The 43,401-nt window shown below is 48.6% G+C and carries 36 protein-coding genes; 26 read left to right on the top strand and 10 right to left on the bottom strand.

The features are described from left to right. Nucleotides 1-185 precede the first annotated feature (185 nt). Nucleotides 186-596, top strand: coding sequence for a DUF7716 domain-containing protein (locus EYR25_RS18205; RefSeq protein WP_243729913.1), 411 nt, complete (start codon nucleotides 186-188; stop codon nucleotides 594-596). Between the two features lie 153 nt (nucleotides 597-749). Here the strand turns inward: EYR25_RS18205 and EYR25_RS18210 are convergent, their stop codons facing one another. The 4 genes from EYR25_RS18210 to hslR form a co-directional block, all read right to left on the bottom strand. Beyond that, nucleotides 750-2,309 carry an AbgT family transporter gene (locus tag EYR25_RS18210; RefSeq protein WP_133182018.1) on the bottom strand — a complete coding sequence of 520 codons (1,560 nt, stop codon included), beginning with the start codon at nucleotides 2,307-2,309 and terminating at the stop codon, nucleotides 750-752. A 247-nt stretch (nucleotides 2,310-2,556) separates the two neighbouring features. Then, nucleotides 2,557-4,098: a phosphoenolpyruvate carboxykinase gene (locus tag EYR25_RS18215; RefSeq protein ID WP_133182020.1), complete on the bottom strand. Its 1,542-nt coding sequence runs from the start codon at nucleotides 4,096-4,098 to the stop codon at nucleotides 2,557-2,559. A gap of 200 nt (nucleotides 4,099-4,298) precedes the next feature. Beyond that, on the bottom strand, nucleotides 4,299-5,159 hold the full coding sequence (gene hslO, locus EYR25_RS18220; protein WP_133182022.1) for an Hsp33 family molecular chaperone HslO: 861 nt from the start codon (nucleotides 5,157-5,159) through the stop codon (nucleotides 4,299-4,301). 36 nt (nucleotides 5,160-5,195) lie between these two features. Continuing rightward, nucleotides 5,196-5,594 carry a ribosome-associated heat shock protein Hsp15 gene (gene hslR / locus EYR25_RS18225; RefSeq protein WP_023266233.1) on the bottom strand — a complete coding sequence of 133 codons (399 nt, stop codon included), beginning with the start codon at nucleotides 5,592-5,594 and terminating at the stop codon, nucleotides 5,196-5,198. Nucleotides 5,595-5,845: 251 nt separating this feature from the next. On the opposite strand from hslR, the gene gspC reads away from it, so the two are divergent. From gspC to EYR25_RS18285, 12 genes are all read left to right on the top strand, one after another. Next, entirely contained in the window at nucleotides 5,846-6,772 is a 927-nt protein-coding gene (gene gspC / locus EYR25_RS18230) for a type II secretion system protein GspC (protein WP_133182024.1), read from the top strand. A 24-nt stretch (nucleotides 6,773-6,796) separates the two neighbouring features. After that, nucleotides 6,797-8,911 carry a type II secretion system secretin GspD gene (gene gspD / locus EYR25_RS18235; protein WP_133182026.1) on the top strand — a complete coding sequence of 705 codons (2,115 nt, stop codon included), beginning with the start codon at nucleotides 6,797-6,799 and terminating at the stop codon, nucleotides 8,909-8,911. After that, entirely contained in the window at nucleotides 8,908-10,473 is a 1,566-nt protein-coding gene (gene gspE / locus EYR25_RS18240; RefSeq protein WP_133182028.1) for a type II secretion system ATPase GspE, read from the top strand. The genes gspD and gspE overlap by 4 nt, the downstream gene beginning before the upstream one ends. Nucleotides 10,474-10,476: 3 nt before the next feature. Beyond that, complete coding sequence (gspF, locus tag EYR25_RS18245; RefSeq protein WP_126512253.1) at nucleotides 10,477-11,700, top strand: type II secretion system inner membrane protein GspF; 1,224 nt, start codon at nucleotides 10,477-10,479, stop codon at nucleotides 11,698-11,700. A gap of 74 nt (nucleotides 11,701-11,774) precedes the next feature. Continuing rightward, a complete protein-coding gene (gspG, locus tag EYR25_RS18250) occupies nucleotides 11,775-12,209 on the top strand; it encodes a type II secretion system major pseudopilin GspG (RefSeq protein ID WP_011715426.1) in 435 nt (144 codons plus the stop codon). A 1-nt stretch (nucleotide 12,210) separates the two neighbouring features. Next, nucleotides 12,211-12,783, top strand: coding sequence for a type II secretion system minor pseudopilin GspH (gene gspH, locus EYR25_RS18255; protein WP_133182030.1), 573 nt, complete (start codon nucleotides 12,211-12,213; stop codon nucleotides 12,781-12,783). Continuing rightward, nucleotides 12,770-13,138 carry a type II secretion system minor pseudopilin GspI gene (gene gspI, locus EYR25_RS18260; RefSeq protein ID WP_011715428.1) on the top strand — a complete coding sequence of 123 codons (369 nt, stop codon included), beginning with the start codon at nucleotides 12,770-12,772 and terminating at the stop codon, nucleotides 13,136-13,138. Before gspH ends, gspI begins: the two co-directional genes overlap by 14 nt. Continuing rightward, the gene (gspJ, locus tag EYR25_RS18265; RefSeq protein ID WP_011715429.1) at nucleotides 13,119-13,886 is read left to right on the top strand and encodes a type II secretion system minor pseudopilin GspJ; all 768 of its coding nucleotides are present in this window, start codon (nucleotides 13,119-13,121) and stop codon (nucleotides 13,884-13,886) included. Before gspI ends, gspJ begins: the two co-directional genes overlap by 20 nt. After that, nucleotides 13,883-14,881, top strand: a complete 999-nt coding sequence (gspK, locus tag EYR25_RS18270) for a type II secretion system minor pseudopilin GspK (protein WP_133182032.1) — start codon at nucleotides 13,883-13,885, stop codon at nucleotides 14,879-14,881. The genes gspJ and gspK overlap by 4 nt, the downstream gene beginning before the upstream one ends. Before the next feature lie 48 nt (nucleotides 14,882-14,929). Beyond that, the gene (gene gspL / locus EYR25_RS18275; RefSeq protein WP_011620997.1) at nucleotides 14,930-16,117 is read left to right on the top strand and encodes a type II secretion system protein GspL; all 1,188 of its coding nucleotides are present in this window, start codon (nucleotides 14,930-14,932) and stop codon (nucleotides 16,115-16,117) included. 1 nt (nucleotide 16,118) lies between these two features. Beyond that, nucleotides 16,119-16,595 carry a type II secretion system protein M gene (locus tag EYR25_RS18280; RefSeq protein WP_011620998.1) on the top strand — a complete coding sequence of 159 codons (477 nt, stop codon included), beginning with the start codon at nucleotides 16,119-16,121 and terminating at the stop codon, nucleotides 16,593-16,595. Nucleotides 16,596-16,609: 14 nt separating this feature from the next. Beyond that, a complete protein-coding gene (locus tag EYR25_RS18285) occupies nucleotides 16,610-17,371 on the top strand; it encodes a type II secretion system protein N (protein WP_133182034.1) in 762 nt (253 codons plus the stop codon). Between the two features lie 63 nt (nucleotides 17,372-17,434). On the opposite strand, the gene yrfG is transcribed toward EYR25_RS18285, so the two are convergent. Further along, the gene (yrfG, locus tag EYR25_RS18290; protein WP_133182036.1) at nucleotides 17,435-18,097 is read right to left on the bottom strand and encodes a GMP/IMP nucleotidase; all 663 of its coding nucleotides are present in this window, start codon (nucleotides 18,095-18,097) and stop codon (nucleotides 17,435-17,437) included. A gap of 120 nt (nucleotides 18,098-18,217) precedes the next feature. Between yrfG and EYR25_RS18295 the strand changes: the two genes are divergently transcribed. The 11 genes from EYR25_RS18295 (at nucleotide 18,218) to EYR25_RS18345 (ending at nucleotide 36,007) form a co-directional block, all read left to right on the top strand. Then, nucleotides 18,218-18,817, top strand: a complete 600-nt coding sequence (locus tag EYR25_RS18295) for an aspartyl/asparaginyl beta-hydroxylase domain-containing protein (protein ID WP_165953525.1) — start codon at nucleotides 18,218-18,220, stop codon at nucleotides 18,815-18,817. Beyond that, nucleotides 18,795-20,804 carry a phytanoyl-CoA dioxygenase family protein gene (locus tag EYR25_RS18300; RefSeq protein WP_133182040.1) on the top strand — a complete coding sequence of 670 codons (2,010 nt, stop codon included), beginning with the start codon at nucleotides 18,795-18,797 and terminating at the stop codon, nucleotides 20,802-20,804. Before EYR25_RS18295 ends, EYR25_RS18300 begins: the two co-directional genes overlap by 23 nt. Continuing rightward, nucleotides 20,804-21,994 (top strand): hypothetical protein, encoded by a 1,191-nt coding sequence (locus EYR25_RS18305; protein WP_133182042.1) that lies wholly within the window; start codon nucleotides 20,804-20,806, stop codon nucleotides 21,992-21,994. The genes EYR25_RS18300 and EYR25_RS18305 overlap by 1 nt, the downstream gene beginning before the upstream one ends. Beyond that, nucleotides 21,981-22,469, top strand: a complete 489-nt coding sequence (locus EYR25_RS18310; RefSeq protein WP_133182044.1) for a GNAT family N-acetyltransferase — start codon at nucleotides 21,981-21,983, stop codon at nucleotides 22,467-22,469. The genes EYR25_RS18305 and EYR25_RS18310 overlap by 14 nt, the downstream gene beginning before the upstream one ends. Before the next feature lie 234 nt (nucleotides 22,470-22,703). After that, complete coding sequence (locus EYR25_RS18315; RefSeq protein WP_023266218.1) at nucleotides 22,704-23,303, top strand: phage tail protein; 600 nt, start codon at nucleotides 22,704-22,706, stop codon at nucleotides 23,301-23,303. A 96-nt stretch (nucleotides 23,304-23,399) separates the two neighbouring features. Beyond that, nucleotides 23,400-31,190, top strand: a complete 7,791-nt coding sequence (locus tag EYR25_RS18320) for an Ig-like domain-containing protein (RefSeq protein WP_133182046.1) — start codon at nucleotides 23,400-23,402, stop codon at nucleotides 31,188-31,190. Nucleotides 31,191-31,427: 237 nt separating this feature from the next. Further along, a complete protein-coding gene (gene nudE, locus EYR25_RS18325; RefSeq protein ID WP_011621002.1) occupies nucleotides 31,428-31,979 on the top strand; it encodes an ADP compounds hydrolase NudE in 552 nt (183 codons plus the stop codon). Nucleotides 31,980-32,049: 70 nt separating this feature from the next. Beyond that, a complete protein-coding gene (gene cysQ, locus EYR25_RS18330) occupies nucleotides 32,050-32,862 on the top strand; it encodes a 3'(2'),5'-bisphosphate nucleotidase CysQ (RefSeq protein ID WP_011621003.1) in 813 nt (270 codons plus the stop codon). 6 nt (nucleotides 32,863-32,868) lie between these two features. Further along, a complete protein-coding gene (locus tag EYR25_RS18335) occupies nucleotides 32,869-33,312 on the top strand; it encodes a GNAT family N-acetyltransferase (protein ID WP_133182049.1) in 444 nt (147 codons plus the stop codon). Nucleotides 33,313-33,542: 230 nt separating this feature from the next. Beyond that, a complete protein-coding gene (locus EYR25_RS18340; RefSeq protein WP_133182051.1) occupies nucleotides 33,543-34,154 on the top strand; it encodes a TetR/AcrR family transcriptional regulator in 612 nt (203 codons plus the stop codon). Further along, a complete protein-coding gene (locus EYR25_RS18345; protein WP_133182053.1) occupies nucleotides 34,145-36,007 on the top strand; it encodes an MFS transporter in 1,863 nt (620 codons plus the stop codon). The genes EYR25_RS18340 and EYR25_RS18345 overlap by 10 nt, the downstream gene beginning before the upstream one ends. Nucleotides 36,008-36,061: 54 nt before the next feature. Here EYR25_RS18345 and mnmH read toward each other — a convergent pair whose 3' ends face one another. The 3 genes from mnmH to EYR25_RS18360 all read right to left on the bottom strand — a co-directional run bounded on the left by mnmH (nucleotide 36,062) and on the right by EYR25_RS18360 (nucleotide 39,477). Next, on the bottom strand, nucleotides 36,062-37,216 hold the full coding sequence (gene mnmH, locus EYR25_RS18350; RefSeq protein ID WP_133182056.1) for a tRNA 2-selenouridine(34) synthase MnmH: 1,155 nt from the start codon (nucleotides 37,214-37,216) through the stop codon (nucleotides 36,062-36,064). Next, complete coding sequence (selD, locus tag EYR25_RS18355; protein WP_133182058.1) at nucleotides 37,216-38,274, bottom strand: selenide, water dikinase SelD; 1,059 nt, start codon at nucleotides 38,272-38,274, stop codon at nucleotides 37,216-37,218. The genes mnmH and selD overlap by 1 nt, the downstream gene beginning before the upstream one ends. Nucleotides 38,275-38,370: 96 nt before the next feature. Further along, entirely contained in the window at nucleotides 38,371-39,477 is a 1,107-nt protein-coding gene (locus tag EYR25_RS18360; protein ID WP_133182060.1) for an acyl-CoA desaturase, read from the bottom strand. A 143-nt stretch (nucleotides 39,478-39,620) separates the two neighbouring features. On the opposite strand from EYR25_RS18360, the gene fabR reads away from it, so the two are divergent. Further along, nucleotides 39,621-40,235, top strand: coding sequence for an HTH-type transcriptional repressor FabR (gene fabR / locus EYR25_RS18365; protein WP_011070594.1), 615 nt, complete (start codon nucleotides 39,621-39,623; stop codon nucleotides 40,233-40,235). 69 nt (nucleotides 40,236-40,304) lie between these two features. Here the strand turns inward: fabR and trmA are convergent, their stop codons facing one another. Further along, nucleotides 40,305-41,402, bottom strand: coding sequence for a tRNA (uridine(54)-C5)-methyltransferase TrmA (gene trmA / locus EYR25_RS18370; protein WP_086902844.1), 1,098 nt, complete (start codon nucleotides 41,400-41,402; stop codon nucleotides 40,305-40,307). A gap of 141 nt (nucleotides 41,403-41,543) precedes the next feature. On the opposite strand from trmA, the gene murI reads away from it, so the two are divergent. Beyond that, entirely contained in the window at nucleotides 41,544-42,362 is an 819-nt protein-coding gene (gene murI, locus EYR25_RS18375) for a glutamate racemase (RefSeq protein ID WP_133182062.1), read from the top strand. An 11-nt stretch (nucleotides 42,363-42,373) separates the two neighbouring features. On the opposite strand, the gene EYR25_RS18380 is transcribed toward murI, so the two are convergent. Next, nucleotides 42,374-42,838, bottom strand: a complete 465-nt coding sequence (locus EYR25_RS18380; RefSeq protein ID WP_011715450.1) for an RNA-binding protein — start codon at nucleotides 42,836-42,838, stop codon at nucleotides 42,374-42,376. Between the last annotated feature and the right edge of the window lie 563 nt (nucleotides 42,839-43,401).

Raw genomic sequence — 43,401 nt, forward strand, 5'->3', positions numbered from 1 at the left:
AAATGCATGCCGTAAAATGATGTTTATTCAATTGCGGCTTGGGTTTTGTCCATCGAATTGATGAATTGTGATTTTGGCTTTGATGGACGCAGATATCCTCTCGTATTCTTGGGGCGGGTTGAGTTGCGAGAACTCCCATCTCTTACTTGTATGCATCTTGGGAGTGGTGAATAGGCTCTATGACCATGCAGCTTAGTGACTCACTCGGTTTTACTATGACAACGCCATTCGAGGACATTATGAATATCACCTCATTTTTCGGTCAGCCCGAGTCGTTACAGCGCTGGATAAGAAAGTGCATCGAACAACCCGGATTAAGCTATTGGCTGGTTTATCAAGATCTTGAACAAGGTGAATCCCTACAGCTGACCACATTATTATTCCCGATAGTGGCTGATATGAGAGACCTATCGGATGCCGAAATCGATGCCTTTGAGGATGGCTTAGGCCACAGTGACTATGGTTATCTGCTAAACACGGATCAAATCGAGGATGTTATCGATAATCTTAAGCAGCAAAAAACTCAACCCAGTGAAGAGGAACTGCTTGAAGCGATCATCTTTTACTATGAGCGAGATGCGTTTATCGATATTTAACTATTTGTATTTATATATTTTTAATCAGATAAAATGCCGACGGTTGATGTCGGCATCGACGTTTAAGGCGAGGTGATAAGCTTTGCAGTTGAGGTATCGAGTGCTTGTTTTTATGCGTTCAATTTCGCAAGCACTCTGCATACCTCTTACACATTAAGGCATTGCTGGGAAAGTGAATGAGCTACCGATACCCAATGGCAGGCCTATTGCCCAATATGCCAATAAGAAAGCGCTCCAAAGCAGGAGAAAACTGATTGAAAACGGCAACATCAATGCCACTAGAGTGCCAATGCCTGATTCCTTAACGTATTTTTGGCAAAACACCACAATCAAGGGAAAGTAAGGCATCAGTGGGGTAATGATATTGGTCGACGAGTCGCCCACGCGGTAAGCGGCTTGAGTCAAATCGGGTGATACGCCCAGCTCCATTAACATAGGCACCATAATGGCACCAATCAAAGCCCATTTGGCCGACGCCGAGCCGACTAATAGATTGACGAACGCCGTGAGAAACACAATTCCCACCAAAGTCACGCCCATAGGAAGTGCCAATTCTTTCAACGCCAACGCGCCTTTAATCGCCATTAATGCGCCTAAATTGGATTGACCAAACGCATAAATAAACTGAGCACAGAAAAAGGCCATAACGATGTAATAACCCATACCACTCATGGACTTACTCATGCCTTGAATAATGGCTCTGTGGTTATTCGCCGTGCCCGCAACATAGCCATAGACTATGCCTGGCACGAGGAAGAACACAAAAATAATCGCCACAATGGAGCGCATTAAGGGAGCCGAGGAACTGGTTAGCGCGCCATCGGTACCACGCCAGGCAGAGTTGTCACCATAGGCGGTAAACACCAGCCCTATGGCACATAACAACATGGCGCCCATGGCGAATTTAAGCCCACGGCGCTCATGGGGTGCTAGCTCATCAAGCGTTGGCAGCGTGCTAGGATCGCCATTCACCGCGGTGTTTTTTAGGCGTGGCTCAATCACTTTATCCGTTAAGAACCAACCAACTAAGATAATTAACACGGCTGAGGCCGACGTAAAGAAGATATTATTCAGTGGGTTAATCGTTAATGTGGCCGCCGCTGGGTCGGCCGATAATCTTGCCGCTGCCTGTGTTAAGCCCGCTAACATAGGGTCAAGGCTCGATGGCACACCCACGGTCGCAGAAAAACCGCCGGATACGCCCGCGAAAGCGGCGGCAATACCGGCTAGGGGATGGCGACCCGCGGCATAGAAGATCACCGCGCCGAGCGGGATAACCAGTACATAACCCGCATCAACCGCGACATGGCTCAGGATACCCACGGCGATCAATACTGGGGTGAGTAACATCTTGGGGGTAACAGATAAAATCGAGCGCAGCCCAGCATTGATAAAACCAGTATGTTCTGCCACTCCAAGCCCCAACATAGCAACCAGCACGACACCCAGCGGCGGAAAAGTCACAAAGGTGGAGACTATTGTCGAGGTAAAGGCTGTCAGTGCCCCGCCTTCGAGCATATTGACGACTTGAATGGGGTTGCCAGTACGAGGGTCGATTTCATCAAAACTGACACCCGATAATCCCCAGGAGATCAGCCAGACTAAGCCCAGAAACATCGCAAATAACACCGCCGGATCGGGCAGTTTATTACCGACGACTTCGACACCATTGAGAAATCGCTGGAATCCAGTGACAGGTTTATGGTTTTCCATTTGGGTGCAGCTTCCTAAAAAATGATGATTGTTATCGATGATTATAAAAACGCAGCATTAATTTAAGCTTGGTTTAACTAATCGATAAGAAATAAAACACATAAAAATCTACGCAGTGACCTTAGTGCGGCAGGCTCTTAGCCATCAAATCAACAGGCAAATAAAAAGCGCGGATTCATTACTGAATCCGCGCTTTTTTACTCAACAATGTGTTTGGTTACATTATCTGAATGAATCCGCTATGCACTTATGCCTTTGGGCCAGCGTTACGGATGGCATCAGACACTTGGTACTTAGCGAAGTTCTTAGTGAAGGCTTCAGCCAGTTTTTGAGCGTATTCGGCATACAGAGCCTTATCACTCCAAGTGTTCACTGGGTTGAGTAGGTTAGTGTCTACACCCGGTACCGCCACTGGAACGTCTAGGTTTAGCGTGTCTAAGTGTACGGTTTCTACGTTTTTCAGTTCACCGCTAACAATCGCATCGACAATCGCGCGAGTTGTTGGGATGTCGAAACGTTTACCAATACCGTGTGGGCCGCCAGTCCAGCCAGTGTTCACTAAGTACACTTGGCTACCGAATGACTCGATACGCTTCATCAACAGCTCTGCATACACGCCTGCAGGACGTGGGAAGAAAGGTGCGCCGAAGCAGGTAGAGAAGGTTGACTGAATCGCAGACGTTGAACCGATTTCAGTCGAACCGACTTTAGCGGTGTAACCAGAGAGGAAGTGGTAAGCCGCTTGTTCTTTGCTCAGGATAGAAACCGGTGGCAACACGCCAGACACGTCGCAGGTTAAGAACACAACAGCGTGCGGCTCGGCGCCACGGTTGTCTTCTTTACGCTGAGCGATATGCTCGAGTGGGTAAGCCGCACGGGTGTTTTCCGTCAGGCTGCTGTCTTTGTAGTTAGGCACGCGGTGCTCGTCCATTACCACGTTTTCCAGCACAGTACCGAAGCGAATCGCATCCCAAATCACTGGCTCGTTCTTTTGGCTTAGGTCGATACATTTGGCGTAGCAGCCGCCTTCGATGTTGAACACGCCGCCCGGTGCCCAACCGTGCTCATCGTCACCGATCAGGAAGCGTTTGGGATCCGCAGACAGGGTGGTTTTACCCGTGCCTGACAGACCGAAAAATAGCGTCGTGTCGCCGTCTTTACCTACGTTAGCCGAGCAGTGCATTGGCAATACGCCTTGGGCTGGCAGCAGGAAGTTTTGTACAGAGAACATCGACTTCTTCATTTCGCCAGCGTATTTCAAGCCCGCTAGCAACACTTTGCGCTCGGCAAAGTTTAAGATCACCGCCGCATCTGAATTGGTGCCATCACGCTCAGGTACACAGACGAAGTCTGGCGCGTTGATGATTTGCCATACAGGCTTGTCTTGACGGTTAAATTCTTCTGGGATGATAAAAAGGTTGCGGGCGAACAGTTGGTGCCAAGCGTATTGAGTCGTCACGCGCACTGGCTGGTAATGTTCAGGGTCTGCACCGACTTCGAGGTCAGATACAAACAACTCTTTATCGGCGAGGAATGCTTCTACACGCGCCCATAATCCTTCAAAAGCACCGGGTTCAAATGCTTGGTTGACGGGGCCCCATTCGATGTCAGCCGCTGAACTGGGTTCTTTAACAATAAAACGATCGCCAGGAGAGCGACCTGTACGGGTACCGGTTTTGGCAACCAGTGCACCATTGGCGGTTAATTCACCTTCGCCGCGTAGCAGGGCAAATTCGACCAGTTGTGCTGTTGAGGGGTTGTAATGAACGCGGTTTAATCCATCCGCCATAGTGAGGTCTCCATTGACTTGTATTTGTAAGGTTATTTTTTTATCGATCGTCTGCCGATTTTGCTTTTATTTATCGCCCGAGGCGTGCTAGGGGACAAAGTGTGCCGATTGTATCCTATCCGTGGGTAAAGTGTGAGCTGGATCATTGAGGCGGTACAAAAAAGGGCACCAGAGGTGCCCTTCTAACAGTCAATTTTGACTTACTGCTGGGTATTTGAAGCTGTGCCATTGGCATAAATTGATGCGATATCAATACCATCGAATACGTACTTGGCATTGCAGTATTCACAACCCATTTCGACCTTACCGTCTTCGGCCAGAATGGCTTCGACTTCGGCTTGATCAATGGTTTTGATCGCGGCTGCGCTGCGCTCACGTGAGCAAGTGCATTTAAAGCTGACTCCGATAGGATCGAACAAACGCACTTCTTCTTGGTGATATAAGCGGTGCAATACGTCCTGTGCATCTAAGGTGAATAACTCTTCCGCCTTGATGGTCGCGGTCAGCTGACATAAATGCTCAAAGTCGGCATTGTGATCTTCTTGGCTAGGTAAAATTTGCAAGAACATGCCTGCAGCTTGTTTACCGTCGGCAAATAACCAGAGTGCGGTAGGTAATTGCTCTGACTGGTTAAAGTAGTCTTCAACACAGGCGGCTAAGGTAGGCTTGTCGAGGGCGACCACGCCTTGGTAACGCTCGCCTTCATCGGGTGTTAGGGTAATAACCATATAACCTTGGCCAAAGAGATCGGCAAGGCTGGCATCGTCAGCTAAGTCGCCTTCCCAGCGGGCAATACCGCGTAATTGCTGTTGGTTATTACCATTGATTACCGCCAGCGATACTGGGCCGTTACCTTGTAGTTGCACGCTGATATCGCCACTGAATTTTAAGGTGGCAGTTAATAAAGAGGTTGCCGCCAGTAATTCACCGAGCAGAATTTGCAGCACGGGTGGGTAGGCGTGTGAGCCAATCACCTGTTGATAGCTGTCTTGTAATTGTACGAGTTCACCACGCACATCGGCATTGTCGAACAAGTAACGGTTTAAAATATCTTGGGTCATCTTGTGTCTCACTGTTAGGTAACTTTTACGTAATTCTTAGTATTCTTTAAAACGGATAAGCGCTCGTCGTTGCTTTTTATCCGGTTTATGCTCGGGCGCAGGATTATTGAGAATATTCAATCGTCTTGCTTCGGCGTTTACCGCCCGTTTAGCCGCACTGGCTGCGGTTTCTTCGTATAATTCCTGGGCAATTGATGCACTTTGGCGCACTTCAGATAATTTTTTTATAACGATCTCTTTATCGTCATATCCCTGTCGTATCTTAAGGACGGCACCTATCTCGGCATTCTTACTAGATTTGGTGCGCGCACCGTTGTAATGTACTTTGCCGCCGTTGATCATTTCTTTGGCAATGGCTCGAGTTTTATAAAAACGTGCGGCCCATAACCACTTATCGAGTCGAACGCTGCCACTGTCGCTTGAACTTTGTGTCATAGTGTCTCCAAGATAAAAGATCGATGAGTTCACATGCTGAGTAATAAATTGCCTAAGTCGCATTGCGATGATGTTAAAGGGTGGTGCGCTTCACACCCTTTTTAGGCGGGCAAAGTTAGCATAAATGGCCAATTTTCGCCAATTGCAATACTGTTATGGGGTTGTTGCCAAATGCGGCCTAGGTTAGCATGTGGCGAACATAATAATTTTTATAATCAGAACAGAGACCTGTATTGAGGGTCCACATAAATATGGATTTATTAGATAAAGTTATCGCAAAAGCTGCAGGTATTCCGCATAAGCCATTGAGTCAGATTGTTTTCTGGTGTGGTTTTATTCTGAGTTTACTCTTAGCCGCGCAAATTACATGGAAACTGGTACCTAGTTCATCTTCTCCAACTGTTTGGTCTCCTACGGCTGTCACAACGACGGGTAAGGGGGCCGGACAAGTCGATCTTGCTGGATTACAGCAGCTTGCGCTTTTCGGTAAAGTCGATGCCAAAGCGGATAAACCTAAAGTGGAAGTGGTTGAGACTGTGACCGATGCGCCTAAGACATCATTATCTATTCAATTAACGGGTGTAGTGGCTTCGACCGCTGATCAAAAAGGCCTCGCGATTATCGAATCCAATGGCAGCCAAGAAACCTATAGCCTAGGCGATAAAATTAAGGGCACATCCGCTTCGTTAAAAGAAGTTTATGCCGACCGTATTATCATCACCAACGCGGGCCGTTACGAGACTCTGATGCTTGATGGTCTGGTTTACACCAGCCAAAGCCCTGCGAATCAACAATTACAAAAGGCTAAGAGTGAAAAAGCCGAGGTGGTTAGCCGCGTGGATCAGCGCAAAAATGCTGAAATATCCCAAGAGCTGGCCGAATCCCGCAGTGAACTCTTAGCCGACCCCAGCAAAATTACCGATTACATCGCGATTTCTCCTGTCAGACAGGGCGAAAGCGTCGTGGGCTATCGTCTAAACCCAGGTAAAGATGTGAACCTTTTTAAGCAAGCGGGCTTTAAACCCAATGACCTTGCTAAATCGATTAATGGTTACGACCTGACTGTGATGAGTCAGGCGTTAGAAATGATGAGTCAATTGCCTGAATTAACTGAAGTTTCTGTTATGGTTGAGCGGGAAGGACAATTGGTTGAAATCATGTTTAGTTTGCCGCAATAACACGCGTTAGAGGAAAGTAAAATAATGAATAACAAACGGATTCGACGCAAACTGATTGCTGGAGTTGTGGCTGGCGCCACTATGCTGACCTCGCAATTTGTTTGGTCTGAACAATATGCGGCCAACTTTAAAGGCACTGATATCCAAGAATTTATCAACATTGTTGGTAAAAATCTGAATAAAACCATCATTGTTGACCCGACCATTCGCGGCAAGATCAACGTGCGCAGTTACGATCTGCTCAACGATGAGCAGTATTACCAATTCTTCCTCAACGTGCTGCAAGTATACGGTTATGCCATCGTCGAGATGGAAAACAACGTCATCAAGGTTATCAAAGACAAAGACGCGAAAACCGCGGCTATTCGTGTTGCCAACGACAACGACCCAGGTTTAGGCGATGAAATGGTTACCCGCATCGTGGCGTTGTATAACACCGAAGCCAAGCAGCTAGCGCCGTTATTACGTCAGCTAAACGATAACGCTGGTGGCGGTAACGTAGTGAACTACGATCCTTCAAACGTGTTGATGCTATCTGGCCGCGCCGCTGTAGTTAACAAGTTAGTTGAAATTGTTCGCCGTGTAGATAAGCAGGGTGATACCTCGGTACAAGTGGTGCCACTCGAATACGCATCTGCGGGAGAAATGGTGCGAATTATCGATACCCTTTACCGCGCGACCGCTAACCAAGCACAGCTCCCTGGGCAAGCGCCCAAGGTGGTTGCCGACGAGCGTATTAACGCCGTGGTGGTCAGTGGTGATGAAAAGAGCCGCCAACGCGTGGTTGAGCTTATCCACCGCCTCGATGCGGAGCAAGCCAGCACGGGCAATACTAAGGTACGTTATTTACGCTACGCCAAGGCCGAAGACTTAGTTGAAGTGCTGACCGGATTTGCGCAAAAGCTTGAGGGCGAAAAAGATCCGAGTGCTCAAGCCGGAGGTGGTGGCAAACGCCGTAATGAAATCAACATCATGGCCCACACTGATACCAACGCCTTAGTGATCAGCGCTGAGCCAGACCAAATGCGCACTATCGAGAGTGTGATTAACCAACTCGATATTCGCCGCGCCCAAGTATTAGTAGAAGCCATTATCGTGGAAGTCGCCGAAGGCGATAACGTTGGCTTTGGCGTGCAATGGGCCGCTAAAGCGGGCGGTGGTACTCAGTTTAATAACTTAGGCCCAACGATTGGTGAAATTGGCGCTGGTATTTGGCAGGCACAAGATAAAGAAGGTACCTACATTACCAACCCGAGCACTGGTCAAGTGATTGGTCAAAACCCTTCAACTAAAGGCGATGTTACTTTACTTGCCCAAGCCTTAGGGAAAGTGAATGGTATGGCGTGGGGCGTGGCCATGGGCGACTTTGGCGCCCTAGTACAAGCTGTGTCGGCCGATACCAACTCAAACGTACTGGCAACACCTTCGATTACGACGTTGGATAACCAAGAAGCCTCGTTTATCGTCGGTGACGAAGTGCCGATTCTGACGGGTTCTACCGCCAGCTCAAACAACAGTAACCCGTTCCAAACCGTTGAACGTAAAGAGGTTGGGGTGAAGTTAAAAGTGGTGCCTCAAATCAACGAAGGCAACGCGGTTAAGCTTGCGATTGAGCAAGAAGTCTCGGGCGTAAACGGTAACACGGGTGTAGATATCTCCTTCGCGACTCGCCGTTTAACCACCACTGTAATGGCCGACTCAGGACAAATCGTGGTGCTCGGTGGTTTGATTAACGAAGAAGTCCAAGAAAGCGTGCAGAAAGTGCCATTCCTCGGTGATATTCCGGTACTTGGCCATCTATTCAAGTCGTCTTCTAGTAAGAAGACCAAAAAGAACCTGATGATCTTTATCAAGCCCACTATTATTCGTGATGGTGTGACTATGGAAGGTATTGCAGGCCGTAAATACAATTATTTCAGAGCATTACAACTTGAGCAGCAAGAGCGTGGTGTGAACTTGATGCCAAATACTCAAGTGCCAATCTTGGAAGAATGGAATCAGTCTGAGTACGTGCCACCGGAAGTAAACGATATTTTGGATCGTTACAAAGAAGGCAAAGGGTTAGAAACTCAGATGCGTAAAACGGACTCGACCCTCAAGTCGCTGGATGAAAACAAGAACAAAGACAAAACACAATGAGTGAAATACAAGTAACCCAAGTCGAGGATTTAAGCCTAGTTTCTAACGAACTAGGTCTTGAAGCCGAAGGTGATGAGGTATTTCGCTCTAGCAGCAAAGAGCGTTTACCCTTTGCCTTTGCCCACCGCCATGAGGTGATTTTAGCCTATGGCGATGATGGCGCCTTGAACCTGTTTTATACCGCCAAAACCCCATTAGCGGCCATGCTCGAAGCGCGCCGCTACTCAGGGGTGGATTTGCCTTTAGTGTTGCTCGAGCCAAGCAAGTTTGAGGCGAAATTAACTCAGGCTTATCAAGCCAACTCCTCTGAAGCGCAGCAGCTGATGGAAGATATTGGCAACGAGATGGATTTATTTACCCTCGCTGAAGAGTTGCCACAAACCGAAGATCTGCTCGAAGGCGATGATGATGCGCCTATTATCAAGCTGATTAACGCCTTGTTATCTGAAGCGATTAAAGAAGAAGCCTCGGATATCCATATCGAAACCTACGAGAAACAATTGGTCGTGCGTTTCCGTATCGACGGTGTGCTGAAGGAAGTGCTTAAACCGAATCGTAAGCTGTCATCTTTGTTGGTGTCGCGGATTAAGGTAATGGCGCGCCTCGATATCGCCGAGAAACGTGTACCGCAGGACGGCCGTATTTCGCTGCGGATTGCGGGTCGTGCGGTGGACGTGCGGGTATCGACCATGCCATCAAGCCATGGCGAGCGGGTGGTGCTGCGTCTGTTAGATAAAAATGCTGGCAATTTGGACTTAAAACAACTGGGGATGACCGACAGTATCCGTGCCCAGTTCGATGAGCTTATCCGTCGTCCACACGGCATTATTCTGGTGACAGGCCCTACAGGTTCGGGTAAGAGTACCACGCTGTACGCGGGTCTTACCGAAATTAACTCTAAAGATACCAATATCTTAACCGTTGAAGATCCTATCGAATACGAATTAGAAGGTATAGGTCAAACCCAAGTAAACACTAAGGCGGACATGACCTTCGCCCGTGGTCTGCGTGCGATTCTGCGTCAAGACCCGGATGTGGTAATGATTGGGGAAATCCGTGATCTAGAAACCGCCCAAATTGCGGTACAGGCATCTTTGACTGGTCACTTAGTGATTTCAACCCTGCATACCAACACGGCCTCGGGCGCGATTACCCGTTTGCAGGACATGGGCGTAGAGCCTTTCTTAGTCTCATCGAGTTTGCTCGGGGTATTAGCCCAGCGCTTAATCCGTACACTTTGTCCAAAATGTAAAACAGAGCATGTGCCCGATGAGCGTGAGCGCGAGCTGCTTGGTATTACTGCAGATGATCAGCGCCATATTTACCGCGCCAATGGCTGTAAGGCCTGCGGTAACAGCGGCTACCGTGGTCGTACGGGTATCCATGAGTTGTTGCTGGTCGATGATAATGTGCGCGAGCTTATTCATGGTGGACGTGGCGAACTGGCGATTGAGAAATATATCCGCCAGTCGGTGCCAAGCATCCGCCACGATGGCATGAGCAAGGTGCTCTCAGGTATCACCACTCTGGAAGAAGTCCTAAGGGTGACCCGCGAGGAGTAAGCTATGCCAGCATTTGAATATAAGGCGCTGGACGCCAAGGGAAAACAGCTTAAAGGGGTGATTGAGGCGGATACCGCCAGACATGCCCGTAGTCAGCTGCGTGACCAACGCTTGATGCCGCTGGACATTCTGCCGGTCACCGAAAAGGAGGCTAAGGCGAAAGGTGCGGGATTCTCGCCCTTTAAACGCGGGATTTCGGTGGCGGAATTAGCGCTGATCACCCGTCAAATCGCCACACTGGTCGCGGCGGGTTTACCGATTGAGGAATGTCTCAAGGCGGTGGGCCAGCAATGTGAGAAGGCGCGTCTCGCCAGCATGATCATGGCAGTGCGCTCCCGCGTGGTGGAAGGCTATAGTCTGGCCGACTCTCTTGCCGAATTTCCGCATATTTTCGATGACTTGTACCGCGCTATGGTGGCTTCGGGTGAAAAATCGGGTCACTTGGAAGTAGTACTAAACCGCTTAGCCGACTACACCGAACGTCGTCAGCAGCTGAAGTCCAAACTGCAACAGGCGATGATTTATCCCATTATGCTAACGATAGTGGCCATTGGGGTGGTATCAGTGTTATTGGCTGCCGTGGTGCCAAAAGTGGTTGGCCAATTTGAGCATATGGGCGCTGAGTTACCCGCGACGACCCGCTTCTTAATTGCCGCCTCAGACTTTGTCCAACACTATGGCCTGTTTGTTATCTTGGCGATCGGTATTCTGCTGGTAGTTTTCCAGCGTCTACTCAAGTCACCGATTTTCAAGATGAAATACCATACGTTTTTGCTGAAAATGCCGGTGATTGGTCGAGTGAGTAAAGGACTCAATACCGCACGTTTTGCCCGTACCTTAAGTATTTTATCTGCCAGTTCGGTGCCTTTGTTAGATGGGATGCGTATTGCCAGCGAAGTATTGCAAAATGTGCGGGTACGGGCTGCGGTAGATGATGCAACGGCGCGCGTACGGGAAGGAACTAGCCTAAGTACAGCGTTGACTAACACTAAGCTATTCCCGGCGATGATGTTATATATGATCGCCTCGGGGGAGAAGAGTGGTCAGCTCGAAGACATGCTCGAGCGTGCTGCGGATAACCAGGATAGGGAGTTCGAGAGTAATGTTACACTTGCCCTCGGGATTTTCGAACCCATGTTAGTGGTAAGTATGGCGGGGGTTGTTCTTTTTATCGTGATGGCTATTCTGCAGCCAATCTTGGCACTGAACAATTTGATTAGTGGCTAGTTTTTAAATTTATGGATTATTGCCTTGCAGTTATCAAACTGAGAATGGCACAGGTTTTTTAGGAGATGTAGTCGATGCAAATGAACAAAAAACATAAGGGTTTTACCTTACTCGAAGTGATGGTGGTAATCGTTATCCTCGGTATTTTGGCGTCTATGGTGGTGCCAAACCTGATGGGTAACAAAGATAAAGCCGACCAACAGAAAGCGGTATCTGACATAGTAGCGCTCGAAAACGCCTTAGATATGTACAAGTTAGATAACGGTGTTTATCCAACGACCGAACAAGGTTTAGAAGCCTTAGTGCAAAAACCAACGATTTCACCCGAGCCACGTAACTACCGTGAAGAAGGCTATGTGAAGCGTTTACCACAGGATCCATGGCGTAATAACTACTTACTGTTAAGCCCTGGCGAAAACAGCAAGTTAGATATCTTTAGTGCAGGCCCAGATGGTCAGCCAGGTACCGAAGACGATATCGGTAACTGGAACTTACAGAACTTCCAATAAGATGGTAACGCTGCGCCACGCCGGCTTCACCTTGATGGAGGTGATGCTGGTGATTTTGTTAATGGGACTCACCGCCGCGGCGGTGACTATGTCTATTGGCAATTCAGGCCCACAACAGGCACTGGAAAAAAGCGCGCAGCAATTTATCGCCGCCACAGAACTAGTGCTGGATGAAACCGTATTAAGCGGTCAATTTATCGGTATCGTGGTGGAAAAAACCAGCTATCAGTTTGTTTATTATAAAGATGGTAAATGGAATCCATTGGAGAAGGACAGGATTCTGTCTGAAAAACAAATGGAGCCCGGCGTCGTGTTGAACCTAGTGCTCGACGGTTTACCCTTAGTGCAGGAGGATGAGAAGGACGAGTCGTGGTTCGACGAACCCTTAATCGAGCCTTCTGCGGAAGATAAGAAAAAGCATCCAGAGCCGCAGATTTTGCTGTTGCCGAGTGGTGAAATGAGCGCTTTTGAGCTGAGCTTTATTACCAAGACCGACAATGGGCCACTCGATGTGTTAGTGGTGGGCGATGCCCTTGGCCGTTTAACCCTAGGGCGACCCGATGAAATACGCTAAGGGGATGACCCTACTCGAAGTCATTGTGGCCTTGGCGGTATTTGCCATCGCCGCCGTCTCTATCACCAAAAGCTTGGGTGAACAGATGGCGAACATGCCGATTCTGGAGTCGCGCACCCTTGCCCAATGGGTGGCGGATAATCAAATGGTGGATGCCAGACTCGATCCGCAATTTCCCGAATTAGGCAAAAAAGAAGGGCAGGTTGAACTCGCGGGTAAGGATTGGTACTGGCGTAAAGAAGTGGTGAAAACCACGGATGATAACTTTCGCATGATCCGCATTAGTGTCAGTGAAGATGAGCGTTATCAGCGTATTGCAGCACAAGTGAGCAGTTATGTCCTTAAAACAAACTAAGGCTCATAAGGGATTTACCCTGCTGGAAATGCTGATCGCGATTGCGATTTTTGCCATGTTAGGTTTAGCCGCCAATGCGGTGCTCAGCACTGTGCTGACTAATGATGAAGTGACCCGTAACTTCTCGGTGCGTTTAAAGGCATTGCAGCAGGGCTTTGGCGCTATTGAGCGCGACCTTGGGCAGATGGTGGCGCGTACCCCCAGATTACTCGAAGGCGGCCGTGGTACCACAGTGTTCCAAACGGGTAACGATATTTTAGATTCGGAATCAGAGGCCTTAGTGTTCTACCGCTTAGGCTGGCTTAATCCCGACGGCTTATTGCCCCGTGGCAGCATACAGTCGGTTGCCTATGTGGTACGAGAAGGAAAATTAGAGCGTTGGTACTTTCCCTATCCCGAGCCCGAATTTGGCGCCGAGCCAATGAAGACTGTGATTATCGATAAGGTGCTCTCGGTCGAGTATTCCTTCTTTATGGAGGACAAATGGGAACGCAAGGTCGAGGCGACCAAGTTACCCAAAGCCATCGCAATGGAAATTGAGATTGAAGGCTTAGGCAAAATTCAACGTAAGTTTATGTTGCCCTTGGGCGCGGCGGCGCCGGAGAAATCCAATGATGAGGACAACAAGAACGACAACGCCGATGACAATAAAGACGACAACGGCGACCAAGATAATAACGGCGATGGCTCGGGTAACGGCGAAGAAGATCCCGGCAAAGGTGACCCTGAAAATGAGGATGGCGCATGATAAGGCGAAATCCTGCTAAACAACGTGGCGTCGCGCTGATTGTGGTGTTGCTGATTGTGGCCATGGTGGTGATTATCGCCACCAATATTACCAGTCGAAATCAGTTGTCGATGCGCCGCACCTTAAACTTAGCCCAGTACGATCAGGCCTATTGGTACGCGATTTCTGCCGAAGAGCTGGCGAAGAAGATCCTCAAGCAGGACTTGGACGATTCGGAAGGTCGCGTACACAAACAACAATATTGGGCCATGAGTGACGTGGTGTTTCCGGCGGAATATGGTGAGATTGCAGGCAAGATCACCGATATGCGTTCGTGTTTTAACTTAAATGCTTTGTCCGTCACCACAAAAGATGTGGAAAATGGTCAACCTAAATTGCCGTTGGCGGCAAAGCAATACAAAGCGTTATTAGTGAGTTTAGGGATGGATGATTTTACCGCAGATCATTTAACTCAAACCCTAAAGGATTATATCGACGAGGACACAGTCGCTAGCCCATATGGCGCTGAAGACGCCGAGTACGAGGCGCGAAATGTGCCATATCGCGCCGCGAATACCCTGATGAATCACAGGAGTGAGCTGCGAGCGGTGATAGGTTACACCCAAGATATTTATCTGAAATTATTGCCTTATATTTGTGTCATTCCAGGGAATGACAGACAACTGTTAAACGTGAACACCATAGAGGTCGAGCAAGCGGCGCTGCTGGCGGCCATGCTGGATAATCAGATATCGGTTGGTGAGGCCGAAAGTATTATCAACCAACGCCCCGGTGATGGTTTTGCCAAGATTGATGATTTTTACGAATCCTCCTCAATGGGGTCGATTAAGTGGGAAGATGCGATGAAGTCCAGTTTTGTGGTGGACAGTCAGTACTTCCTCCTTGCCTCGTGCGCTAAGGTCGATAACGCCATTTTTAGGATGGAGAGCGTGCTCAAAAAGGGCAGCGGTAACAAAATGGATGTGCTCACCCGTCAGTTTGGTGGACAAAAATAATAGCAAACAAGCTCAATCTTTTAAGATGGAAGCTGGTGGAGAAAAACTGTGAGTGAACGGCTATTTATTCGCTTAGGCAGAACCGCAGAGCAGGCATGCTCTTGGCTGGTTTGGTCCGAACAAGAACAAGAAATTATCGCCTCTGGTGAACTTGCCAACGCCCAAGGTTTATCAACCTTAACCGAGCGCGCGGGAAATCGGCCTATCGATGTATTGGTGCCAGCCTCCGCCATGACGCTCACCAGCGTGAATCTGCCCGAAAAAGGTCAACGCCAAGCCTTAAAAGCCCTGCCTTTTATGCTGGAAGAAACCATCGCCGATGATGTGGATGCGATGCACTTTACCGTTGGCCCACGCAATGGCGATGCCCTCAGTGTGGTGGCCGTTGCCCATGAGCAAATGCAAACTTGGCTCAGCTGTTTGGCCGAAGCGGGTTTAAAAGTGAAGCGTATCGTACCCGATTGCCTCGCCTTGCCATTGCAGGAATGCCAATGGGCGGCCATGCGTTTCGGTAACGAGTTATTACTGCGTACAGGATTAGGGACTGGCCACAGTCTGCCTTTACCTTGGCTGCCAGTCGCGATGAAGCAACTGACGGCGCAGGCCGACGAAGTGTCGGTCGCCAGTTACACAGAGATGGAACTGGACGGCGTTGAACTTAAGCCACAGCCGCTCGATTTGCCTATGTTGGTACTGGCGCGTGGCATCTTACATGCGCCCATCAACTTACTCACGGGTGTGTATACGCCGAAGCGTGAATACAGTAAGCATCTGTTGCAATGGAAAAATGCCGCAATCGTGTTAGGTGTTGCCATTGTCTTGTCCTTAGTGAATAAGGGCTTAACCATTCACCAGGTGAATGGCCAGATTGCCGATTTGAAGGCGCAGAGTGAGGCTATTTATCAACAAGTGGTGCCGGGGAATTCACGCATCGTGAATTTACGTTCGCAGATGGAAAGCCAACTGCGCGCACTCCAAGGGCAAGGAAGTGGTGCTGAGTTTTTTGCTATGCTCGACGGTTTACAGGACGCCTTTAAACAAGTGCCCGAGCTGAAACCGAATACCCTAAGATTTGAGAGCGCCCGTAATGAAATCCGTATGCAAGTCACGGCCAAGAATTACGCGCAAATTGAGAAGTTTAAAGAGATCGTCGGCCGTCGTTTCCAAATGGACGGCGGTACGATGAACAGCGGTGAAGATCAGGTCACCAGTACCTTAACCTTGAGGAGCAAATAAGATGGATAATTTGCGGACTTGGTGGCAAGGGCTTGCATCGCGCGAGCAGCAAATCGTCGGATTCGGCGCCGTTTTCTTAGTGATAGGCGTGTTTTACTGGGGCATCTGGACACCCATTGCCAATGCCGAAGCCAATGCACTGCGCAACTTAACGGCGCAGCAGCAGACCCTGACCTATGTAAAGCAAACGGCGAATAAAATCGCTGGTTTAAAACAAAGCGGCGCTAAGCCGACAATGTCAGGCAGCTTAAGCTCGGTCGTTAACCAAACGGCGGGCACTTACGGATTAGTGATCACTCGCATGCAGCCCCAGGGCGATAAAATCCAAGTGTGGATGGATGATGTGCCATTCGATGCCTTACTCAATTATTTGAGTGACTTAGTGCAGAAAAAAGGCCTATCACTTGAGAGTGTTGATTTGGCAGAGGCCGACGCGGCTGGCTATGTCAAAGTAAGACGTATCCAACTAGCGCAATAGGTTAAGGTGTAGCTGTGAGTTTGATAAAAAAAATCATTATAGGTGTACTGGTTTATTTAGTGTTTTTACTGGCGTTATTTCCCGCCAGTGTTGCTGTGCGCCTCGCACCACTGCCTGCAAATGTGGGGATTTCTGGGGTGAGCGGCAGTATTTGGTCTGGCAGCATCGAAACCTTAAATCTGCAGCAACGCCAATTGGAACAAGTTCGCTGGGAGTTGAGCCCTTGGGCCTTGTTTTTAGGCAAAGTGAAGCTGGATTTTCAAGTAGGTAGCCGTGCAACCCCAGTGAGTGCCAAAGGGTTAATCACTTGGTCGATGGGTGGTGTCAGCGCCCAAGGATTACGCTTTGAAGCGCCCGATAGTTTCTTGATTGGCAATGCAAAACTGCCCTTTAGAACCGAAATTAATGGTGAAGTCAGCCTACTGGTGGAAACTCTAGAGCAAGGTAAACCTTGGTGCGAGCAGTTATCGGGCAAGTTGTTTTTAAATCAAACCAATGTGAAGAACCAATTCGGCAATTATCCACTGGGTAATATCGAGTTGGGGTTGAGTTGTGTTGAGGGTAAAGCGCAGCTCGCCACCGATGAGAGCAAAAACCAGTTGGGGATTATCGGCACGCTACAGCTAGATGAAGGCAATATGGTTAAGGTTGCCGCTAAGATTAAAGAAACCAACGAACAGCCAGAAGATATGCGTAAATCCCTCGGGATGCTCGGCAAGCGTGGCAGCGATGGTTACTTCCCTGTGGTTTATCAAGGCCGTATTCCTGGGCTTTAATCTTCAGTAAGTTTGTGCATGATTCGATAGAGGCACCTTAGGTGCCTTTTGTATTTTAAGGGATTAACCCGCCAGATCGGCAAACAGCAGGCGATAGTCGCTAATGGCCGGAAAATCATTGAAGGTTTTGGTCGGTTTCTGGCTATCGGGATTGCTGATCCCGAGCTGATGGCCCACGCCCGCTAAGCGCGCCGCATTCAAAATAGGCTCGCTATCATCGATAAACAGGCAACGCTCAGGCACTAGGGCGAATTTTTCAAACAGCGTTTGCCAAAATTGTGGGTGTTCCTTGGGATAACCCGTTTCATGACTCGAAATCATCGCATCTAAGCCGCTTGCCAGTTCAGTGTGCTCCAGCTTAAGCGCAAGACTCTTAGGATGGGCATTGGTGACTAAGATACGTTTTTTGCCCGCAGCGGCGAGGGCATCGAGAAACGGCATGCTGTCTTGGCGCAGCTGAATACGATCAACTAAGTTACGGTGAAGCCCCATAATGTCGAGCTGTAACTCGGATTGCCAATAATCGAGGCAATACCAGTCTAACGTGCCCGCGACTCTGCCGTAGGCTTGTTCCACCAGTTGTTGCGCCTGGCTTTGGCTTAATCCCCGCTGCTTGCTCAGCTCCTGTGGCACTAGACTCAACCAAAAATGGTTATCAAAGTGCAGGTCGAGCAGGGTGCCATCCATATCGAGCAGTACAGTATCAATCTTCTTCCAGTCAAACATGGGCTGTCCTGTGTGATTCACTCGGCTCAGAATGAGGTTTACATTAGCCTATCTTGTCAGCATGACACTTTGTGCTAGGCTTGATTAATTCGTTTTTGTCTAAAAATGAGACACTTGGATATGGATATCTGCTCATTCGCCTTACTTACCCAAGCTCCGAATATCACTAGTTTACAGCAAGAACTCACAACTTTGTTGCAGCATGAGTGGTTGCCACACATTAACCAGCGGGATTATCACGCGGGCTCGCAGGGCGGTTGGGATGTGCTGGCCTTGCGCTGCGCCGAGGAATACCGAGTCGCGCACCCTATTTTGCAAGCCTTTTCCATTAGTGCTGCAACAGATTGGGATAATTTGCCCTCACTGGAATCGAGCCCCGCGCTACAGCAGTTTATTCAATCCCTTGCTTGCCCGGTTAAATCGGTACGCTTAATGCGTTTACATGCTGGCGCCGAAATCAAACCCCATAGGGATCAAGGCTTATCCCTAGAGCAAGGCGAAGCAAGGTTGCATCTTCCCATTCAAACCCACGCCCAACTGCATTTTTATGTGGATGATAAGCGGGTGCCGATGAAGGCGGGGGAGCTGTGGTATATCAATGCCGACCAAACCCATTGGGTCGCGAACAAAGGTGTGGAGGCCAGAATCAATTTGGTGATCGATTGTGAAGTTAACTCGTGGTTAAAGGAGCTTATCCATGATGCCAAGATCAAAGCCTAATGCAGGGCAGCGCGAGGCGCTTTTGAGATTAAAGCAGTTTGCTCAGGCGCTGTTGCAATCCCATTCAGCGGGGGAGGCAAAGCGGCTTATCGATCCTATGCTGGCGCAGTTATGCCAATTGACAGGGTTGGAGCTGCACCCGGCGTTGTTTCTCGATACAGAGGCGAGTATTACGGCTTTTGGCAAAGCGGTATCACCAACAACTGCGGCGCAATGTGCAGAAGATCCCGAGCGTAGCAGAGTGTTTATTCAGGGAATTTATCAAGCGATACAGGACAAACTTAAAGCCAATTCGAACCATCCTGTGCACATACTCTATGCCGGAACAGGGCCTTTTGCTTGGTTAATTTTAGCCTTATTACCGCTATTTACGGCGAAGCAAGTGCGAGTAACCTTACTCGACATTCATCGAGCGTCATTGGAGAGTGTTGAAAAGCTGCTGGCATATTTCGGCGTAGCGGATCGTGTCGATGCGCTTATTTGTGCTGACGCTACGCTTTGGCGGCCAGCATCAACACAAACCTTTGATCTGATTATTTCTGAAACCATGAAACACCTGCTGCAACAGGAACCGCAGGTACAGATTTTTAGCCAGCTACAGCATTTTTTAGCAGAGGATGGATGTTTGATCCCCGAGTCGATTGAGTTGGATGCGTGGCTCGAGCTAAAAGAGCAGCCGCCAATATATTTGGGCCCTTTATTCTGTCTCGATTTAGCCCATGCCCGCTTGCTCGCTCAAGGCGACAGGAGTGGGTTGGCGGGGAGCTTATTGTTACCCGATTATGATCCTCAACCCATAAACCTAAAATTGACGACGCAAATCAGGGTTTATGGCGAACATCAATTACTTGAAAATCAATCACAATTAACCCTATCCCAATATAAAAAATCCCTGTGGCTTAAACCTCTGAGTAGAGTGGACTTTAGCTACGAGTTGGGAACCTATCCCGATTTTATCTTCAAATATCAGCAGCAGAAATTGCCGCTTGTTGGCAGTGAGGATTTGAGTTGTTTGGGGATTTATCACTTGCAGCGGCTATGGCAAAAAATTCAGTTGCAAAAGCTTGGACAAACCAATGAGGTTACTGAGAGTGAATGGAACCTAGATAAAGCGCTGCTGGATCTTTGCGGTATTGGATTAGAGCCTGGGATGAAGGCGCTCTATCAATATGATAAACAGGCTGATTTTATCGCCTTCGTTCAAAGGCAAACTAAGCTGACTACAGCGGATATTGTTGGCATCAATCAGCGATTGCGCGCCTTATCCCAAGCTGAGCCAGAAAACGGCAATACAGAGCTAGCTTATAGCGATGCTTTACCTCAAGTGCTTACCGACGCCCAACTCGCCTTTTGGCAACGGGAAGGTTATTTAGTCATCCCGCAAGTGTTGTCAAAAGCCCAATGCGCGGCGAGTCGAGCCGTGATTTGGCAGCAGCTTGGCGCGAATGAAAATGATCCATCAACTTGGTACCAGTCCCATGAGTTGATGCAGAAAATCATGCTGCAGTTATTTCGTCATCCCGTCCTCGATGCCAATCGGCAAACACCTCTAATCCGCCAAGCCTTTGAACAATTATGGCAGCGTACCGATTTGGTGATGACGACTGATAGAGTGAGTTTTAATCCCCCTGAAACGCCCACTTGGCAGTTTCCTGGCCCCAATATGCATTGGGACATGCCACTGCAACTACCTGTGCCATTTGGAACACAAGGATTAATTTATCTTACGGATACCCCTGCCGAGCAGGGGGCATTTTGCTGTGTTCCCTGCTTTCACCTCAAAATAGAAACTTGGCTAAAGAAACAAAACAAGACTGATATGGAGTTGCAGCAACAGCATTGGGAGGAGTGGCCGATTAAACCTATCGCCGCGAGCGCAGGGGATTTAATCATTTGGCACCATGCCTTGCCCCATGGACCGACGCCAAATCGGGGCCTGTTACCCCGCATGGTGCAGTACATTAATTTCTATCCAATGGCCAGCTAATGATTAATTTTAATGAACAACAGCAATGCTATTGGCAATTGCTGCATCAGCCTGAATCATTGTATTTACTGTATCAAGCGCAGGATGTTGAGCATTTTGTTGCCTTGATGGCAGACTTCCTCAATTGGCCTGAGCTAAATTTAGAGCAGATGCTGGCATTTATTGCCTTACAGCAACAAGGTTTCATTCCGGATTTAGCACGCTTCAGCCAAGTTTGGTTTCCTTCTCGTTATCATGCTCAAACCAAAACAATAAGTTGGGTTCCTGTCTTTCAGCGGTTATCAAAACCTTTCTTGGAGGATGATATCTGCGATGCTCGCCGTGGTTTACTGGCCAGTTTTATCCAACCTCAAACCTTGCTCGAACCCTTATTATCCCAGCGCGAAAGTTTGCCCGCTATCAATCCTAACTTGATGATTTTCCATTGGTCCCGTTGTGGGTCAACACTGGTTTCTAGTAGTTTTTCCCTACTCAATACCTGTCGAGTGCTGTCCGAATCAATGCTCTGTAGCGATGTTATGCATGATGGCGATTGGCCTTTGGTGCTAAAACCACAGTTGGTGGATTTATGTTTAAGGCTACAAGGGCGGTTGCGGCCTGATGAGTGTGAGCTAGTGATCAAGTGGAATGCGTGGGATTTAGCTTGTTGGCCCATGTTGCTAGAACTCTATCCTAATAGTCGAGTGCTATGTCTGATGCGCCATCCCAGAGATATTTTGGCTTCGCATCAACGAGAGGCAGGGATGCATATGGCGGGGCGGGTGAAGGCTTTATTTCTCTATTCATTACCGCTTAGTGAAAATACACATGGTGAGTCTAGTGAAAACACGCATGGTGAGCTTAGTTTAGACGTATTTCGAATGGATGTGTTGCATGGTTTTGCCCAGCAAACTGCTGCACTTTATCAATCAAGTCGTTGCATCTTAATGGATTATCAACAATTAAATGCGCTTAAACCCAGCGCACTTTCGGCCATTTTAGACTGGCCGTTAGCCGCAGAAGATATTGAGCACTGGCAAGGCCACTGGCGCTTTGATGTAAAGCGACAAGGGCAATTGTTTGTGCCCATTGCACCCACGCAATCTACCCCAGTAAATGAATCACAAACTCTCTCATGGCAGCTGTTATTGAATGCTTATGAGGAACTGTTGCAACCTTTAGCTCGAGAAAAAAACCATGATGCTAGCTGAATTAAATCCATTAACTGGCTTGAGTATTAAGCCTGCCAAAGCAAACGATAACCTATTTATGGCAGAGCTTTTTTATTCAACTAAAACCTTCTTCTATGAGCTTGGTTTACCCCTTGATGTCGCGCAAAGCATGCTGGAGCAACAATATCGGCTGCAGCAAGTCTCTTATCGGGATCAATATCCAAATGCCATCATCTATATCTTGTGTTATCAGCAACAAGCGGTCGGCAAACTGATGCTCGATACCAATGAGCATAGGGTTCATCTTGTTGATTTTATTATTGCGCCAAGTATGCGAGGTCGCGGTTTAGGCTCTGCGGTATTAGAGGCGGTCAAGCTTGAGGCGAGGCAACGTCAGTTGCCTGTTCATTTATCAGTAGAGAGTGAAAATACTCAGGCTAAATCACTTTATTTACGGCATGGATTTCAGTTTCAAAGCCGTTCAGATACCTATGAGTCAATGCGATGGCCTTAAACCTAGGCAGATAATTTACACAAAATTATTTCTGCTTAATTGTGTTTGCCGATTTTTCAGATATGTTTAGTTGTAACCAAGCTGTTTTAATTGTGTTGCATAACAGTCTCATTAATGTGTGATGCAAATGATGTTGTCATCAGCAAAAGGAACTCGCTGTCGATTAAATGTCGTGAGTAATGAAATCGTTGAAAAACGTTACATAGACAAAATCGTTATTTAAGGAGAAATACAATGTCAGAGCCATTTATCGGTCAAATCTCTATGTTCGCCGGCAACTTTGCTCCACGTGGTTGGGCGTTTTGTAATGGACAGTTGTTGTCGATAGCGCAATATACCGCGCTTTTTTCAATAATTGGTACCACTTATGGTGGGAATGGCCAAACTACTTTTGCATTACCGAACATGCAAGGGCGTGTGCCCGTCCATCAGGGACAAAGCCCAGGTACATCACAGTACGTTCTAGGTGAAATGGCTGGACAAGAAACCGTTACTCTCACCTCTAGTCAGATGCCTATACATAACCACGCCGTAGATTTAACTGGAACAGGTAATGTTAGCGTGGCACTTGGCGCTTCGACCGCGAATGGCAATACGTCTACCCCAAGCCCAACTACTGTTCCTGCAAAGGTCGCTAGCGGCCTTAATGCTCTAAACGCTTTTAGCTCCGCAGCTCCTAATACTAATTTGCTACCAGTCAATACCACCACAAGCGTACATCTTACAGGTGCAACTACAAATACTGGAAATAGTTTGCCTGTAAGACTATTGCAGCCTTATTTGACAGTGAATTTCATTATCGCACTTGAAGGTATTTTCCCTTCGCGTAATTAAATTTACACGAACTAGATAGGGGAATCTGTAAGAGAAATAGTGCGTAAGGAGTACGCACTATTTGTATTTAGGGCAAGTTATTTATGGGGAATTATCATGCATCAACCTGCTTGTAAAGCGATACATGCCGTTAAGAATCTTATTGTTAGATTCTGGCATTCTTATTGGACAATACTTATTGTAGGCAGTTTGTTTGCGATGACTTCCCTTGGTGCTAATGCACAAAACCGATCCTATGATTTTACAGCTAATGATACCGTTACACTGACTAATGCGGCTTCTGCGCTATCGAACCGGACGACATTTACACTGGAGTTCTGGGCCAAATTTACTAACGTCAGTGGGCTCATTAATTTAGTTGATTTCACTGGCGGTGCTGATGCCGGTGGCCTCATATTGAACGCAGGCAAACTGACTGTCGATTTGGCCTGTGATTTTGGTTGCTTGACGGAAAGTAATGCACTGTCCTTAAGCACAGGGACCTGGTATCACATTGCAGTAGTATTTGATAACGGGACTTGGGATTTTTATGTCGATGGAGTAGCACAGGGTATCAATGTTCTTGATCAAGGGGCTATCAATGTTGTCCCTGATTATGCTGGATTGTCGGTGACCAACCTGCTGTTTGGTATGCAAAACCACCCATCTGTCGATGATTTTGTAGGTAGCATTGATGACATACGTTTATGGAGTAGTGCACGCACCCAAACGCAAATTCAAAACAATCGTAGTATGGAGTTGGTGGGGAATGAAACCGGTTTATTGGGTTACTGGAAGTTAAATGAAACCAGTGGTACTACCGTAAATGACAGTCAAACCAATAGCAGCTCGCTCACTGGTACCAGCAGCGGCATTGGCTTTAATCCTGTGGGCGCTTTTTCTACCGATACTCTTGCTCCGACGGTAAGTTCTATTTCCGCCAGTACCGCAAACGGTACCTACAAAGTAGGCGATGTCATCAGTATTCAGGTCAACTTTGATGAAACTGTGTTGGTCACTGGCACACCTCAACTCACACTTGAAACAGGCACTACTGATCGCACTATTGACTACACCAGCGGCAGTAATTCCAGTAGCTTGACGTTCAACTACACTGTTCAATCTGGTGATACCTCGGCCGATTTGGATTATGTGGCGACCAATTCTTTAGCACTAAACAGTGGCACTATCCGCGATGCAGCCAGCAACAATGCCATTCTAACCTTGCCAAGCCCTGGGACTGCCAATTCTTTGGGCGCAAATAAGAATATTGCTATTGATGGCATAGCACCCACTATATCTTCTGTGACTGCCAGTACAGCCAATGGCACTTATAAAGTGGGCGATAACATCAGTATTCAAGTTAACTTTAGTGAAGTGGTGAATGTCACTGGTACGCCGCAATTAACCCTTGAAACAGGCACAACAGATCGCACGATTAATTACACCAGCGGCTCAGGTACAAGCACCCTTACATTTAGCTACACCATTCAGTCCGGTGATAGCTCAAACGATTTGGATTATGTCGCCACCAATTCATTGTCGTTAAATGGCGGCACTATTCGCGATGCGGCTACGAATAATGCGACGCTTACACTGGCATCGCCCGGAGCGGCCAACTCATTGGGCGCCAATAAAGCGCTGGTTGTGGATGGCGTTACACCTTCTGTAACTAACACAGCTCCTGTTGGTGGCGCAGTATCGACGGACACCAGCGTGGATTTCACCGTGAATTTCAGTGAGTCTGTCAGCAATATTTCCACTGACGATTTCGCTTTGGGAACTACGGGTAGTGCAACAGGCACGATTGCTAGTGTATCTGCGAGTTCGGGCTCCAGCGTGACAGTGACGGTGAGTAGCATTACTGGCAATGGTACGATAAAGCTCAACCTAAACGGTTCCACCAATATTTCTGATGCGGCTGGCAATGCTGGCCCCGCTGCTTATACCAGTGGCACGACCCATACGGTCGCCATTCCAACGGCACCGGATGCACCCACCATAGGGGTTGCAACAGCAGGTGATGGACAGGTTTCCGTCGCCTTTACTGCACCGGCCAATAACGGTGGCTCGGCGATTACCGGTTACACCGTGACATCCAGCCCCGGCGGTATTACTGCAGGTGGCAATGGATTCACAACGTCTCCGATAACGGTGACTGGCCTTACGAATGGTACGGCTTATACTTTTACGGTGACCGCAACTAATGCCATTGGAACAAGCTCTGCCTCCGCTGCTTCCAATTCAGTGGTGCCCAAAGTTAATCAAACAATTACTTTCAATAATCCCGGCGCACAGAATTTTGGTACCAGTCCGACCCTAAGTGCGACCTCTAGCTCGGGCTTGACGGTCAGCTTCTCATCTTCGACGACGGGGATCTGTACCATCACCTCTGGAGGTGCGCTGACCTTTGTTAACTCTGGCTCATGTACTATCGATGCGGACCAAGCCGGGAATGCTGCTACCAATGCTGCAACGACGGTAAGCCAAACCTTTAGCGTTAATGCCGTCGCGCCTAGTGCCCCAACTATTGGCTCCGCAACCGCGGGCGACACTCAAGCATCGGTTAGCTTTTCAGCTCCCGCCAGCACTGGTGGTGCACCGATCCTTGCCGGAGGCTACACTGTCACTGCTAGCCCCGGTGGTGCAACGGGTACTGGATCTGGTTCGCCGATCACAGTCACAGGGCTCACTAACGGAGTGTCCTATACTTTTACCGTTACAGCGACTAACTCCGCAGGGACTGGTGCTGCGTCTGCGGCTTCTAATTCAGTTACACCCGCATCGCCTCAAACCATTACTTTTGCTAACCCTGGGGCGCAGAATTTTGGAACGTCGCCCAACTTGTCTGCCAGCTCAACATCAGGTTTAACCGTCAGCTTTAGCTCATCGACCACAGGGGTATGTACGGTTAGCGGTTCAACCCTGACTTTTGTTACTGCAGGTACTTGTACCATCAACGCTGAGCAGGCTGGTAATTCGTCCTATCTGGCCGCCGCCACGGTCAGCCGAACATTTACAGTAAATGCTGTTGTACCGAGTGCGCCAACAATTGGCACAGCAACTGCTGGAGATACTCAGGCCAGTGTTGCCTTTGTTGCTCCTGCTAATACAGGTGGGACTTCGATTATGGGTTATACCGTGAGCGTCAGCCCGCCGGATGTTGCCCCAGTTAATGGTGCCAGTTCGCCGATTCTAGTGACAGGTTTGACTAATGGACAGGCCTATACCTTTACGGTAACGGCAAATAACTCTGCTGGCGCAGGTGCTGCATCAGCTGCATCGAATAGCGTGACACCCGCAGCAAGCCAATCCATTACTTTCACCAATCCGGGAGCGCAAAACTTTGGTACATCGCCGACACTGGTCGCTACGTCCAATTCAGGTTTGATTCCGACATTTACCTCATCTACCCCCGGAGTGTGTACTATTACCAGTGGTGGCGTATTGACCTTTGTCACTGTGGGTACTTGTACCATCAACGCAGATCAAGCAGGCAATGCGAGTTATTTGGCTGCTGTTCAAGTTAGTCGTTCATTCAGTGTCAATGCCGTTGTGCCAAGCGCGCCAACAATCGGCGCTGCTACTGCGGGGAATGCTCAAGCAACGGTGAGTTTTAGTGCCCCGGCATTCACTGGCGGTGCGGTCATTACGGGCTACTCCTTAGTGTCTACTCCTGGCGGTATTACGGCATCGGGTACTGCTTCACCTATAACCATAACTGGATTAACCAATGGGACTTCCTATTCATTTACTGTAGCAGCTATAAACTCAGCCGGAACCGGTAGTGCCTCCACGGCGAGTAACGCAGTGAAGCCTAATGGCGCCCCTGTTATCAGTTCAACNGCGNTNACCAGTGCCACTCAGGATGCGGCCTATAGCTANACCTTNGTNGCNANNGACAGCGATGTGGGCGACAGTGTNACNTTAAGNGCCGTTACACTGCCAAGCTGGCTGAGCTTCAATGCGGCGACAGGTGTCCTGAGTGGTACGCCAACTAACGCTAACGTGGGCAGCCATGCGGTAGTACTACGGGCAACAGACACAGATGGCCTGACGGCAGAGCAGAGCTTTACCATTGTGGTGGCAAACGTCAACGATGCGCCGACCATCAGTTCAACNGCGNTNACCAGTGCCACTCAAGATGCGGCCTATAGCTACACCTTGGTCGCAAGCGACAGCGATGTNGGCGACAGTGTCACNTTAAGTGCCGTCACACTGCCAAGCTGGNTGAGCTTCAATNCGGCGACGGGCGTGCTGAGTGGTACCCCAAGCAATGCTAACGTGGGTAGCCATGCGGTAGTACTACGGGCAACAGACACAGATGGCCTGACGGCAGAGCAGAGCTTTACCATTGTGGTGGCAAACATCAATGATGCACCGACCATCAGTTCAACTGCGTTAACCAGTGCCACTCANGATGCGGCCTATAGCTATACCTTGGTCGCAAGCGACAGCGATGTGGGNGACAGTNTNACCNTNAGNGCNGTNACACTGCCAAGCTGGCTGAGCTTTAATGCNGGNACGGGCGTGTTAAGTGGTACGCCAAGTAACGATAACGTCGGCAGCCATGCCGTGGTGCTTCGCGCCACCGATGTCGATGGCTTAACCGCAGAGCAGAGCTTTACCATTGTGGTGGCAAACGTCAATGATGCACCTGTCGCTTCCAATCAGTCTGTGACATTAGAGGAAGACAGTTCGCTGATGATTACGCTTGCTGCTGAGGATGCCGATAATGATCCTCTGACCTATGAGATCACCGCGCAACCTGCCTCTGGTACCTTAGAGCAGCATGGTAGTGTCTGGCTCTACATGCCTGAGAAGGATTTTAATGGTACTGATTCTATTGGCTTTATTGCCAAGGATGCAGAGTTAAGCTCTGAGCCCGCCACAGTCACCATTACGGTTACGCCAGTGAACGATGATCCTCAAGCTGTCGATGATAGCTATACCTTAACCAGTACCCCCAATGACACCTATTCGCTGGCGGTGCTGGCAAACGATGTGGATGTCGATGGCGACGCCTTAAGCATTGATGGTGCCGCTGCGGATATTGGCAGTGTACAAATCACTGCCGATGGACTCAGCTTTACCGCGCCCGAGGCTTATGTGGGGCCAGTTGCACTGCGTTATACCATTAGCGATGGCAACAAAGGCCGAGCAACCGCTAAAGTGAATGTGCTGATTGAAGGCGCTGATTCAGCGAATCAACCCGTGATCACCCTCCCTGATGATGTTGAGGTGAATGCGACTGGCCTGTTTACGCGGGTGAAACTCGGTTTTGCCAAGGCGGTTGACCGTAATGGCCATCCATTGCCTGTGTCGCTGGTGAATAAGAGCTTGTTCTTCGCCCCTGGCAACTACTTAGCCTATTGGCAGGCAGTAGACAGCGAGGGCAATAAGGCGATTAAAGCGCAGAAGATTAAAGTCAATCCATTGATTTCACTGAGCAAAGATCAAGTTGTTGCTGAAGGAAATCAAGTGACTGTGAGTGTTCATCTCAATGGTGAGGCACCGAGTTATCCGCTGAGTATTCCTTACACAGTGTCAGGAACGGCAGACAGTAGCGACCATGATTTGGTTGATGGCGTAGTGGAGATAGCCGCAGGACAAATGGCAGAAATCCACTTTACTACCCTGAACGATGGTGTGAGCGAAGGGAATGAAGAGGTATTAATCAGCCTTGACCCAAGCCTGAATCTTGGTAGTAAGCAGCAGACCCAAGTGGTGATTACCGAAGCCAATATTGCACCACAGGTCAGTTTAGCGGTGACTCAAGCTGGCCAGCAGCAAGTCATTGTCGCGCAAAATGCTGGTGATGTGCATATCCGTGCCACCGCCTCGGACGCCAATGAGCAGGATACATTGACGCTGACGTGGACAAGCGGCGGGTTAAGCTTGCAAGCGGATGCGACGGGGATGACATTCTCTCCAGCCGCGGTGACTCCGGGGATTTATCCTGTGAGCCTAACGGTGACCGATGATGGTTCGCCTGTACTGTCGAGTACCGAAACTGTGTATATCGTTGTGCGTCCAAGTTTAGCCGCATTGACGAGTGCCGATACGGATGGCGATTTAATCCCTGATGTTCAAGAAGGCTATAGCGATAGCGATAGCGATGGTATTCCGGATTATTTAGATGCCAATAACGACTGTAATGTGATGCCTGAAGGGGAATTACAGCCAGTCTACTTCTTGGCCGAAGGGCAGGCGGGTGTCTGTTTACGTTTGGGGAATATTGCCCTAAGCCGTGGACAGAGCGGCGTGCAGCTACAGCCTGAAGCCGTGGCTGAAGATGCTTTAGCAGCCAATGTGGGTGGTATTTTCGACTTTATCGCCACGGGCCTACCACAACAGGGTCAAAGCTATAGCTTGGTATTGCCACAACGTTCGCCCGTTCCTGCGAATGCCGTCTATCGCAAGTTCAATGCTCAAGCGGGCTGGCGTGACTTTGTGATTGATGCAAACAACACTGTTGCCAGTACCGAAGGTGAGCGTGGTTTCTGCCCTCCACCGGGGGATAGCAGTTGGACGCCGGGATTAACCGAAGGCCATTGGTGTGTGCAGTTAACCATCGAAGACGGTGGCCCTAACGATGATGATGGTGTGGCTAACCGTACTATTGTCGACCCAAGTGGCGTGGCTGTGATGCTCAATGGTAACCACTTGCCTGTCGCCAATCCTGACTCGGCAGCAATTGCCTGGAACCAGAGTATCGATGTGAACGTGCTTGCCAACGATACGGATAGCGATGGGGATAGTTTGAGTGTTACTCAAGTGATCAGTGAGTTTGGCACTGCCACAGTGTTAGCGGATCAACGGATCAGTTACACGCCAGCGGCAGACTTTATCGGCACCGATGTGTTGGTGTATAGCATTACCGATGGTAAAGGTGGTACGGCAAGTAGTGAGCTGACGATTGAGGTGAATGGCAACACAGCCCCTGTGACTGTTGATGACAGCGCCGCCACCGATGATCGCACCAGCTTGCTTATCGACGTGCTGAGTAATGACACCGATCTGGATGGTAATACGTTGACCCTGTTAAGTGCGACAGCTCAACAAGGCAGTGTGACTATCGAGGCGAATAAACTGCGTTATATCCCTAAAACAGGGTTTGATGGTGTGGATACCGTGACCTATAGGATTAGCGATGGTCAAGGTGGTGAAGCAACGGGGCAAGTGCTTATCACTGTTAAAGCCTATCAAGAGGTCATTATCGATAATAAGTCAGGAGGAGGCAGTATGACCTTATGGGCGTTGGCATTTATCTTAGCGTGCGCCATGTTGCGCCGCCGAGAGCTACAGCGATTGGCCTTAGGCTGCCTGTTATTTCTCAGTGTGACGCAACAGGCACAGGCAACAGACTGGTATGTTGAGGGGTTCATTGGCCAAGCGAAGGCCGATAAAACCCTGCCTGAGTTGAACGTCCAAGTCGGAGAGGGGCAACTTCTCAACGTCGATGACTCGGATACCGCATTTGGGGTGAGTCTGGGTTATCAGTGGACGCCGACCGTAGCGTTGGAACTGGGTTATGCCGACTTTGGTGAAGGAAGCGCGAGAATTAAGGGCGCAACCTTAACACCGGAGCAATACCATGAGTTGGTGAAAACCGTCACTCCAGTCCTTGCCGATGGGGTGATGCTTGGCCTGAGACTTACCTTGCTTGAACATGAGGGGTGGCGTTTTGAAGTACCCGTTGGCTTGTTCCATTGGCAAGCAGATATCAGCAGTACCATGGGCAATACAACGATCAAGACCGATTTAGATGGCACTGATTGGTATGCGGGAGTGCGTTTTAGTTACCAATTCAGTGATGCTTGGTCCGTGGGGTTAGGTTATCAATACATAGATATCGAGCCGAATGATCTATTGAGTTATCAGCTCAATCTGCGCTATCAGTTTTAGATGATGTTGACATCAAAAGGGGCTTAGCCCCTTTTTTGTTGGTGATTTTTCGCGGTAAAAAGCGAAAAGTTTTAACCGTTTCTCCTTTGTCCTTGCTGAGTATGTGATTTAAATCCCATGGCTTGGATGGTGGTCTTTGGAATAGCCGCACTAAATTCAGGTTGTAGATTAAAGACAGGATAGTAAGATTGTCACTTATCCTAGTTAGTTTGTTGCTATTTTTATCCAGGGGCAGTTATGTCGCAGCGGCACCATAAGCCGGAAATCTTGCATACTGAAGTTGTCGCTAAGAGCCGTTTGTTTCAAATTGAACAGGTCCATCTTAAATTCTCCAACGGTGTCGAGCGCCAGTATGAGCGGATGAAGGGCGGAAGCCGTGGCGCTGTGATGGTGGTGCCCATTCATCAAGGCAACATGTTGTTAGCCCGTGAATATGCCGCTGGCACCGACAATTACGAGCTAGGTTTTCCTAAGGGATTAATTGACCCAGGTGAGCAAGCTATCGAGGCGGCCAATCGAGAATTACAGGAAGAAATCGGTTTTGGGGCGCGTAAGCTGACACTGTTGAAAGAACTTAGTCTTGCACCGGGTTATTTCTCTAGCAAGATGCAAATTTTCATAGCAGAAGATTTATATGAAAGCCGCCTCGAAGGCGATGAGCCAGAACCCATAGATGTAGTGCCTTGGGCATTGGCCGAGTGGGAAGCGTTACTCGATAATAGCGATTTTTCCGAATCTCGTAGTGTGAGCGCATTGTTTTTAGCGCAGAAACACCTACAACTTAAATAATCTTTTTCGTTAAAGCGTTCAGCAACTGAGTGCTTGTAAATCATTCGCGAAGTTTGCGATTGGAGTGGTTATGAAGCCAGAAGAGTTAATCGACGAGGTGATTGCGATAGCAACGGATGCGGGTCGCACTATTCGTGAGATTTACCTCAAGGGTAATTTTGAACGAGAAACCAAGTCTGATAATACCCCCGTCACCTCGGCGGACTTAGCGGCGAATAAGCTGATCTGTGAACGCTTAGCCGCATTGACGCCCGATATTCCTATCCTGTCTGAAGAGGCTGCCGATATTCCCCTAAGCGTGCGCGAAGGCTGGAAACGTTATTGGTTAGTCGATCCCCTCGATGGTACGGGGGAGTTTATTGCGGGCAGTGGTGACTTTTCGGTGATCATTGCGCTGGTGGAGCACAATCGCCCTGTAATGGGCGTGGTTTATGTGCCTATGACGCAGGTGTGTTACTACGCCATTGCGGGCTTAGGCGCCTATAAACGTACCGATAAGCAGGAAGTGCGCATCAGCAGTCGGCAAATTCAGCACCGTGAGCAAGTTTCCCTTAGGTTAGCTGTGAGTCGTCGTCAGGATCCCCAATCCGTGTTGACCCTGTTCAATCAGCCTAAGCACTGTGAGCTGGTGGTCATGGGCGGTGCGGCCTTAAAGAGTTGTCTGGTTGCCGAAGGACGCGCTGATTGCTATGTGCGAGTCGGGCCGACGGGGGAGTGGGATACCGGTGCCGCGCAGATCATTATTGAGGAAGCGGGTGGCCAGCTCATGGATACTGAGCTGCAACCTTTAACCTACAATGAGCGTGAGACGCTTGAAAATCCCAACTTTATTGTTGTTGGTGCGCCCAATTTAGAGTGGGATAAAATTTTAATTGGTGAATAGTTTTACATGCAGTCTATCCGTCCAGTATTAAAGTCAGAGTTAGCCGATGTTTTTCAACTCGAACAGGCTATCTTTGGCGATCATTGTTATCCCGATTTTTTCTTTCGCCAAGGATTTGATTGTTGGCCAGAGCATTTTCTGGTTGCCGTAGGTGATGGCGGTAAGCTGTTAGGCTATTTGCTCTGCGCTCAAAGTGGTGACCCTGCTTGTATGTGGATTCTCTCCGTGGCGGTGAGTGAGCAATCCCGCGGGCGAGGCATTGGCAAACAATTAATCCAACAATGTTTAACTCAGCTACCGCCTCAGGTTAAGCGGGTGGATTTAACCGTCGATCCCCACAACCCAGCCCATGGTTTGTATCAGCGTTTAGGGTTTGTCGATACTGCCTTCGAAGCGGACTATTTTGGCGCAGGGGCAGATAGAGTCGTGATGAGTTATCACTGCCGCTAGGTAAAAGTTCAACCTCGAAATGGCGCCCTCGATTGAGGGCGCCATTTTTTTATGCGTTAAAAGTTAAGTTCCTTCCAAGGTTTCCATCGAGCGCTTGCCTCGAAGTTAGCCCTTCTTCCCTCATTTTTATGCCTTTTACTTCATGCTGTACGCAAAATAAACTTATTTTGAACGTTGTTTTTTATTTTTTAGACTGTTAATCTCACAGCATTCAACAGGGAGTGAGACCTATGGCGAGACGCAAAGAACATAGTCATGATGAGATTCGTGCTATGGCAGTAGAAGCGGCAATGGTATTGCTGCAACAGCAAGGGACACAAGAACTGAGTTTACGCAAGATTGCTAGCCAGATTGGCTATGTGCCTAGTACCTTAATCAATATCTTTGGTAGTTATAACTACCTACTGTTAGCCGTTTCTGAGGCAACGCTGCAGGCGTTGATGCGTCAGCTCTCCGAGGTAAGTGCTGATAATCGTCGCAATCAAATCATTAGCATGGCGCAAAAATACGCGGAGTTTGCCCACGCACAGCGCCAATGTTTTAAGTTGGTATTTGAACTGCAGCTACTCGACTCTGAGCCTTTGCCTGAATCCCAAGGCCAACTTATCGCGGGTTTATTCAGTTTAATCGAGCGCGAGTTAGTCCTGTTGTTCCCCCATAAAACTGCTGAGCAGCAACTCCAAATGAGCCGAGTACTCTGGGGCGGCATCCATGGTCTCACCGCCTTATCACTGGATAATAAATTGTTTGCCGATACGGCATCTTTACCCGCTTTGTTAGAGAGTCATGTGACAGGGTATTTACAGGGAATGGGTTATCAGAGGGAAGCGTCATGCTGCTAACAAAACGTTTTTTACCGTACTTTGCGACCCAATGTCTTGGGGCACTTAACGACAATATCTATAAAAATGTGTTGTTGTTGCTGGTAACCTTCAGCCAAGTCAACGATTTGCCTATTAGTGTCGACATGTTTGTCAATTTGGCTGCAGGGGTCTTTATCCTGCCGTTTTTCCTGTTTTCGGCCCATGCAGGCGTAGTGGCCGACAATATGGATAAAGCCAAACTTATCCGTCGCTTAAAACTACTCGAAGTCATCATTATGTTCAGCGCCGCCGCGGCCATCGTGAGCGAAAATTACATGATGATGTTATTACTGCTGTTTTTAACCGGTAGTCAGTCGGCCTATTTTGGGCCGGTCAAATATTCCCTATTACCTCAAGCCTTAAAAGAGGATGAGTTAGTCACGGGCAATGCCTGGGTTGAGATGGGGACGTTTCTGTCTATCTTGATTGGTACCTTGAGTGCCGGGATTTTGGTGTCTGATAACAATGCCACTTTTTGGTCGGCCATCACGGTCGCAGCCCTTGCCTTGGCGGGGTATTTATCTAGCCGTGCGATCCCTGCTTTACCGCCACAGGGTACAGTTCAGAAAATCCAATTTCGCCCATTATCAGGCACTTGGCGCACCATAAAGAAGGCGCGTCAAACGCCTTCGATTTGGATGGCCATCCTCGCCATTAGCTGGTTCTGGTTTTTGGGTGCCACATATCTGACCCAATTCCCTAACTTTGCCAAGTTGCATTTGCACTCTGGCGCGACCGTGGTGTCGCTTCTACTGGGGATGTTCTCTATCGGGATTGCGGTTGGCTCCTTTGTGTGTGAGCGTTTTTCCTTTGGCCATGTGGAGTTAGGTTTGCTGCCCTTTGGGGTGCTCGGCTTAACTGTGTTTGGTGTGGACTTGCTGTGGGCGATTCCGCCCGCACCTGCGGATGCGCAGTTTGTGTATGGCTTACAAAGCTTTATTGCCGAGCAGAAGCATTATCGAGTGATGTTGGACTTCTTTATGATTGGGGTCAGCGGTGGTTTGTTTATCGTGCCTCTGTATGCCTTTATTCAGGCGCGCTCCGCTAAGGGAGAATGTGCGCAAGCGATTGCTGCGAATAACATTATGAACTCGCTCTTTATGGTGGCGTCGGCGTTGTTGTCTATGCTGCTACTCGGGGTGGCTGGCTGGAGTATTCCACAGTTGTTCCTGCTGCTGGCGGTGATGAACTTTGTGGTTGCGCTTTACGTGTATTCGCAAGTGCCTGAGTTTACTCAACGATTTATCAGTTATTTACTCAGTCATGTGATGTATCGGGTGACTGTGACTGGGCGAGAAAAGATCCCCAAAGAAGGCGCAGGTATCATAGTCTGTAACCATGTGAGCTATGTGGATGCGTTGATCATTATGGGGGCGTCGACCCGGCCGATTCGTTTCGTGATGGATAAATCGATCAGTGAAATTCCGGTACTGAAATACCTGTTCCGCCATGCTGGAGTGATCCCGATTTGTTCGCCGCGCCAGAGTGAGGCCACTTACAATCAAGCCTTTGAATCAATTCATGAGGCGTTAGCGAATGGCGAGTTGGTATGTATCTTCCCCGAAGGTCGTTTAACCCCCGATGGTGAGCTCGGCGAGTTTCGCCCCGGTATTGATAAAATCTTGGCCCGCGATCCCGTGCCGGTGATCCCTATGGCGCTCAATGGACTGTGGGGTTCTTACTTTAGTCATAAGGACGGCCATGCATTGACTACTATGCCGAAACGCTTTTGGTCAAAGGTATCGGTGAGCTTAACGGATGTGGTGGATGGGCAAAATGCTGATCGGCACTCGCTCAGGGATAGTGTCGCGAATCTACTCAATAAGCCCTAACTTAACGGGATAGATAAAGAAAACCGTGGCAGTTAGCACACGGTTTTCTTGTTTTCAGCCTTTTAAGTGGTGGCTATCCAACGGATCGTTATTTCGCTGATAGCTATCCCGCTGATAGTTATCCAGCCACTCATGCATGGCTTGGTGACCTCCCCTAAACAGAATATTGCTGGCTTTCTTTTGTAACTGGTATTCGTACATGGGGTCGTAATATTTGTGCAGCAGCAGGCTTATCCAGGCCAAATGTTGTGAGGTTTGGTTTTGATTAAGTTGCTGCGACAGTGCTTGTTGTATCATGTCTTGCAACTCTTGATATTGCTTACCACCAAGACGTTTGCGAATACTGCTAAGACTCTGTAATAGGTAGTGGCTAAAGGCTTCGAAACCTGCCTCTAAGCCGAGACGCTCGCAAAATCCTCGGTGCATTTTGTGAACGTATTCATCGAGTAAGCGAGTGAGCCTGATGTCATCGTCTTCTTCGAGTACCAGAATATCGGCCGTTTGCATTGCGCTATAAAAGCGTTGCGGCAACGCTGAGCGGCCAATCAAAAAGCTTTCATCCTCGAGCAACAAACAGGCGTGATTGCCTAATTGATGGTGTAACAGGGCAATGGCGAGCTGATTTTCAAAGTTAATTTGTGTCGGTTGTGGGTCGATGTTTTTACCAAAGCTCGAGCCTCTGTGATTGGCTATGCCTTCGAGATCAATCGCTTCTTTACGTAGTCTTAAGAAATCGGTTTTGCCGCTTCCCGTCATACCGCTCAGGCTTAGCAAAGGTTGCAGACTTGGCGCCGCCTCAATTACACCCATTAAATATTGGCGCATACCTTTGTAGCCGCCTTGCACATAAGGTACGGAAACACCAGCCTCTTGCAGCCACTGCTGAGTTAATTGTGAGCGCAGCCCGCCACGAAAGCAGCAAAGGTAAGCTTCGGGGTGAGTCGATAAAAAGTTTAACCAAGCATCAATACGCTGCTGTTTTACCACGCCATGTACGAGGGAGTGGCCCAAGGCTATTGCAGCTTGCTGACCTTGCTCTTTATAACAAGTGCCGACTTTTTCCCTTTCCTTATCAACCATTAACGGTAGATTTATCGAGGAGGGAAAGGCGCCGCGATTAAATTCAATCGGCGCCCTTAAGTCGATTAATGGCTGCCCAGCAACAAAGATATCGTGATATTGCTGGGCGGGAATGATCATCGCTGACATTAACACAGCACTACATTAGCGGTGGAGGTGGGCGTTTCTAATGAGCCAATACAGATAGGCTCTATCTGATGTGCATTAAGCAGTGCCACCAGTTCAGCTTCGGCATCACTCGACACTGCCACTAACAAGCCGCCACTGGTTTGTGGGTCACACAAAATGGCTTTTTGATGATCGGTAAGTGTGGGCAAGTGTTCGCCATAACTGTCGTAGTTACGATGGGTGCCACCGGGAATACAGCCTTGTGCTAGATAGTCGAGGGCGCGGGGTAAGAGTGGCACTGCATCGAGGTTAAGTTTAGCGGTGAGTTTAGCACCTTGACATACTTCAAGTAGATGGCCCGCCAGCCCAAAACCTGTGACATCGGTGAGGGCGTTCACGCCTTTAATCTTAGCAATTTTGGCGCCTATGCTATTGAGCTGGCACATAGCATTGACTGCAATTTGGCTATCTTCATCTTTGAGCTTCTTCTGCTTTTGTGCCGTAGTGAGAATGCCAATTCCGATAGGTTTAGTGAGATACAAGCGATCGCCCGCTTTTGCGGTATCGTTTTGTTTTAAATCCGTCAGGGCGATTTGCCCAGTGACCGCAAGGCCAAAGATTGGCTCAGGCGCATCGATACTGTGACCTCCGGCCAGCATTATCCCGGCTTCCATACAGGCTTGACGGCCACCATCGACCACTTGTTGCGCGATCTCGGCGGGAAGCTTGTTCACTGGCCAGCCTAGAATCGCAATCGCCATCATGGGCGTGCCGCCCATGGCATAGATATCGCTAATGGCATTGGTGGCGGCGATGCGGCCAAAGGTAAAAGGGTCATCTACGATTGGCATAAAAAAGTCGGTGGTACTGATAATGCCGATTTCATCATTGAGCTTGTAAACGGCTGCATCATCACGGCTTTGATTGCCGACCAACAGGTTAGGATCGGTGAATACAGGCAGCTGCGAGGCAAGAATGGTGGTCAGTACTTTAGGGGAAATTTTACAGCCGCAGCCAGCACCATGGCTATATTCTGTGAGTTTAATGCTATCGGCGGAAGATACAGTGGAATTCGACATGAGCCCTACATCCTGTAAAAAGTGATTGAGGCATCATCATAATAGGATACGGCCACCATGCAAGGCGGCCGTATGATTTTTACCGAGAATTGTGCTCTAGCTATAACTTGCCGTTAGGCTCTTCCAGCTTTTTTGCTGAGTCAGGAATCGTATCTTCAACTCTTCGACTTGCTGCAACAACTGTTGATCGACCAGTTGCTTGCGTTTGGCTTCTAACAGTGTCTTTTGGGCTTGGTAATATTCGAGTAAATGTTGTTTCATCAACTCATACTCTTGCTGAATTTTTTCAATAATTTCATCAGCATTTGGCAAGTTTAGCACTTTGTTTCTGGCGTGTAGCAGTTGCATCTGCAGGCGTGCGCTCTCTATCCGCTCCTGTGGACTGGTTCGTAGGTCTTTGGCTAAGCCAACCCAAGATAACGCCTTAATCAACCACTTAGTCGGATCGTAATGCCACCACTTAATGCCGTTACGGTAATCGTTTTCGAAGATATGGTGAAAATTATGGTAACCCTCACCGTACGTCAACATCGCCAGAAAACCGTTGTCACGGGCGGTGTTTTTATCGGTATAAGGTTGGCTACCCCACACATGGGCGAGGGAGTTGATGAAGAAGGTGCAATGATGCACAACGACTAAGCGCAGTAATCCCGCCATCAGCAACATGCTGGCGATATTGCCAGTGAACCAGCCGAGTAGCGCGGGCAAACCAATGTTCATCAGAATGACGAGGGCGAGATAGTGCTTGTGTTGCCACATCACGATACGGTCGTTCTGCAAATCACGCACGTTTTGGTAGTCATGGTAACGCTGGGCTTGGTATTCGCGCAGCATCCAACCTATATGGCTGTACCAGAAACCCATGTTAGCCGAGTAGGGGTCTTTATCATTGTCATCGACATGCTTATGGTGCACACGATGATCGGATGCCCAATGTAATGCACTGTTTTGTAATGCTAATGCACCGCCAAGCGCGTAGAGGAAACGTACCGCAGGGTGAGCTTTATAGGCCTTGTGTGACCAGAGTCTATGGTAACCCGCGGTGATCGACAGACCACTTGCAAAGGCTAACACTACAAAAGCAATCCATTCGCTGGCGCCATAACCCTGGGTTAGACCATACCAAGGAACGAGGATAACTGCACTGAGGAAGGTGAGGCTAAAGAGGATGACATTTAGCCAGATGATAGGGGGTTTATTCATTATAGTTTCCAATATCCGCATTTGAGCGTACAACTGTAAGCTAATTTAGCCTAGCAATCTTGTTTGGTCAAGGTGGATGGGGCTGTGTTTCAGACGCAAAAGCGGTATTATCGCGTCATTACATTCAGTTAGCGGATTGAAGAATGGGTATTCGTGCACAGCAAAAAGAGAAAACTCGGCGGGCATTGGTCGATGCGGCGTTTAACCAGCTCAGTGCTGAGCGCAGTTTCTCTAGCTTAAGCTTGCGAGAGGTGGCGAGGGAAGCCAACATTGCGCCCACATCCTTTTATCGCCATTTTAAGGATATGAATGAACTCGGGTTGACCATGGTCGACGAGGGCGGGCTCACCCTAAGACAGATGATGCGAAAGGGGCGGCAACGTGCCGAAGCCGGGGGTAGTGTGATCCGCATTTCTGTGGATACCTTTATGGAAGTACTTGATTCTAATCCAAACGTTTTCAGAATTTTACTGCATGAGCGCTCTGGTACCTCTGCGGCATTCCGCGCGGCCGTAGCCCGTGAGATTGAACATTTTATCTCTGAACTGGCCCATTACACCGAAGCGACCGCGGGCCGTACGCCTATGCTGGCCAGAGCACAGGCAGAAGCGTTAGTGACCTTAGTGTTTAACGCCGGAGCGTCGGCACTGGATATGAAGCGCGCCGATCGTAAAGTGCTTGCCGATCAACTGGTGATGCAATTACGTATGGTGGCAAAGGGTGCCGAAGCCTTACAACATAAGGTCGAGCATCGTTAAGTAAGATTGTGATTTAGTCCAAAAATAAAGGAGCCAATGGCTCCTTTATTTTTAGGTACATAGAGTCGCTTAACGACGCTCTAGCAGTACACCTGTTTCCATATGGTCGGTGTAAGGGAACTGATCAAACAGGGCAAAACGGGTGACTTTATGGGTCTGATTTAATTGCTGCAAATTGTCTTTCAAGGTGTCGGGATTACAAGAGATATACAGGATCCGCTCATAACCTTGCACTAACTCCAACGTCGCAGGGTCGATACCTGCTCGTGGTGGGTCGACAAAAATGGTGTTGCAGACATAGCTGTCCAGATCTATGCCTTCTAAGCGTCTAAAGCTGCGTTTTTTCGCCATCGCATCGCTAAATTCTTCCGCCGACATACGGATAATCTGCAGATTATCGATATTGTTGACTTCGATATTGTACTGGGCTGCATCCACCGAAGGTTTAGCTAACTCGGTTGCGAGCACGCGATTAAAGTTTTGTGCCAGCGCGATGGAGAAGTTGCCATTACCACAGTAAAGCTCCAGTAAATCGCCTTGGCTGCGTTGAGTCACGTCGATAGCCCATTCCAGCATCTTGATTGCCACCTTGGCATTTGGCTGGGTAAAGCTGTTTTCGATTTGTTTGTAATGGAAAACTTTGTCATTCACTTGCAGTGACTCAACCACAAAGTCTTTATCTAAATCGATTTTCTGTTTGCGCGCACGGCCTATGATGTTGACCTTAAATTGGCTGCTCAATCTGGCTTTAAGTGCGGCGGCTTCGCTGCGCCATTGGTCATCAAGCTGTCTGTGATACAGCAGTGACACTAGAATCTCACCACTTAGCGTTGATAAAAAATCAACCTGGAAGAGTTTGTGGCGAAGGCTGTGATTCGGTTTTAACTCGGCGATCAGCGCCGCCATCATCTGATTGATTAAGGCACTCGCCGGTAAGTATTGATCGCAACGAACTTTGTCGTTCAATACTTTATCGAACATGTAATAGTATAAATCGTCGCCCTCATGCCATACGCGAAACTCGGCGCGCATCCGATAATGGGCAGGTTCTGAGGCAAACACTTCAACACTCGGTGTCTCAAATTGGGCAAAGGCCTGCTCTAGCTTGATACGCTTTGCAGTTAGTTGCGCATCATAGGTCGTGGGATCCATTGCTGCTAAGTTCATTGTCGATTCACCGTGGCTGTAAATTGGGGCGCAAATTTTATACTAGGTGACACGAATGTCCAGCATCTTGGTTTTGCGGTTTGAGTTAAGCTATGGGAGAATCCGCTCGCGAATGGGACAACGAATTAACTGGAGACGGGCTTGTCGCAACCAATATTAGTATTCGATTCTGGCATCGGCGGTCTATCCGTATTGGCCGAAATTCGCAAATTGCTCCCACATCACGATTACTGCTATTTGTTCGATAATGCCAGATTGCCCTATGGCGAGTTGGAAGAGCAGGAACTTGTCTCTGGTTGTGTCGCGCTTATCGACCAAGTCGTCGAGCGTACCCATGCCGCGATTGTTGTCGTTGCCTGCAATACCGCCAGTACTGTTGTGCTGCCAGCGCTGCGTGCAACCTTATCAATTCCTGTTGTGGGTGTGGTCCCCGCTATTAAACCCGCGGCGCAGTTATCTAAGAGTAAGCGTATTGGTTTGCTCGCCACCCCAGGAACGGTCAAGCGCCACTATACCTATGAACTCATCAGTCAATTTGCCGATGATTGCCACGTTGAGCTGTTTGGATCTTCCGAATTAGTGCTGATGGCAGAGCAGAAGATTGCCACCGGCCAATTGGACATGGCGCGGTTAACACAGGTTCTATCACCCATCGTCGAAGCGGATTTAGATGTATTGGTGCTTGGATGCACTCATTTCCCCATGCTGCGTGATGAACTGCAACAGGTATTAGGCCAAGGTGTCACCTTGCTCGATTCCGGTGAGGCAATTGCCAAGCGAGTCAAAACATTATTGGCTGAGGCTAACAGTGAGCTGCACATTCAGGAAGACGCGCACTGCGATGCACATATGCAGGCGTTTTATACTAAAGCGGAAATCAGTGAGGGATTAGCGACTACGTTAGTCGATTGTGGCTTTTCAACTTTAGAGCGAATCACCACAATCAACTCAAACGGATAAATTAACGCGGGTTACTCATCGGTACCTGTACGGTCGGCAGCTTCCGAATCTTGAGTCTTCGCTTCTCTAACCTTTAAGGTTCTTTCTTGGAAGTTAAAGTCGTTCAACTTGACCATCGCCTTTTGAGCTCCCGCCTCGGACATTTCCACAAAGCCGAACCCTTTACGACGACCCGTTTTACGATCACGCACTAAACGTACTGAGTTGACGGGGCCAAACTCACCAAACAGAACCTTCACTTCACCCTCGTGGACGCGATAAGGCAAGTTGCCTACATAGAGTGTCATGGTTGGGCCAACATATTGCTCATCTGCACCTTGAGCTTGATTTGTCTCAGGGACAAATTTAAAAACGAGAGTAGTAATGATAACGCCAGCAACAAAAGCGATGTACGCAGGTAATGTAGTTGCAAATTGAGATAGCGCAATTGCGCCGAGAATGGCAATAACCAAAACAATAAGAAATGACTTTTGCATATAAATGCTCTCTGAATGAAATAGAAAATGATAAATAACTGTTAACAGCAAGTCATATGGTAATGAATTATTTACTTTTACACTAGACCGCTGCCGAAAAATTGAGCGTGAATTATCATTTCTCAGATAAAAATTCGCTTTAAAATCGAATAACAAAGCAGAAAGAGATAAAAAATAGACATGATGTTTAAAATATCGGCGTACGATTCGGTTAGTCGAAAAAAGCCCTTGCGTAAAAAGTTCTGCTGCCTATAATGCGCATCCACTGACACGGCAGACAGCAATACGCAGTTTCAAGTGTCGGTTCATCGAGTGATTAACTCCTCGATGAGCGAAAAGAAAGTTGCAAAAACTACTTGACGCAAAAACGGGAATGCGTAGAATACGCAGCCCTGACCCGCTGAAATCACTTGCGATAAGGCGATGGTCAACGCTCTTTAACAATTTATCAAGCAAATCTGTGTGGACACTCACAGGTGTTGAGTTAATCGAAATTACTCTGCCGTTTGGCGAGTAATCAAAGAATTAAATCAATGAATGAGTGTTCATAGCAATATGTACAA

Origin of the sequence: Shewanella decolorationis (genome assembly GCF_004354305.1) — a bacterium.
In the GTDB taxonomy this organism is placed as follows: Bacteria; Pseudomonadota; Gammaproteobacteria; order Enterobacterales; family Shewanellaceae; genus Shewanella; species Shewanella decolorationis.

What these genes read in the sequence shown, in the direction of transcription:
- trmA (WP_086902844.1), bottom strand. Translation starts at nt 41,402, where the DNA reads ATGAACTTAGCAGCAATGGATCCCACGACCTATGATGCGCAACTAACT.
- EYR25_RS18205 (WP_243729913.1), top strand. Translation starts at nt 186, where the DNA reads ATGCAGCTTAGTGACTCACTCGGTTTTACTATGACAACGCCATTCGAG.
- gspD (WP_133182026.1), top strand. Translation starts at nt 6,797, where the DNA reads ATGAATAACAAACGGATTCGACGCAAACTGATTGCTGGAGTTGTGGCT.
- gspH (WP_133182030.1), top strand. Translation starts at nt 12,211, where the DNA reads ATGGTAACGCTGCGCCACGCCGGCTTCACCTTGATGGAGGTGATGCTG.
- gspE (WP_133182028.1), top strand. Translation starts at nt 8,908, where the DNA reads ATGAGTGAAATACAAGTAACCCAAGTCGAGGATTTAAGCCTAGTTTCT.
- nudE (WP_011621002.1), top strand. Translation starts at nt 31,428, where the DNA reads ATGTCGCAGCGGCACCATAAGCCGGAAATCTTGCATACTGAAGTTGTC.
- hslO (WP_133182022.1), bottom strand. Translation starts at nt 5,159, where the DNA reads ATGACCCAAGATATTTTAAACCGTTACTTGTTCGACAATGCCGATGTG.
- EYR25_RS18360 (WP_133182060.1), bottom strand. Translation starts at nt 39,477, where the DNA reads ATGAATAAACCCCCTATCATCTGGCTAAATGTCATCCTCTTTAGCCTC.
- EYR25_RS18305 (WP_133182042.1), top strand. Translation starts at nt 20,804, where the DNA reads ATGATTAATTTTAATGAACAACAGCAATGCTATTGGCAATTGCTGCAT.
- gspF (WP_126512253.1), top strand. Translation starts at nt 10,477, where the DNA reads ATGCCAGCATTTGAATATAAGGCGCTGGACGCCAAGGGAAAACAGCTT.
- EYR25_RS18280 (WP_011620998.1), top strand. Translation starts at nt 16,119, where the DNA reads ATGGATAATTTGCGGACTTGGTGGCAAGGGCTTGCATCGCGCGAGCAG.
- EYR25_RS18335 (WP_133182049.1), top strand. Translation starts at nt 32,869, where the DNA reads ATGCAGTCTATCCGTCCAGTATTAAAGTCAGAGTTAGCCGATGTTTTT.
- EYR25_RS18215 (WP_133182020.1), bottom strand. Translation starts at nt 4,098, where the DNA reads ATGGCGGATGGATTAAACCGCGTTCATTACAACCCCTCAACAGCACAA.
- EYR25_RS18300 (WP_133182040.1), top strand. Translation starts at nt 18,795, where the DNA reads ATGATGCCAAGATCAAAGCCTAATGCAGGGCAGCGCGAGGCGCTTTTG.
- selD (WP_133182058.1), bottom strand. Translation starts at nt 38,274, where the DNA reads ATGTCGAATTCCACTGTATCTTCCGCCGATAGCATTAAACTCACAGAA.
- cysQ (WP_011621003.1), top strand. Translation starts at nt 32,050, where the DNA reads ATGAAGCCAGAAGAGTTAATCGACGAGGTGATTGCGATAGCAACGGAT.
- EYR25_RS18310 (WP_133182044.1), top strand. Translation starts at nt 21,981, where the DNA reads ATGATGCTAGCTGAATTAAATCCATTAACTGGCTTGAGTATTAAGCCT.
- yrfG (WP_133182036.1), bottom strand. Translation starts at nt 18,097, where the DNA reads ATGTTTGACTGGAAGAAGATTGATACTGTACTGCTCGATATGGATGGC.
- EYR25_RS18340 (WP_133182051.1), top strand. Translation starts at nt 33,543, where the DNA reads ATGGCGAGACGCAAAGAACATAGTCATGATGAGATTCGTGCTATGGCA.
- EYR25_RS18210 (WP_133182018.1), bottom strand. Translation starts at nt 2,309, where the DNA reads ATGGAAAACCATAAACCTGTCACTGGATTCCAGCGATTTCTCAATGGT.
- gspC (WP_133182024.1), top strand. Translation starts at nt 5,846, where the DNA reads ATGGATTTATTAGATAAAGTTATCGCAAAAGCTGCAGGTATTCCGCAT.
- gspK (WP_133182032.1), top strand. Translation starts at nt 13,883, where the DNA reads ATGATAAGGCGAAATCCTGCTAAACAACGTGGCGTCGCGCTGATTGTG.
- mnmH (WP_133182056.1), bottom strand. Translation starts at nt 37,216, where the DNA reads ATGTCAGCGATGATCATTCCCGCCCAGCAATATCACGATATCTTTGTT.
- gspG (WP_011715426.1), top strand. Translation starts at nt 11,775, where the DNA reads ATGCAAATGAACAAAAAACATAAGGGTTTTACCTTACTCGAAGTGATG.
- fabR (WP_011070594.1), top strand. Translation starts at nt 39,621, where the DNA reads ATGGGTATTCGTGCACAGCAAAAAGAGAAAACTCGGCGGGCATTGGTC.
- gspI (WP_011715428.1), top strand. Translation starts at nt 12,770, where the DNA reads ATGAAATACGCTAAGGGGATGACCCTACTCGAAGTCATTGTGGCCTTG.
- gspJ (WP_011715429.1), top strand. Translation starts at nt 13,119, where the DNA reads ATGTCCTTAAAACAAACTAAGGCTCATAAGGGATTTACCCTGCTGGAA.
- EYR25_RS18345 (WP_133182053.1), top strand. Translation starts at nt 34,145, where the DNA reads ATGCTGCTAACAAAACGTTTTTTACCGTACTTTGCGACCCAATGTCTT.
- EYR25_RS18315 (WP_023266218.1), top strand. Translation starts at nt 22,704, where the DNA reads ATGTCAGAGCCATTTATCGGTCAAATCTCTATGTTCGCCGGCAACTTT.
- hslR (WP_023266233.1), bottom strand. Translation starts at nt 5,594, where the DNA reads ATGACACAAAGTTCAAGCGACAGTGGCAGCGTTCGACTCGATAAGTGG.
- EYR25_RS18295 (WP_165953525.1), top strand. Translation starts at nt 18,218, where the DNA reads ATGGATATCTGCTCATTCGCCTTACTTACCCAAGCTCCGAATATCACT.
- EYR25_RS18380 (WP_011715450.1), bottom strand. Translation starts at nt 42,838, where the DNA reads ATGCAAAAGTCATTTCTTATTGTTTTGGTTATTGCCATTCTCGGCGCA.